The 56,713-nt window shown below is 72.7% G+C and carries 49 protein-coding genes and 1 other RNA gene (1 of these 50 running past the window's edge); 27 read left to right on the plus strand and 23 right to left on the minus strand.

The genetic code is table 11. The annotated features are described in order from the left end of the window. Positions 1–97 precede the first annotated feature (97 nt). On the plus strand, positions 98–1,054 hold the full coding sequence (locus BJ982_RS36350) for an LLM class F420-dependent oxidoreductase (RefSeq protein ID WP_184887704.1): 957 nt from the start codon (positions 98–100) through the stop codon (positions 1,052–1,054). Between the two features lie 117 nt (positions 1,055–1,171). Here the strand turns inward: BJ982_RS36350 and BJ982_RS36355 are convergent, their stop codons facing one another. Continuing rightward, positions 1,172–1,363: a tail-anchor membrane protein gene (locus tag BJ982_RS36355; protein WP_184607896.1), complete on the minus strand. Its 192-nt coding sequence runs from the start codon at positions 1,361–1,363 to the stop codon at positions 1,172–1,174. Between the two features lie 165 nt (positions 1,364–1,528). Continuing rightward, positions 1,529–1,849, minus strand: coding sequence for a DUF3817 domain-containing protein (locus BJ982_RS36360; RefSeq protein WP_184887706.1), 321 nt, complete (start codon positions 1,847–1,849; stop codon positions 1,529–1,531). Between the two features lie 440 nt (positions 1,850–2,289). On the opposite strand from BJ982_RS36360, the gene BJ982_RS36365 reads away from it, so the two are divergent. Both BJ982_RS36365 and BJ982_RS36370 read left to right on the plus strand, forming a co-directional pair. Beyond that, positions 2,290–3,174 carry an SURF1 family protein gene (locus BJ982_RS36365; protein ID WP_184887708.1) on the plus strand — a complete coding sequence of 295 codons (885 nt, stop codon included), beginning with the start codon at positions 2,290–2,292 and terminating at the stop codon, positions 3,172–3,174. 478 nt (positions 3,175–3,652) lie between these two features. Further along, positions 3,653–3,823, plus strand: a complete 171-nt coding sequence (locus tag BJ982_RS36370; protein WP_184607899.1) for a hypothetical protein — start codon at positions 3,653–3,655, stop codon at positions 3,821–3,823. A gap of 366 nt (positions 3,824–4,189) precedes the next feature. Here BJ982_RS36370 and ggt read toward each other — a convergent pair whose 3' ends face one another. Continuing rightward, positions 4,190–6,022, minus strand: a complete 1,833-nt coding sequence (ggt, locus tag BJ982_RS36375) for a gamma-glutamyltransferase (protein ID WP_184887710.1) — start codon at positions 6,020–6,022, stop codon at positions 4,190–4,192. A gap of 429 nt (positions 6,023–6,451) precedes the next feature. Here ggt and BJ982_RS36380 point away from each other — a divergent pair, with 429 nt between their 5' ends. The 5 genes from BJ982_RS36380 (at position 6,452) to BJ982_RS36400 (ending at position 11,305) form a co-directional block, all read left to right on the plus strand. Continuing rightward, positions 6,452–7,570, plus strand: coding sequence for a sensor histidine kinase (locus BJ982_RS36380; protein WP_221482433.1), 1,119 nt, complete (start codon positions 6,452–6,454; stop codon positions 7,568–7,570). After that, entirely contained in the window at positions 7,567–8,214 is a 648-nt protein-coding gene (locus BJ982_RS36385) for a response regulator (protein WP_184887714.1), read from the plus strand. Before BJ982_RS36380 ends, BJ982_RS36385 begins: the two co-directional genes overlap by 4 nt. Positions 8,215–8,393: 179 nt before the next feature. Then, positions 8,394–8,663, plus strand: a complete 270-nt coding sequence (locus BJ982_RS36390) for an SHOCT domain-containing protein (RefSeq protein ID WP_184887716.1) — start codon at positions 8,394–8,396, stop codon at positions 8,661–8,663. Between the two features lie 142 nt (positions 8,664–8,805). Further along, on the plus strand, positions 8,806–9,786 hold the full coding sequence (locus tag BJ982_RS36395) for a sulfite exporter TauE/SafE family protein (protein ID WP_184887719.1): 981 nt from the start codon (positions 8,806–8,808) through the stop codon (positions 9,784–9,786). An 85-nt stretch (positions 9,787–9,871) separates the two neighbouring features. Then, the gene (locus tag BJ982_RS36400; protein WP_184887721.1) at positions 9,872–11,305 is read left to right on the plus strand and encodes a tetratricopeptide repeat protein; all 1,434 of its coding nucleotides are present in this window, start codon (positions 9,872–9,874) and stop codon (positions 11,303–11,305) included. Between the two features lie 111 nt (positions 11,306–11,416). On the opposite strand, the gene ald is transcribed toward BJ982_RS36400, so the two are convergent. After that, on the minus strand, positions 11,417–12,529 hold the full coding sequence (gene ald / locus BJ982_RS36405) for an alanine dehydrogenase (RefSeq protein WP_184887723.1): 1,113 nt from the start codon (positions 12,527–12,529) through the stop codon (positions 11,417–11,419). 74 nt (positions 12,530–12,603) lie between these two features. Next, complete coding sequence (locus BJ982_RS36410) at positions 12,604–13,995, minus strand: aspartate aminotransferase family protein (protein WP_184887725.1); 1,392 nt, start codon at positions 13,993–13,995, stop codon at positions 12,604–12,606. A gap of 301 nt (positions 13,996–14,296) precedes the next feature. Between BJ982_RS36410 and BJ982_RS36415 the strand changes: the two genes are divergently transcribed. Next, on the plus strand, positions 14,297–15,688 hold the full coding sequence (locus tag BJ982_RS36415; protein WP_275411660.1) for a M20/M25/M40 family metallo-hydrolase: 1,392 nt from the start codon (positions 14,297–14,299) through the stop codon (positions 15,686–15,688). Between the two features lie 92 nt (positions 15,689–15,780). On the opposite strand, the gene BJ982_RS36420 is transcribed toward BJ982_RS36415, so the two are convergent. Both BJ982_RS36420 and BJ982_RS36425 read right to left on the minus strand, forming a co-directional pair. Beyond that, complete coding sequence (locus BJ982_RS36420) at positions 15,781–16,182, minus strand: YbaB/EbfC family nucleoid-associated protein (RefSeq protein ID WP_184887727.1); 402 nt, start codon at positions 16,180–16,182, stop codon at positions 15,781–15,783. 25 nt (positions 16,183–16,207) lie between these two features. Further along, complete coding sequence (locus BJ982_RS36425; protein ID WP_184887729.1) at positions 16,208–16,618, minus strand: YbaB/EbfC family nucleoid-associated protein; 411 nt, start codon at positions 16,616–16,618, stop codon at positions 16,208–16,210. 157 nt (positions 16,619–16,775) lie between these two features. On the opposite strand from BJ982_RS36425, the gene BJ982_RS36430 reads away from it, so the two are divergent. From BJ982_RS36430 to BJ982_RS36440, 3 genes are read left to right on the plus strand one after another with little or no spacing between them, the layout of a single operon-like run. Continuing rightward, positions 16,776–17,126 carry a hypothetical protein gene (locus tag BJ982_RS36430; RefSeq protein ID WP_184887731.1) on the plus strand — a complete coding sequence of 117 codons (351 nt, stop codon included), beginning with the start codon at positions 16,776–16,778 and terminating at the stop codon, positions 17,124–17,126. Continuing rightward, positions 17,117–17,989, plus strand: coding sequence for a DUF4258 domain-containing protein (locus BJ982_RS36435; RefSeq protein WP_184887733.1), 873 nt, complete (start codon positions 17,117–17,119; stop codon positions 17,987–17,989). The genes BJ982_RS36430 and BJ982_RS36435 overlap by 10 nt, the downstream gene beginning before the upstream one ends. 16 nt (positions 17,990–18,005) lie before the next feature. Further along, positions 18,006–18,236, plus strand: a complete 231-nt coding sequence (locus tag BJ982_RS36440; protein WP_184887735.1) for a DUF2283 domain-containing protein — start codon at positions 18,006–18,008, stop codon at positions 18,234–18,236. A gap of 9 nt (positions 18,237–18,245) precedes the next feature. Here BJ982_RS36440 and BJ982_RS36445 read toward each other — a convergent pair whose 3' ends face one another. After that, the gene (locus tag BJ982_RS36445) at positions 18,246–19,154 is read right to left on the minus strand and encodes a LysR family transcriptional regulator (protein WP_184887737.1); all 909 of its coding nucleotides are present in this window, start codon (positions 19,152–19,154) and stop codon (positions 18,246–18,248) included. 75 nt (positions 19,155–19,229) lie between these two features. Here BJ982_RS36445 and BJ982_RS36450 point away from each other — a divergent pair, with 75 nt between their 5' ends. Both BJ982_RS36450 and BJ982_RS36455 read left to right on the plus strand, forming a co-directional pair. Continuing rightward, the gene (locus BJ982_RS36450) at positions 19,230–20,186 is read left to right on the plus strand and encodes a threonine ammonia-lyase (RefSeq protein ID WP_239122706.1); all 957 of its coding nucleotides are present in this window, start codon (positions 19,230–19,232) and stop codon (positions 20,184–20,186) included. Positions 20,187–20,276: 90 nt separating this feature from the next. Further along, entirely contained in the window at positions 20,277–20,918 is a 642-nt protein-coding gene (locus BJ982_RS36455; protein WP_184887742.1) for a LysE family translocator, read from the plus strand. 40 nt (positions 20,919–20,958) lie between these two features. Here BJ982_RS36455 and BJ982_RS36460 read toward each other — a convergent pair whose 3' ends face one another. Both BJ982_RS36460 and BJ982_RS36465 read right to left on the minus strand, forming a co-directional pair. Next, a complete protein-coding gene (locus tag BJ982_RS36460) occupies positions 20,959–22,542 on the minus strand; it encodes an acyl-CoA synthetase (RefSeq protein ID WP_184887744.1) in 1,584 nt (527 codons plus the stop codon). Positions 22,543–22,712: 170 nt separating this feature from the next. Then, a complete protein-coding gene (locus BJ982_RS36465) occupies positions 22,713–24,269 on the minus strand; it encodes an acyl-CoA synthetase (RefSeq protein WP_184887746.1) in 1,557 nt (518 codons plus the stop codon). 298 nt (positions 24,270–24,567) lie between these two features. On the opposite strand from BJ982_RS36465, the gene BJ982_RS36470 reads away from it, so the two are divergent. Both BJ982_RS36470 and BJ982_RS36475 read left to right on the plus strand, forming a co-directional pair. Continuing rightward, positions 24,568–25,527, plus strand: a complete 960-nt coding sequence (locus tag BJ982_RS36470; protein ID WP_184607918.1) for a LysR family transcriptional regulator — start codon at positions 24,568–24,570, stop codon at positions 25,525–25,527. A 224-nt stretch (positions 25,528–25,751) separates the two neighbouring features. Next, entirely contained in the window at positions 25,752–27,104 is a 1,353-nt protein-coding gene (locus BJ982_RS36475) for a S1 family peptidase (protein ID WP_239122705.1), read from the plus strand. A 93-nt stretch (positions 27,105–27,197) separates the two neighbouring features. Here BJ982_RS36475 and BJ982_RS36480 read toward each other — a convergent pair whose 3' ends face one another. Continuing rightward, complete coding sequence (locus BJ982_RS36480; protein ID WP_184887750.1) at positions 27,198–27,731, minus strand: hypothetical protein; 534 nt, start codon at positions 27,729–27,731, stop codon at positions 27,198–27,200. Positions 27,732–28,082: 351 nt separating this feature from the next. On the opposite strand from BJ982_RS36480, the gene BJ982_RS36485 reads away from it, so the two are divergent. The 7 genes from BJ982_RS36485 to BJ982_RS36515 all read left to right on the plus strand — a co-directional run bounded on the left by BJ982_RS36485 (position 28,083) and on the right by BJ982_RS36515 (position 36,354). After that, a complete protein-coding gene (locus tag BJ982_RS36485) occupies positions 28,083–29,240 on the plus strand; it encodes a S1 family peptidase (protein ID WP_184887752.1) in 1,158 nt (385 codons plus the stop codon). A gap of 209 nt (positions 29,241–29,449) precedes the next feature. Then, positions 29,450–30,220, plus strand: a complete 771-nt coding sequence (locus BJ982_RS36490; RefSeq protein ID WP_184887754.1) for a GntR family transcriptional regulator — start codon at positions 29,450–29,452, stop codon at positions 30,218–30,220. A gap of 45 nt (positions 30,221–30,265) precedes the next feature. Next, a complete protein-coding gene (locus tag BJ982_RS36495; protein ID WP_184607923.1) occupies positions 30,266–30,493 on the plus strand; it encodes a 4Fe-4S dicluster domain-containing protein in 228 nt (75 codons plus the stop codon). Positions 30,494–30,504: 11 nt separating this feature from the next. Beyond that, complete coding sequence (locus BJ982_RS36500) at positions 30,505–31,896, plus strand: ABC transporter substrate-binding protein (protein WP_184887756.1); 1,392 nt, start codon at positions 30,505–30,507, stop codon at positions 31,894–31,896. After that, complete coding sequence (locus BJ982_RS36505) at positions 31,896–32,741, plus strand: ABC transporter permease (protein ID WP_184887758.1); 846 nt, start codon at positions 31,896–31,898, stop codon at positions 32,739–32,741. Before BJ982_RS36500 ends, BJ982_RS36505 begins: the two co-directional genes overlap by 1 nt. Further along, positions 32,738–33,496 (plus strand): ABC transporter ATP-binding protein, encoded by a 759-nt coding sequence (locus tag BJ982_RS36510; RefSeq protein WP_239122704.1) that lies wholly within the window; start codon positions 32,738–32,740, stop codon positions 33,494–33,496. The genes BJ982_RS36505 and BJ982_RS36510 overlap by 4 nt, the downstream gene beginning before the upstream one ends. Further along, entirely contained in the window at positions 33,493–36,354 is a 2,862-nt protein-coding gene (locus tag BJ982_RS36515; RefSeq protein WP_239122703.1) for a fumarate reductase/succinate dehydrogenase flavoprotein subunit, read from the plus strand. Before BJ982_RS36510 ends, BJ982_RS36515 begins: the two co-directional genes overlap by 4 nt. Here BJ982_RS36515 and dprE2 read toward each other — a convergent pair. From dprE2 to BJ982_RS36535, 4 genes are all read right to left on the minus strand, one after another. After that, a complete protein-coding gene (dprE2, locus tag BJ982_RS36520) occupies positions 36,331–37,164 on the minus strand; it encodes a decaprenylphospho-beta-D-erythro-pentofuranosid-2-ulose 2-reductase (protein WP_184889871.1) in 834 nt (277 codons plus the stop codon). The genes BJ982_RS36515 and dprE2 overlap by 24 nt on opposite strands. Positions 37,165–37,224: 60 nt before the next feature. Further along, the gene (gene dprE1 / locus BJ982_RS36525) at positions 37,225–38,550 is read right to left on the minus strand and encodes an FAD-binding oxidoreductase (RefSeq protein ID WP_184887760.1); all 1,326 of its coding nucleotides are present in this window, start codon (positions 38,548–38,550) and stop codon (positions 37,225–37,227) included. Between the two features lie 55 nt (positions 38,551–38,605). Further along, positions 38,606–40,816: an acyl-CoA dehydrogenase family protein gene (locus BJ982_RS36530; protein WP_184887762.1), complete on the minus strand. Its 2,211-nt coding sequence runs from the start codon at positions 40,814–40,816 to the stop codon at positions 38,606–38,608. A gap of 222 nt (positions 40,817–41,038) precedes the next feature. Then, the gene (locus tag BJ982_RS36535; protein WP_184887764.1) at positions 41,039–42,244 is read right to left on the minus strand and encodes a hypothetical protein; all 1,206 of its coding nucleotides are present in this window, start codon (positions 42,242–42,244) and stop codon (positions 41,039–41,041) included. Positions 42,245–42,566: 322 nt separating this feature from the next. Here BJ982_RS36535 and BJ982_RS36540 point away from each other — a divergent pair, with 322 nt between their 5' ends. Together BJ982_RS36540 and BJ982_RS36545 are read left to right on the plus strand one after the other, a co-directional pair. Next, entirely contained in the window at positions 42,567–43,652 is a 1,086-nt protein-coding gene (locus BJ982_RS36540) for a S1C family serine protease (RefSeq protein ID WP_184887766.1), read from the plus strand. A gap of 246 nt (positions 43,653–43,898) precedes the next feature. Continuing rightward, a complete protein-coding gene (locus BJ982_RS36545) occupies positions 43,899–44,297 on the plus strand; it encodes an Lrp/AsnC family transcriptional regulator (RefSeq protein WP_184887768.1) in 399 nt (132 codons plus the stop codon). Here the strand turns inward: BJ982_RS36545 and BJ982_RS36550 are convergent. The 6 genes from BJ982_RS36550 to ftsE form a co-directional block, all read right to left on the minus strand. Continuing rightward, the gene (locus tag BJ982_RS36550; protein WP_184887772.1) at positions 44,275–44,958 is read right to left on the minus strand and encodes an alpha/beta fold hydrolase; all 684 of its coding nucleotides are present in this window, start codon (positions 44,956–44,958) and stop codon (positions 44,275–44,277) included. The two genes, BJ982_RS36545 and BJ982_RS36550, sit on opposite strands and share 23 nt — an antisense overlap. A gap of 106 nt (positions 44,959–45,064) precedes the next feature. Beyond that, positions 45,065–45,442, minus strand: a transfer-messenger RNA (tmRNA) gene (gene ssrA, locus BJ982_RS36555). A gap of 345 nt (positions 45,443–45,787) precedes the next feature. Next, positions 45,788–47,668, minus strand: coding sequence for a penicillin-binding transpeptidase domain-containing protein (locus BJ982_RS36560; protein WP_184887774.1), 1,881 nt, complete (start codon positions 47,666–47,668; stop codon positions 45,788–45,790). A gap of 23 nt (positions 47,669–47,691) precedes the next feature. Next, positions 47,692–48,159 carry an SsrA-binding protein SmpB gene (gene smpB / locus BJ982_RS36565; RefSeq protein WP_184887776.1) on the minus strand — a complete coding sequence of 156 codons (468 nt, stop codon included), beginning with the start codon at positions 48,157–48,159 and terminating at the stop codon, positions 47,692–47,694. Between the two features lie 23 nt (positions 48,160–48,182). Continuing rightward, positions 48,183–49,091, minus strand: a complete 909-nt coding sequence (ftsX, locus tag BJ982_RS36570) for a permease-like cell division protein FtsX (RefSeq protein ID WP_184887778.1) — start codon at positions 49,089–49,091, stop codon at positions 48,183–48,185. Between the two features lie 34 nt (positions 49,092–49,125). Next, positions 49,126–49,815, minus strand: coding sequence for a cell division ATP-binding protein FtsE (gene ftsE, locus BJ982_RS36575; RefSeq protein ID WP_114029179.1), 690 nt, complete (start codon positions 49,813–49,815; stop codon positions 49,126–49,128). A 236-nt stretch (positions 49,816–50,051) separates the two neighbouring features. On the opposite strand from ftsE, the gene BJ982_RS36580 reads away from it, so the two are divergent. Further along, the gene (locus BJ982_RS36580) at positions 50,052–50,243 is read left to right on the plus strand and encodes a hypothetical protein (RefSeq protein WP_184887780.1); all 192 of its coding nucleotides are present in this window, start codon (positions 50,052–50,054) and stop codon (positions 50,241–50,243) included. An 82-nt stretch (positions 50,244–50,325) separates the two neighbouring features. On the opposite strand, the gene prfB is transcribed toward BJ982_RS36580, so the two are convergent. Continuing rightward, positions 50,326–51,444 (minus strand): peptide chain release factor 2, encoded by a 1,119-nt coding sequence (gene prfB, locus BJ982_RS36585; RefSeq protein ID WP_184887782.1) that lies wholly within the window; start codon positions 51,442–51,444, stop codon positions 50,326–50,328. A 76-nt stretch (positions 51,445–51,520) separates the two neighbouring features. Between prfB and BJ982_RS36590 the strand changes: the two genes are divergently transcribed. Continuing rightward, positions 51,521–52,588, plus strand: a complete 1,068-nt coding sequence (locus BJ982_RS36590; protein ID WP_184887785.1) for a DUF8094 domain-containing protein — start codon at positions 51,521–51,523, stop codon at positions 52,586–52,588. A 10-nt stretch (positions 52,589–52,598) separates the two neighbouring features. Here BJ982_RS36590 and BJ982_RS36595 read toward each other — a convergent pair whose 3' ends face one another. Next, positions 52,599–56,713, minus strand: the 3' portion of a protein-coding gene (locus BJ982_RS36595; protein ID WP_184887787.1) for an NAD-glutamate dehydrogenase. The gene runs 787 nt beyond the window's last position; 4,115 of the gene's 4,902 nt are visible here — the last part of the coding sequence; the start codon falls outside the window, past its right edge — the gene reads right to left on this strand; its stop codon occupies positions 52,599–52,601.

Genomic DNA, 56,713 nt, shown 5'->3' on the forward strand with positions numbered 1-56,713 from the left:
CCCCTATGGGGTTGACTAGGCGTCAGGCATGCCCGGGGTGGACGGCATGCCTGACGGGGCACGGCGCCTCCCGCGGCTGAGGGCAGGTGTTTCACGGATGAGGCTCAGCGTCTCGCTGGGGCTGTGGCAGGACCGTCCGGCGGACGAGGCGGTGCGGACCGCGCAGATCGCGGACGAGCAGGGTTACGCCGAGGTGTGGGTCGGCGAGATGGCGACGTACGACGCGTTCGCCCTCGCCACCGCCATCGGCATGCGCACGCGCCGCGTGGGGCTCACCGTCGGGCCGCTCGCGGTCACGGTCCGCGACCCCATGATGATCGCCATGGGCGCGGCGTCGGTGGCCGACCTGACGGGCAGGCCGGTCCACGTCGCGCTCGGCACCTCCAGCCCCGTCGTGGTCGAGGAATGGCACGGCAGGTCCCGCGCGGGCGCGAGCACGGCGCTGCGCGAGGCCGTCCAGGCGCTGCGGCCGTTGCTCGACGGCGACAAGTCCGCCTTCTCCGGCGCGCAGGTCTCCTGTGCGGGATACCGGCTGCGGCTGCCCGCGCCCCGATGCGAGCTGACCGTCGCGGCCTTCGGGCCCGCCGCGGTGGGCGCCGCCGCGCTCGCCGACCGCATGGTGCTCAACCTGCTCACCCCCGCCTCGGCGGCGCGGCTCATCACCGACCTCAGGCTGCTGAACCCCGCCACCCGGGTCGCCGCCTGGGTCGTCGCCGCCGTCGACCCCGACCCCGCCGCCGTCGAACAGGTCCGCCGCGGCGTCCTGCCCTACCTCGCCGCGCCCGGCTACGGCGAGATGTTCGCCGAGGCCGGGTTCGCCGACATCGTCGCCTACGCGCGTACCCGGCCGCACCCGCGCGACCTGCTGCCCGCCATCCCCGACGAACTACTCGAATCGGTCGCGCTGCTCGGCGACTCGGTGGAGATCATGGACCGCCTCGACGCCTACGCGGAGGCCGGCGTGGACGAGGTCGCCCTCGTCCCCGTCAGCACCGACACCGACCCCTACGGCGAGACCACCCTCAAAGCCCTCGCCGAAGGCCCCTCATCCTGAAGCGTCGATGGTTCGTGCCCGTGCCCGGCCTGATCCCCCGATCGGGAGGCGACGCCGGCCTCTCGTCACGCGGCCGCGCGAACGGCCGGCCACGTGACGGAAAGCCATGGCGGCGGGTCAGCGGCCGATCTGGCGGCGGCGGATGCGGCGCAGGCGGGCGCGCTGGGACTCGTCCAGCATGAAGTACACGGCCACTGGCGCGCCCAGGATCGCCACCACGAGCAGCAGGTCGATCGGAGTCGGCAGCAGCAGGAAGACGAGCACGGAGGCGATCGCCGCGCCGACGTAGTACTTTCCGAGTGGCGACATGGCCGGGCCTTTCTCTTCGCCGAGCGGGGGACCTCCCCACACGCCATTCTGCGTCGTCACCTCAACGAGCGGCTGACGGGCGCGAGTTCCGCCACACGACGTGAACGGCCACATCCCTTTCCGGGCACCGGGTCCGGCGAGAGGCCGGGGCGTCAGCGGGTCGGGTCACGCGGCGACGGCGTCGAGCTGCTCCTGCACGCGCTGGGCGACCTTGCGCTCGATGAAGAACGACAGGAAGGGGATGGTGCCCGCGAGGAGCACTCCGACGGTGTACGGCCAGGACCAGCGGGCCTTCAGCCCCAGGTTGAGCGCGGTCAGCAGATAGACGGCGTAGACGAAGCCGTGCACGGGGCTGACGATGGCGGTGGGCGTGGCGTTGCCGAAGCCGTACTTCACGACCATGGCGGCCACGAGGGCGAGCAGCATGCAGCCGACGACGTAGGCCATCACCCGGAAGGGCTTGAACGCGGATTCCACGACGATCATTACCTCGCTAGCGAAACGGTCCCCACACGATATCCCGGCCCCACCCCGCCCCCTCCCCCGGGACACACTCCCCCCAACGCCCCCCACCCGCCGACAGGCGTCCCGCCCCCACCCATGTGACCAACCCCATACACCACCGACCAACGAAGCCCACCCTTGGAAAGAGACGCGATCACAAGGCGCCCTGATCCCCCCCATCACCTGCACAACCGCCGTACGCGAGGTGCAGGGAGAACCGCCGTCACCCCTGGAACCACCAAACAGCCCCGCCCGAAGAGACCATCCCGGTCAGGTGCGGTGATCCAACCCGTACACACCGCCCTGGCCGGGCACCATGATCGCCCCGCAGCCTGCGCAACAGCCGACACACCGCCGAGGATCTTCGCCGTGGAGATCGGACCGGGGGCGGGACCATGAGGCGGGGCGGATAGCGTGGAGGCATGCTCCGGACGCTGTTCTCGCCACGCCTCGTGGGACTCCACCTGGTGACGATCGGGGTGCTGATCTCCTTCACCCTCCTCGGGCGCTGGCAGCTCGGAGTCTTCGAGGAGTCGGGCAAGCCTCACGCGGCCACCGATCCCGCGCCGGTCGCCCTGTCCACGCTCGTGCAGGAGGGCAAGCGCGTCCCGGTCGAGGCGCTGAGCCGGCGGGTCACGGCGGAAGGCACGTTCGACGCCTCCCGGCAGTTGCTCGTCGCCGAACGCGCGCCCACGGTGGAGACCGGCGGCGGTGCCCAGAAGGACGCGGGCTTCTGGCTGCTCACGCCGCTGCAGCTCGCGGACGGCAGCCTGATGCCGGTCGTACGCGGCTGGGTCGCCACCGCCTCCGATCCTGCGGTGGCCGTCCCTTCCGGCCAGGTCCGGTTCTCCGGGCGCGTCCAGCCGTCCGAGCCGAGCGACTTCGCCAGGCGCAGAACCGCGCCTCTGCCCGAGGGTCAGATCGCCACGGTCACGACCGCCCAGCTGATCAACGTCTGGCACGGCACCCGTCTCCAGGACGGCTTCGTGGTCGCCACGAGCCAGGTGACCCCGGTCCCGCCCGGCGGCCCCGGCCAGACCACGGCCGCGCCGCCCCAGACGCCTGAAAGCGCGCAGGCCGGGAGCCAGGGCCAGGTACAGGACATGCGACTGGTCGCGGTACCAGGGCCTACCGCGGCGGGCGGTTTCACCTGGCGCAACCTGGCCTACGCCGCGCAATGGTGGATCTTCGCCGCCTTCGCCGTGTTCATGTGGTTCCACTTCGTGCGAGACGCCGTCCGCGCAGCCCGCGCCACCGAAACCACGGACACATCCACCCCAGCCCTCGGCACCTCCCCCCAGGCCTGACCCCCGAAGAACATCGGCCGCACGGCACCCAAGCCACCGGACATCTTCCGCAGCAGGCCGCATCAACAGACCTCGACAGACAGAGCATCGCGAACAGCGTCTGGTGTTTCTGACCAGGCCGTTTCAACACCCCGAGGTAAGACCGCGATCCTCTTCCCTCGCGCCTCGCGTCCGCGTCCCCCGCGCCTCGCGTCCGCGTCCCCCGCGCCTCGCGTTCGCCGGTCGCGCAGGTGATGGGTGGGATCGCGGTCCTCAACCACGACGGCGCGGTACGGGTGGGATCAACACACCTCAACCACAACAACCTCTCCCCTGACCGGGAAGATCTGATGTTCCAGGGTGGGCCCGTTTCGATGACCCGGCCTGGGACCGCGCTCCTCGGTTCTGGTGGGGAGCTGGGGTTGGGGGTCGGGGTTGTGCCTACGCCTAACTGGCATAAAGGGCGTCAAGCAGGGCTTTGGATGGCTAAAGTCGAGGCATGTCCGAACCTCAGATTGACCCTGCCGGGAACACCCAGCAGTTCAAGGCCTTCGCACAGCGCCAGGAGCCCGAGGCGGCGCCGCCGCAGCGGTCCTACCTGGTGCCGGCCATCGTCGCCGTCGCCGCCGTCATCGTCATCGCGGTGATCGTCTTCCTGGTCGTCCGCTGAGAAGCGGTACCTCTGGCTGATCGTCCGCAGGGAACGCGCACCTGACCGGTCGTCGGCCAGGAGTCCTTCCGGCCGCCCTTCCGGTGGGAGCACGTTTCCGCCCGGTCGCCGGCTGAGGACCCCCCTCAGCCGTTCGTCCGTCGGGAGTGCCGTTCTGGTCGGGCGTCGGCTTGGGAGTTCTTCCGCTGATCGCCCAGCGTGAAGTTCTGCCCGCTGATCGCCCGGTGACGACCGCCTTCCGCTCAAGCCGCCAGCGCCGCCGGAATGCCCCGTCGGCGCTCTTTCCCATGCCCGGACGCCGAGGGTGCCCCAAGGTCGGCGCCCGCTTGTCGGACGTCTCAAGGGCGTCAGGGCGAGGGCCGGAAATCAAGGGCGAGGAGAGAGGACCAGGGCGCTGCCGCCGCCGCGGCGGGCGGGCTCGGCCACGGCCTGGATCTTGCCGCGGGCGAGGAACTCCAGGGCCGTGGCGGCGCCGAGTTCGCCGGCGGGCGGGCCGGGGGCGGCGACGAACGTGTGTCCCTTGGCGTTCAGGTCGATGCCGTAGCGGTCGACGAACGCCTGCTCGGCCTGGGTGTCCCGGATGTTGCGCTGGCTGGCCCTCGGTGCGGCGACGGCGGCCGGCAGGGACATGCCGAACTCGAAGCGGTTGACGAGGATCTGCAGCACGGTGGTGATGATCGTCGCTCCGCCGGGCGAGCCGACCGCGAGCAGCGGCTTGCCGTCCTTGAGGATGATGGTCGGGGCCATGGAGGAGCGGGGACGCTTGCCCGGGGCCGGGAGGTTCGGGTCTCCGGGGGCGGGGCCGAAGGTGAAGTCGGTGAGCTCGTTGTTGAGCAGGATGCCGCGCCCGGGGACGACGATGCCGCTGCCGCCGGTCTGCTCGATGGTGATGTTGTAGGCGGCGACGTTGCCCCAGCGGTCGGCGACGACCAGGTGGGTGGTCTCGGGGCCCTCGGGCTTGTCGGGCTCATCCGGGGTCGGGGTGACGGAGTTGCCCTCGAACTGGCAACCGGTGTAGGCGCCGTCGGGGGACCCGGCCGAGGCGGGGTGCGGCATCGCGAAGTCGCCGATCAGGCAGGCGCGCTCCTTGGCGAAGCCGTCCGAGAGAAGTTCTTTCAGCGGGACGTTGACGTAGTCGGAGTCGCCGACGAACACGTTGCGGTCGGCGAAGGCGAGCCGCGAGGCTTCCAGGTACTCGTGGAGCCCGACCTTGGGCAGGGCCTCCAGGATGTTGAGGGCCTCCCCCACGGTGGAGCCGCCGGAGGACGGCGGCGCCATGCCGTAGACCTCCAGGCCGTTGTAGGTCACCTTGGCGGGCTCGCGCTCCAGGGCGCGGTAGGCGCGGAGGTCCGAGGTCTGCATGAGGCCGGGGCGGACGACGCGGGTGCTCCCCGGCTTGAGCGGGGGCGCCTTCACCGTGGCCACGATCTCGTCGCCGAGCCGTCCCTTGTAGAGCCAGTCGCCGCCGCGGCGGCCGAGCTCGCGGTAGGTGGCGGCGAGATCGGGGTTGCGGAAGGTGGACCCGACGGGCGGCGGGGCGCCGTTCGGCAGGTAGAGCGCGGCGGTGGAGGTGAAGTCGGCGAAGCGGGCGGCGTTCAGGACGGTCTGGTCGTAGAAGGTCTGGTCGACGGTGAAGCCGTGCTCGGCGACCTCGGCGGCGGGCTTGAGCGCCTGCTTGAGGGAGACGGTGCCGTAGCGGCGCAGGGCCAGCTCCCACTGCGCCACGCTGCCGGGCACGCCGACCGAGAGCCCGCTGGTCACGGCGTCGCCGAACGGGATCGGGGCGCCGTTCTCCTGCAAGGAGGTCTCGGTCATGGCCTGGGGGGCCTTCTCACGGCCGTCGATGGAGGTGACCCTGCGCCGCTTGGCGTCGTAGTAGACCAGGAAGCCGCCCCCGGCGAGGCCGGCGGAGTAGGGCTCGGTGACCCCGAGCGTGGCGGCGCCGGCGACGGCGGCGTCCATGGCGTTGCCGCCCTGTCTCAGGATGGAGAGCGCGGCCTTGCTGGCGTCGAGGTCGACGGTGGCGACCGCGCCGCCGTAGCCCTCGGCGACGGGAACCTTGGCCGGCCCGCCGTGCTGCCCCGCCTGGACGGCCCGTGCCGTCTCGCCGGGGGCCGCCTGGGCGATGCCGGGCGGCACGACGAGAGAGAGGGACGCGGCGACGCCCACGAGCGGCACGGCGAGGCGACGGAAGATCATGGCGGACCCCATTCCCCTAGATCGCATCAGCATTGACTCACAACTTCACAAGAACGGTCAATCGCGGCCGAGAACCCTGGGGAAACATCGCAGGCACGGGACCACGAGCCCCATGCCGTAAAGGACGCAGCGGTGATGCGGACATGTACGACTCCTCGCCTGTGATCACACGGTCACCATCCGTCATGGAGTGTAACCGCCGCCTCCGACAGGAGTCCGCCGAGAACCCGCGGGGAAGCTACGCGAGAATCCGTGCGGGAGCCAGGGATCGCCCTGACGGTCCCCGGGTCGGTGCGCGGGCCGTGTACGACGACGAACGTAGGCGGCGCTGCCACGGCGGGACGATGCGGGCGGTCGTCCGGCTGGCATACCGTTCAGGACGTGCGCGCGAAACCTCCCCGTCGGCTCCTCGAACCTCTGCTCCCGCCGATGGTGGCAGCGTTCCAGCTCATGGGGTCGGTGGGCGCGCAGAAGGTGCAGATCCACCCCTCGGACCCGTTCACCCGTGTCCCGCTGGAGTTCCCCGGCTTCGCGCTGCTCGCGCTCGGCCCGATGATGTTGATCATCCGGCACGTGCGCCCGGTGCTGGCGATGTGGGGGGCGATCATCGCGACGCTGGTCTACATCCACGGCGGTTACGCCTACGGCCCGGTCTTCCTCAGCCCGGTGATCCTCATCTTCAACGCCGTCGTACGCGGGCACCGCCGCGCCGCGTGGATCGCCTCGGGGTGCCTGTTCGCCTGGGTGATGGCGTACATGATCTGGGTGGTCGGCAAGCGGCCGCTGGACTGGACCCACCACGCGGGGCTGGCGGCGGGCATCCTGGTCGTGCTGACCGTCGCCGAGGTCGTGCGCACCCGGCGCGAACAGCGCGCCGAGCGGGAGCGCACCGAGGAGGAGGAGTCCAGGCGCCAGGCCAGCGAGGAGCGCCTGACCATGGCCCAGGAGCTGCACGACGTGCTCGGGCACAGCATCTCGCTCATCCACGTGCAGGCGTCCACGGCCCTGCACCTGATGGACGAGCATCCGGAGCAGGCCCGCACGGCGCTGACGACGATCAAGCAGGCGAGCAAGGACGTGCTGACCGAGATGCGGTCGGTGCTCGGCGTGCTGCGCGAGGGCGCCCCGCGCTCCCCGACGGCGGGGCTGGCCCAGTTCGACGAGCTGATCGCCCGCAGCGGCCCGTCGGTCGTCAAGAAGATCGTGGGGAGGGCCCGGCCGCTGCCGCCGGGCGTCGAGCGGGCCGCGTACCGCATCGTCCAGGAGGCGCTGACCAACGTCACCAAGCACGCGCCGGGCGCGCGCGCCACCGTGACGCTGATGTACGGCGGGGACGTCCTGACGATCCGCGTGGACGACACCGGGGCGACGGCGCCGAGCGTGTTCGGCGGCGAGGGCGGCGGCAATGGCGTCCCGGGGATGCGGGAGCGGGCCGCGGCGCTGGGCGGCTCGCTGTACGCCGGCCCCCTCTATCCCGGCTTCCGCGTCGAGGCCAGGCTTCCGGTCCCGCCCGTCGAGGGCCCCGACTCTTCCGAGGACACCGAGTGATCAAGGTACTGCTGGCGGACGACCAGGCTCTCGTCCGCGCGGGGTTCCGCGCCCTGCTCGACGCCCAGGCGGACATGACCGTGGTGGCCGAGGCGTCCGACGGCGCCGAGGCGATCCGCCTGGCCGGGGAGCACGGGCCCGACGTGGCGCTGATGGACATCCGCATGCCCGGCATGGACGGCCTCACCGCGACGCGCGCGATGCCCCCGGCGGTGAAGGTCATCATCCTCACCACCTTCGAGCTGGACGAGTACGTCTTCGAGGCGCTGCGCGGCGGCGCGAGCGGCTTCCTGGTCAAGGACACCGAGCCGGCGGAGCTGATCCAGGCGGTGCGCGTGGTGGCGGCGGGCGAGGCGCTGCTGTCCCCGAGCGTGACGCGCCGGCTGATCGCCGAGTACGCGAGCAGGGCCAAGGAGCCGAGCGTGACGGTGGGGATCGACCAGCTCACCGAGCGGGAGCGCGAGGTGCTCAAGCTGGTCGGCGCCGGCATGACCAACGACGAGATCGCCGCGAAGCTGTTCATGGCGCCCGCGACGGCGAAGACCCACGTGAGCCGGGCGATGATGAAGCTGCAGGCCCGCGACCGCGCCCAGCTCGTGGTCATCGCCTACGAGTCGGGGCTGGTGAGGCCGGGCTGGCTCTGACCCCTGCGGGGGCCGGCGGGGCGTCCGCGTACCACCCGGGGAGTACGGCGGGGGGCGGCGGGACCCGCCCCGCGCGGTAGGGGAGGACGCGTCGCCGGGCCGATGCCGCGCCCGCCGCGGCGGAGAAGAGTGAAGGGCATCGGATGACTCCGACCGACGAGATAGCGAGGAGAACGCAGATGCCCTTCGCGCATTGGGGCGCGGCACCGTGGTGGCCGGTCCTGCCGCTGTTCTGGGCCGCCTTCTGGGTCACGATGGCCACGCTGTTCCTGAGAGCCCGCGGGCGTGGCTGGAGCCCCCGTACGGCGCCCTGGGCGCCCGGCGGCGGCACGCAGGTGTCTCCGACGGCGGCGGCCGAGAAGATCCTCGCCGAGCGGTACGCGCGCGGCGAGCTGGGCGACGACGAGTACTTCCAGCGCCTGGCGGTGCTCAGGGGCGGCTTCGACTGACCCCTGGGCCGGTTAGCGAACTGTCACTGGCCGCCTCCGCCGCGGCCGGTTACCTTCCGTAAGGGTTCGCTGACGCGCAGGGCACAGGGAGGACACGAGTGCGCTCACACGTACGGTCCGGCTCCGTCGTGGCCGCCGCGCGGTGACGCCCGCCGCGCTGTTCGCCGGCGGTTTCGCCGCCGGGCTGGTGGCGGGGGGCGCGTCGTGCGCGGCGGTGCAGGGGGGCGTGCTCATCGGCGTGGCGCGCACGAGCGGGCGCGCGGCCGTCCCGGCGTTCGTGACCGGCCGGCTCGTGGCGCACACGGCGCTGGGGGCCCTGCTGGGCGCGCTGGGCGAGGTCGTGCGCATCCCTCCCGTGGCGCGGGCCCTGCTGCTGGTGGGCGCGGGCGTCACGGTGATCGTCTTCGCCGTGCGGCTGCTGCGCCGTCGCGGTTCCTGCGGGAACGAGCCGAGCGGTGACGAGCCCGCGCGAGCGCGGCCCTGGACGGGGGCGGCCGCGCTCGGCGCGGGCACCGTCCTGATCCCGTGCGGGGTCACGCTCGGCATGGAGGCCGTGGCGGTCTCGTCGGGGGGCTGGCTCGGCGGCGCGGCGGTGATGGCCGGGTTCGTCACCGGCACCTCGCCCGCGTTCGCGCTGCTCGGCCTACTGCTGCGCCGGGTCGCCGCGACCAGGCTGAACGTCCTGGCCGCGGCGGTGGCGATCGTGGCGGGGGCGGTGACGATCGTGGCGGGCCTGCGCCTCGGCGGGTGGCCGCCGGACCTGGACGCGCCCGCCGGGGCCGCCACGGCGGGCGGGCGCGTCCTGCCGGACGGGACGCAGGTCGTCACGGTGTGGTCGACCGGGCACGGCTTCCTGCCGGGTGTGGCCGGCATCGAGGCGGGGCGGCCCGCCGAGATCGTGTTCCGCACCCGGGACAACCACGGGTGCACGCGCACGCTGACCATCCAGGGGCAGGACGTCGCGCTGCCGGTCACGGGCGAGCGCGTCGTGCGGCTGCCGCCCCAGCGGCCGGGGAGGCTTCGCTACGTATGCGGAATGGGGATGTACGTCGGATTTATCAACATAAACACACCCCAGCCCACCACCTCGGCAGCCGCGCCGCACGGCGGATCGCCGCACTGACAGGCGGGTCAAACGCGTTCCGCCGGACGGCAAGAAGCCGTCGATTACGTTCCATCTCTTTGGATCACGTGCGACTCTGTCCCCCATGAGGTGGTGGCATGGGGAACAGGAGGCGGCGGTCGCGCGGCCCGCCGTGCCGAGACCCCGTACGCCGGAACCGCCCGCCGCGCCCGGCGAGGGCGACCTGATCGCCGCCGCCCAGGCCGGCGACCCCGGGGCCGCGCACCGGCTCGGCCGCATGTACGCCCAGCGCGGCGACCGGTCGGCGGCGCGCCACTGGTGGGAGCGTGCCGCGGGCGCCGGCAACATCGACAGCGCCTACAACCTCGGTGTCTGGCACGAGAAGCACGGAACGCTCGACGAGGCGATCACCTGGTACGAGCTCGCCGCGGGCGCCGGCGACGCCGAGGCCGCCGCCAACCTGGCCATGCTGCTCCTGGAACAGCGCGGCGACGTCCCCGGCGCGCGCCGCTGGTTCGAGACCGCGGCCGCGGGCGGCTCCCGGCCGGCGGCACGCCGCCTCGCGCTGCTGTGCGAGGACGCCGAAGACGACGCGGCGGCCCGCGCCTGGCACCAGTACGCGGCCTCGGCCGGCGACCTCGCCTCCGCCCACGATCTCGCGTTCCTCTTCTACGCCGCCGGGGAGGAGGCCCAGGCCCGCGCCTGGTGGGAGTACGCCGCCCGCGCCGGGCACACCGACGCCGCGTACTGCCTGGGGCGGCTGCTGCACGCCGTCCGCGACCCGGAAGGCGCGGAGGCGCTGTACCGGCTGGCCGCCAGGGCCGAGCATCCGGGGGCGGCCTCCCAGCTCGGCAGGCTGGCGCTGGCGCGGCGCGACCTGCGCGCGGCGCGGGCGTGGTTCGAGCGGGCCGCCCATTCCGGCCGGGTCGAGGACCAGCGCATGGCCGGGTTCGTCTGCGTCGAGCTGGAGGATCCGCGCGCGGCCGGCCACTGGTTCGGCCGCGCGGCGGCGGGCGGCGACCCCGAGTCCGCCTACAACTTCGGGCTGCTGCTCATCGTCGAGCACGACGACCTGCGCGGCGGCCGGCACTGGCTGCGCCAAGCGGCCGTGCGGGGCCATCGCAAGGCCGCCGAGGAGCTGGCCACGCTGGAGTCGGTGATGGGCCCGGAGGCGGGCGGGACGGCCGCCGGCCGCCGGGCCGCCGGTGGGCCGCCCGTCTGGGACGGGCCCGTGGAGCCTGAACCGGCCGCGCGCGCCGAGCTCGCGGTCGCGGCGGCCTCCCGGCGCGGCGGGACCGCGCCGCGCCTGGCCGACCTGACCGAGATCCTGGGCACGTGGGACCTGCTCACCCGGCGGCTGCGCGAGCCCGCCGACCCGGCCGGCGTCGTCGCCTGGCTGGCCGAGCGCGGCGGCCTGCGTGCGAGCGCGGTGGAGCACCTCGCCTCGGTGCGCGTGACGGTGCTGTGCCCGGGCACGGCGCCGTGGCCGACGCCGGCCGAGGCCGAGCACGTGCTCGCCACCGCGCGGCGCCTGCGCGAGCGTCTCGGCCCGGCCTGACACGCACCGTGCCATCCGCACGGCGAGCGGTGGCGGGCCGCCTGGACGCGCGGTGTGGGAGGCCCGGAGCCGGCGGGCCACCACAGGGCGTCGTGGGCCGGAGCCCGCGTGCTAGGCCAGGACGCCGGAGGCCGCGGTGAACGGCAGGCCGTGGGCGTCGGCGACCGGCTGGTAGGTCAGCCGGCCGTCGTGGGTGTTCAGGCCGAGCGCCAGGGCGGGGTCCGCGCGCAGCGCCTCGCGCCAGCCGAGGTCGGCCAGCTTGACCGCGTAGGGCAGGGTGGCGTTGGTCAGCGCGTTCGTCGAGGTGTTGGCCACCGACCCGGGCATGTTGGCCACGCAGTAGAACACCGACCCGTGCACCTTGTAGGTCGGGTCCGCGTGCGTGGTGGGACGGGAGTCCTCGAAGCAGCCGCCCTGGTCGATGGCGATGTCGACGAGCACAGAGCCCGCCTTCATGCGCGAGACCAGCTCGTTGGAGACGAGCGTCGGGGCCTTGGCGCCCGGGATCAGCACGGCGCCGATGACCAGGTCGGCCTCCAGGACGGCCTGCTCCAGGGCGTAGGCGGTGGAGACGATGGTGCGCAGACGGCCCTGGTAGATGGCGTCGATGTGGCGGAGCCTGTCGATGTTGACGTCCAGGATCGTCACGTCCGCGCCCATCCCGACCGCGACCTGCGCCGCGTTCAGGCCGGAGACGCCGCCGCCGATGACGACGACCTTGGCCGGGGCCACGCCGGGCACCCCGCCGGGCAGCACGCCGCGGCCCCCGTTGAAGCGCATCAGGTTGTAGGCGCCGACCTGCGGGGCCAGCCGGCCCGCCACCTCGGACATCGGGGCCAGCAGCGGCAGGGAGTTGCCGACCTGGACCGTCTCGTAGGCGATGCCGGTGACCTTGCGCTCCAGCAGGGCGTCGGTGCACGGCCGGGACGCGGCGAGGTGCAGGTAGGTGAACAGCACCTGGCCCTCGCGCATCCGGTGGTACTCCTCGGCGATGGGCTCCTTGACCTTGAGGATGAGGTCGGCCTCGCCCCACACGGCGTCGGCGCCGTCGAGGATCTTGGCGCCGGCGAACAGGTACTCCTCGTCGGTGATCTGCGAGCCGAGACCCGCGCCACGCTGGACGTAGACGTCGTGGCCGTGGCGGACGAGCTCGTGCACGCCGGCCGGGGTGGCGGCGACGCGGTACTCGTGGTTCTTGACCTCGGCGGGCACGCCGATCTTCATCGCGGATTCCTTTCTGGTGCTCGGATGACCGTCGGCGCGAGCCGGGCGCGGACGTGGGACGTTGAGGCCTGGCGCTACAAACGCTTCCAGGCCTCGGTGAGGACGGAGCGCAGGATCGACTCGATCTCGTCGAACTGCTCCGGGCCGCTGATCAGCGGCGGCGCGAGCTGGACGACCGGGTCGCCCCGGTCGTCGGCCCGGCAGTACAGGCCGGCGTCGAACAGCGCCTTGGACAGGAAGCCCCGCAGCAGCCGCTCCGACTCCGCCTCGTTGAAGGTCTGCCTGGTCTCCTTGTCCTTGACCAGCTCGATTCCGTAGAAGTAGCCGGAGCCGCGGACGTCGCCGACGATCGGCAGGTCGCGCAGCTTCTCCAGCGTGGCGCGGAAGACGGGCTCGTTCCGCCGCACGTGGCCGAGGATGTCCTCGCGCTCGAACAGGTCGAGGTTGGCCAGGGCGACCGCCGCCGAGACGGGGTGACCGCCGAAAGTGTAGCCGTGGGCGAACATGGCCGTGCCCGACTCGAACGGCTCGAACAGCCTCTCGGAGGCGATCATCGCGCCGATCGGCGAGTAGCCGCTGGTCAGGCCCTTGGCACAGGTGATGATGTCGGGCACGTAGTCGAACTTCTGCCCGCCGAACATCGTGCCGAGCCGGCCGAAGGCGCAGATGACCTCGTCCGAGACGAGCAGCACGTCGTGGGCGTCGCAGATCTCGCGCAGGCGCTGGAAGTAGCCGGGCGGCGGCGGGATGCAGCCTCCGGCGTTCTGCACCGGCTCGACGAAGACGGCCGCGACGGTGTCGGGGCCCTCCATCTCGATGGCCTTGCCGACCTGGTCGGCGGCCCACCGGCCGAACTGCTCGGGCGTCATGCCCGGCACGCCGGTGATCTCGTCGGCGCGGTAGTGGTTGGTGTTCGGCACGCGCACCGAGCCGGGGACGAGCGGCTCGAAGAACTGCTTGAACGCCGGGATGCCGGTGATCGACAGGGCGCCCTGCGGGGTGCCGTGGTAGGCGATCGCCCGGCTGATCACCTTGTGCTTGAGCGGCTTGCCGGTGAGCTTGAAGTACTGCTTGGCGAGCTTCCACGCGGTCTCGACGGCCTCGCCGCCGCCGGTGGTGAAGAACACCCGGTTGAGGTCGCCGGGGGTGAGGCGCGCGAGCCGCTCGGCCAGCTCGGCGGCCTTGGGGTGGGCGTAGGACCATAGAGGGAAGAAGGCGAGTTCCTGAGCCTGCTTGGCGGCCGCCTCGGCGAGCTCGGCCCGCCCGTGTCCCACCTGGACGACGAACAGCCCCGCCAGGCCGTCGAGGTAGCGCTTGCCGTGGATGTCGTAGATGTAGGCACCGTCGCCGCGCACGATGGTCGGCACCTCGCCGCCGCCGTGGGTGCTGTGACGGGTGAAGTGCAACCACAGATGGTCTTGTGCTGCCTTCAGGACGGCGGCCGTGTCGGTCTCAGGCTGCGTCATGGCTATCTTCCTCAGTGATCTCGGCTCTTCCTCAGTGTGCATGCTTCACACGAGTGATTACAACTGGTTACGTAGTGACACTATGCAAGAACCTCGGAATCCGCGATAGCGGTATGTAAAAACGACGAAATCCGTTTGAAGCGACCAGGGAATCCGTATCCCGCGCCCCGCGCGGGGAAACCGGACACGCCGGGGGGAGACCCCGATCTTTCGGGGAGTGGCACGTACCGGCGCAGGCCACTCCCGGTCTGTGGTGCAATGTGTCGGATCAGACAAAGACGATGCGGGGGGACATGCAGTCGTGACTCCTGAGGAAACCGGTACCGGGAACACAGGGGCCTCCGAGGCCTTCCACTACCTGGAGGCCATCGAGAAATCCATCACGGCACAGATGCCGAGGGCCGTCGACGAGCTGATGCGGCTCGTCTCCATCCCCTCGGTCGCCTTCCCCGGTCACCCCGAGGAGCCCGTGCTCGCCGCCGCCGCGGCCACCGAAGAGCTGCTGCGGAGCACCGGCCTCCCCCACGTGCGGCAGATCCCCGTCGAGGGCAGCTTCCCGGCCGTGTACGCCGAGGCCCCCGCTCCCCCGGGCACGCCCACCGTCCTGCTGTACGCGCACTACGACGTGCAGCCCGCCGGGGACCCGGCGCTGTGGCGCACGCCCCCGTTCGAGCCCACCCTGATCGACGGGCGGCTCTACGGGCGCGGCGCGGCCGACGACAAGTCGGGCATCATGGCGCACGTCCTCGCGCTGCGCGCCTTCCAGGGCCGGTTCCCGGTGGGCATCAAGGTCATCATCGAGGGTCAGGAGGAGTACGCCGGCGAGCGCCTGGAGGAGTTCGTCGAGCGGAACCCCGACCTGCTGCGCGCCGACGCCATCATCGTGGCCGACGTCGGCAACCCCACCGTGGGCGACCCCGCGGTCACCACCTCGCTGCGGGGCCTGGCGGCGTTCACGATCGAGGTGCGCGCGCTGAAGGAGTCCCTGCACAGCGGCTCCTTCGGCGGCGCGGCCCCCGACGCGCTGGCCGCGCTGATCCGCATGCTGGCGACCCTGCACGACGACAGGGGCGACGTCCGCGTGCCCGGCCTGCCGCGCGGCATATTCCCCGGCGCGGGACCCGATGAGGGCTCGTTCCGCCACGCGGCCGGGGTGCTGGACGGCGCCGCGCTGGTCGGCTCCGGCTCCCTCGCCGACCGTCTGTGGTCGTCCTACGCCATCACCGTCACCGGCCTGGACGTGCCGAGCGTGAACGGCGCGATCAACGCCGTCCAGGCGGTGGCGCGGGCCCGCGTGACGGTCCGCGTCCCTCCGGCGGGCGACCCGGGCAAGGCCGCCGCCGACGTGCTGGACTACCTGCGCACCGTCGCGCCGTGGGGCGTCCAGGTGTCGGTCACCGACCAGGTGCTCGGCTCGGGCTACCTGGCCGACGGCGGCGGGCGGGCGCGCACGGCGCTGAACCGCGCGCTGGAGCGGGCGTACGGGCGCGCGCCGCGCGACATCGGCGCGGGCGGCTCGATCCCGCTGGTGTCCACGCTGGCCAAGCAGTTCCCCGCGGCCGAGATCCTGCTGTTCGGCGCCGAGGACGAGGCCGCCGCGATCCACGCGCCGAACGAGCGGCTGGTCCTGGACGAGCTGCGCCGCACGGCGATCGCCGAGGCCCTGTTCCTGGCGGACTACGCCGCCTTCTGAGTTCCCGGCCGCCACGCCGCCTTCTGGCCCGCCTGCTCGTCCCCGTCGCCCTCGGCGCGGGGACGAGCGCCGTTCTGCGGGCGTCCGCCGCGTCAGGGGCGGGTGAAGGAGCGGAGCAGGCGGCGGCACTCCTCCTCGACCGCCTCCGGGCCCGGCGCCCCGGCGGGCAGGATCTCGCCCAGCGCCCCGGCGACGAGGTCGCGGGCCTTGCGCTCGGCGTCGTCCTGGGCGCGGCCGACCGCGAGCAGCAGTTCCTCCGCCAGGGTGCGGCTGTCCGCGCGCGTGGCGCGCGGCGCGAAGACCACCTCGCGCACCAGGCCGTCCGCCGTCGTGGTGACCCGGACGCGGCCGTCCCCGGCCTCGCCCTCGCCGACGATCGCGGCCAGCTCCTCCTCGGCGTCCTCGGCCCACGCGAGGACGCGCGCCGCGCGCTCGGCGTCCTGTTCGATCTCGCCGTCCCGCCAGGCCGCGGGATCGGGGTTCAAGCCGTACACGATCACTCCTTGGCCGCGTGGGACGTCATCCGGTCTCGTGGGCGATCCGCTCGACCCGCTGCCGGACGAAGCGTTCGTCGAGCGCCTCGGGCAGCGGCGCGGCGCGCTCGGCCGCCCGCTCGGCGATCGCCCGGGCGCGCCGGCCCGCGGCGTCCTGTGCCCGGCTGATCGCCGCCAGCGCCTCCCGGCCCAGTTCGTCGGGGCTCAGCCGCATGACGCGCGGGTCGAACCGGACGGACGTGAGCCGTCCCCGGCCGTCGGCGACGACCGACATCAGGCCGTCCGCGCCCTCGCCCTCCCCGGTGACCCGCGCGATCTCGGCCTGCGCCTCCATGAGACCGCGCAGCGCGTCCTCGGCGCCGCGGACGATCAGCTCCAGGTGGTCGAGGTCGTCGGTCCACGGGGTCGGCGACGAGGGTGACGACGGTGATGACACGGCTGGCTCCCTCCTCGGGCGTCGGCGTCTCGTCAGGATGCTAGCGGCCGATCATCGTCCCGGCGGCGAATCCGGACGCCCACCCCCTGAACCGGGCAGTCCCGACGAACGCCGTAATACCCAGCGAACCGCATCGATCATGGCTAGCCTGCGGGGCATGGAACGGGGCTTTGACATGACGCACGAGACCCTGGAGGCGTCCGCGACGCGCCTGCGGGTCCACGGGGCGGAGTACGCGTCGGCGGTCCGCGCGCTGACCGCGCAGGGGGTCGGCGCGGCGTCGTGGGGGGACGACGGGCTGATGGGCCCGCTGGTCGCCGCCTACATCCAGTGCAAGGACACCGCGCTCGCCGCGTTCACGCACATGGGCGACGTGGTCGGCACGACCGGCGACGCCATGGGCGCCGCGACGGGACGGGTCAGGTACGTGGAGGACGACGTGACCGGCGGCCTCGGCGGCTTGACCGGCCTGACCGGGCCGGACGGCACGGGTGCCACATGGACGTGACGCTGCCCCCGTGGGCCGCGACCGTCCTGAACCTGGCCGGGGTGCCCTGGCCGAACATCCGCGAGAGCGCGCTGCGCGCGGAGGCGCAGGCGTGGCGCGACCTCGGCCGCCTCTCCGGCACGGCCGCGCAGGGCGCGGACGGGACCGTCGTCCGAACGTCGGGGACCTACCAGGGAGCGTCCGCGACGGCCCTGGCCGGCCACTGGGACAGGACCGGCGGCGGCGGGCACCTGGGCCTCGCCGCGCACGCGACCCGCTACGCGCCCGTGCTGCTGGACGGCGCCGCGACGGTCGTCACCGGCACCAAGATCGCGATCATCTCGCAGGCGGCGGTCGCCGCCGTGCGGCTCGCCTCCACCATGCTCGCCGGCGGCCCCCTCGCGCTCGGGACGGCCACCGCGACCGTGCTGGCCACGCGCTACGCCATGGCGAGGATCCTGCGCGAGGCCGGCGAGGGCGGGGCCCGGGTGCTCGCCCCCGGCCTCACCCGCCGGGTCACCGAGCCGCTGGCCAACATCCTGAGGAACGCGCGCGGCCCGGGCGGCGGTCCGGCCCTCGCCGGGGCCGGGGGCCGGGTGGTCACGCCGCGGGGCCTCGGCGCGCCGGGGCGTGGCGGCAACCCGCTGGACGACCTCATGATGACGATGGGGCGCGGCAAGAAGGGCGGCGGTGGCGGCACCTCCGGGCACGCGCGCAAGCGCCAGAGCCAGCGAGGCATCAGCGACGACATGGTGCAGCAGGCCATCGCGACCGGACGGCAGGTCCCCGGCAAAACCGCCGACACCGTCGTGCACCTCGGCCGTAATGTCGCCGTCGTCAGGAACAAGAAGACCGGCAAGATCATAACGACGTACCGCCGATAGGGAGGGGACTTCACCCGTGCGGATCGAATACGACCAGGAGAACGACGTCGCGTACGTCTACCTGGTCGACCACATCGGCCAGGGCGAGGCGGGGACGCAGATCCCCGTCGAGGCCGGCGCCCTGCGGGGCGAGGTCATCCTGGACCTGGACGCCCAGGGCCTGCTGCTCGGCGTCGAGATCATCGGCGCCTCCCAGGTGCTGCGCCCCGAGCTGCTCGCCCAGGCCCACGACCCCGAGGAGTTCTGACCCCGCGCCTCAGACGGTCGCGGCGGCCTCGCGCAGCGCCTCCAGCAGGGCCGTGGTGGCGGGCGGGTCGGGAGGCTCGCCGTAGGTCGCGGCGAAGACCCGCCGGGACGACCTGGGCAGCGCGCTCACCCGCACGCCCGGGTGCCGGTGCGCGGACAGGGCCAGGGCGGGCAGCACCGTGACCCCGAGGCCGGCCGCGACCATGGCCTGCACGGCCACGTAGTCGTCGGTCGTGAACGCGATGGCGGGCTCGAAGCCGGCCGCGGCGCACAGGTCGAGCAGGTGGCCGCGGCAGCGGTCGCACCCGGCGATCCACTTGGCCCCTGCGTACGCGGCGGGCGCGTCGTTCCCGTGGTTCTCCGCCTCCCGCGCCGCGGGATCCGCCGCGCCCGCCGTCACGAGGAGGGTCGGGTCCTCGAAGAGGGGCGTGAGGCGGACGCCGCCGTCCTCGGCGGGCTCCGGACGGCCGTAGCCGAACGTCACCGCCACGTCGGCCCGGCCCGCGCGCAGCATGGCGAGCGCCTCGGGCGGCTCGGCCTCGGCCAGCCGCAGGTCCAGGCCGGGGTGGGCACGCGCGAGCCGTACGGCGGCGGCGGGGACGAACGTGCCGAGCGCGGAGGGGAACGCCGCGAGCCTGACCCGGCCCGCCCGCATGCCGACGTGCGCCGCCAGCTCGGCCGAGGCCGAGTCGAGCCGCCCGATGATCTCGGCGGCGCGGTCGGCGAGGAGCCTGCCCGCCTCGGTGAGCCGGACGCCCCGGCCGGCGCGCCGGATCAGGACGGCGCCCGTCTCGGCCTCCAGCCGGGCGAGGTGGTGGCTGACCGACGGCTGCGAGTAGTTCAGCTCCCTGGCCGCCGCCGTCACCGAGCCGGTCCTGGCCACGGCGTCGAGGACGCGCAGCCGCAGCATGTCGAGCATTCATCAATGGTATCGATGGGTTCGCCCGGGAATTGGCATTGGACTTATGGGTGGGCGATGGCCGACCGTGGGGACGTGACTCCCACGCCTCCGTCCATCACCGCCGTCCTCGACGCGGCCCGCCTGGTCGCCGCCCACCTGCCGCAGACCCCGATGTGGTCCTATCCCGTGCTCAACGAGCGGCTCGGCGCCGAAATCCACGTCAAGCACGAGAACGTCCAGCCCACCGGGGCCTTCAAGGTGCGCGGCGGCGTCAACCTGCTCGCCCGGTTGCCGCGGTCCCGGCGCGAGCGCGGGGTGCTCGCCTACTCGACCGGCAACCACGCCCAGTCCATCGCCTACGCCGCGCGCCTGTTCGGCGTGCCGTGCACGATCGTGATGCCGGAGAACCCGAACGAGGCCAAGGTCGCGGCCGTGCGCGCCCTGGGGGCCACCGTCGAGATCAAGGGCGCCACCATGGTCGAGGCGGGCGAGCACGCGGCCGCGCTGGCCGAAGAGCGCGGCCTGCATCTGGTCGGCGTCGCCGACGACCCGGACCTGATCGCCGGGGTCGGCTCGCTGTACCTGGAGATGCTGACTCGGCGGCCCGACCTGGACGTGATCGTCGTGCCCGTGGGGGCGGGCACGGGGGCCTCGGCGGCGTGCCTGGTGGCCTCGGCCGTCGCGCCGCGCTGCCGGGTCGTCGCGGTGCAGTCCGCGGGCGCCCCCGCCGCGCACGATTCCTGGCGCGAGGGGCGGCTGGTGCGGCGTCCGGTGCGGACGGCCGCCGACGGGCTCGCCACGGGCTCGGCCTTCGCCCTGCCTCAGGGGATCATGCGCGGGCTGGACGACTTCGTACTGGTCTCCGACGACGACATCAGGGCCGCCCAGTGGCTGCTGCTCAGCGAGGCGCACACGCTGGCCGAGATGGCCGGCGCCGCGCCGCTGGCGGCGCTCATCGCCCGCGAGGACGCGTTCGCGGGCCTCAAGGTGGGCCTGGTCTGCACGGGCGGCAACGCCGGGCCGGCCGAGCTGCGGCGCGTCCTGGGCTGACGCGCGGAGCCGGCGAGGCCGGCGCCCAAGGGGACCGGCCGCGGGAAATCGCGTGGACGGCGGGGCGGGCGGGTTCCTAACATCTGCGGCATGCCATCCGTCACCACGCTCGCGGTGTTCGCCGCCGCGGCGCTCGCGCTGCTGCTCGTGCCCGGTCCCGCCGTCGTCTACATCGTCACCCGCAGCGTGGCGCAGGGCCGCTCGGCCGGGCTCGTCTCGGTGGCGGGCGTCCACACCGGCTCGGCCGTCCACGTGGTGGCCGCCGCGCTCGGGCTGAGCGCGCTGCTGGCCGCGTCGGCCACGGCGTTCACGCTGGTGAAGTACCTGGGCGCGGCCTACCTGGTGTGGCTCGGGCTGCGCAAGCTGCTCTCCCGGCCCGGCGGCGAGGCCGAGCGGGTGACGCGCTCGGCGTCCCGGCCGCGGCTGTTCGCGGAGGGGTTCGTCGTCAACGTGCTCAACCCCAAGACCGCGATCTTCTTCCTCGCCTTCCTGCCGCAGTTCACCGACCCCGCGCGCGGCCCGGTCGCGGCGCAGATCGCGCTGCTCGGTGCGATCTGGATCGTCCTCGGCATGGCCAGCGACGGCACGTACGCGCTGCTGTCGGCCGCGCTCGCGGGCCGCCTGCGCCGCTCGGCGACCGCCACGCGGCGGCTCGACGTGGCCAGCGGGGTCGTCTACCTCGGCCTCGGCGCGGTGGCCGCTTTCGCGGGAGACGGCCCCCGCAAGGCGTGAGGCGGCGCCGGGGGCGGGTTCACGCCAAGGACGGCGCCGGTCACGCGGATGTGGCGACGGCGCCGGCCCAGCGGTAGTCGGCCTTGCCGGACGGGGAGCGCACCACGTTCTCCACGAAGGCGTAGCTGCGCGGCACCTTGTATCCCGACAGGCGGCCCCGGCAGTAGGCGTCCAGCTCGCCGGCGGTCGGCGCGGCGCCCCGGCGCGGCTCGACCACGGCGGCCACCCTGCTGCCCCAGCGCTCGTCGGGGACCCCGGTGACGACGGCGTCGAACACCTCGGGGTGGCCCTTGAGCACGGCCTCCACCTCCTCGGCGAAGACCTTCGCGCCGCCGCTGTTGATGCACTGGGACCCGCGCCCGAACACCAGGACGGCGCCGTCCTCCTCGACCGTGGCGAGGTCGCCGGTGAGCAGCCACCGCGTGCCCGCCGCGTCGGTGACGAAGGCGCGCGCCGTCTTCTCGGGGTCGTTGTAGTAGCCGACGGCGATGTTCCCCGCCGTGGCGAGCGTCCCGATCTCCCCCGAGCCGGGCCGTACCGGCCGCAGCGCGTCGTCGAGCACGGCCAGCGTCGCGGTCCCGAGGGGCCGGTACCGCAGGCCGGACTCCGGGGACGACCCGGGGACGGCGGCGGCGGTGAAGCCGGACTCGGTGGAGCCGAAGCCGTCCCGGATCAGGACGTGCGGCAGCAGCTCGCCGAGCCGTTCCCGCACCGCGCCGCTGAGGATCGCGCCCGTCGAGCTGATCGCCATCAGCGACGACAGGTCGTACGCGCCGTCGGCGATCGCGTCGGCGAGGGGCCGGGCCATGGCGTCGCCGGTGATGGTGACGCCGAACACCTTCTCGCGCTCGATCGCGCGTAGCACCTCCACGGCGTCGAATCTGCGCGTGTAGACGACGGTCCCTCCCATCCACCAGCTGATGAAGGTGGCCATCTGCGCGGCGCCGTGCGCCAGCGGGGCCGCCGGCATCATGACGACCCGGCGTGGGCCGCTCGCCGACTCGATGACCTGGCGCGGCTCGGTGAGCGGCGGGCCGAACGGGTTGCCGCCGCCGAACGCCGCGAACAGGTCCCTGGTCCGCCACATGACGCCCTTGGGCATGCCGGTGGTGCCGCCGGTGTAGATGATGTAGAGGTCGTCGCCGGACCGGCGGGGGAAGCCGTCGCGCCCCTCCGGCCGCCCGGCCAGCGCCCGCTCGTACGGGACGGCCCCGGCGACGCGCGTGGGCCCTCCGACGGCGATGAGCGTGGCGAGCTTCGGGCAGCGGGGCGCGGCCGCGGCGACGCGGTCGTCGAACTCCACGTCGTACAGCAGGGCGACGATGTCGGAGTCGGTGTAGAGGTAGACCAGCTCGCGTTCGACGTACCGGTAGTTGACGTTGACGGGGACCGCCCTGATCTTCAGGACGGCGAGCAGTGCCGCGATGTGCTCGACGCCGTTGTAGAGCTGGACGCCGACGTGCGCGCCGGGGCGCACGCCGCGCCCGGCCAGGTAGTGGGCGAGGCGGTTGGCGTGCGCGTCGAGTTCGGCGAAGGTGAGGCGGCGCTCGCCGCAGACCACGGCGACCCGGTCGCCGATCGCGTCGGCCAGTCCTTCGAAGAGGTCGGCGTGGTTGAACTCCATCGGGGGGCTCCTCGTGTCCTGGGGATGGCGCGGGTCCGGGCCTCGCCGCCTCCGTGCCTCGCTCTCCTCCCGCGAGCCCCGGGTTCGCCGGCCACTTCGCTTCATATCAGGGGGAAGGCCCATCCGCCCCGGCAATGGCCGATCTCCGTGCCGGGCGGGCCGGCGCCGGGTCAGATGGCACGGTCACGGCCCGCCCAGTACGGGTCGCGCAGCTTGCGCTTGAGCAGCTTGCCGCTCGGGTCGCGCGGCATCTCGTCGATGAAGTCGACGGAGCGCGGCCACTTCATCCTGGCGACGCGGCCCTCAAGGGACCGCAGGAGCTCGGCGGCGAGTTCCGGGCCGGGCTCGGCGCCGGGCAGGGGTTCGACGACGGCTTTGACCCGCTCGCCCCACTCCTCGTCCGGGACGCCGAAGACGGCGACGTCGGCCACCTTGGGGTGGACCATCAGCTCGTTCTCGATCTCGGCGGGGTAGATGTTGGCCCCGCCCGAGATGATCACGTCGGCCTTGCGGTCGTGGAGGAACAGGAAGCCGTCCTCGTCCAGGTGGCCGACGTCGCCGACCGTGAAGTACTCGCCGTCCTCCCTGGCCAGCCGGTTCTCGCGGGTCTTGACGGGGTCGCCCTTGTAGGCGAAGCCGCCCCGGCCGAGCTTCATGTAGACGGTGCCGTGGGCGCCCGGGGGGACCGGGCGGCCCTCGTCGTCCACGACCAGCAGCGCGCCGGACGGCCACGCCTTGCCGACCGTGCCGGGGTGCTTCCTCCAGTCCTCGGGCGTGGCGATCGCGCCGCCGCCCTCGGTCGCCGCGTAGTACTCGTACACGCGGTCGCCCCACCAGTCGAGCATGGCCCGCTTGACCGGGACGGGGCAGGGCGCCGCCGCGTGGATGATCCACCGCACCGAGGACAGGTCGTGGGCGTGCCTGACCTTCTCGGGCAGCGACAGCAGGTGCTTGAAGTGCGTGGGCACCATGTGGGAGCTGGTCACCCGGTACGCCGCGCAGAGCCGCAGCATCTCCTCGGCGTTCCATTTGTCCATGTAGACGAGGGTGTGGCCCATGTGCAGGGCCGTGCCGCTGAACAGCGTGACCGCGGTGTGGTAGGCGGGCGAGGTGACCAGGTGGACGTTCGGCCTTCCGGGGGTGACGCCGAACATCGTGAGCAGCGCCGTCGTCATCTCCGCCGCGTCGTCGGGGTCGAGGCCGCTCAGGGGCCGCCTGACGCCCTTGGGCCTGCCCGTCGTGCCGGAGGTGTAGTGCATGGTGGCCCCGGCGGTGCGCCCGGACGGCGGGGTGCCGGGATGCCGGCCGGTCAGCTCCGCGACCGGGCGGAATTCCGGGGCGGCGCCGAACGAGAACCGCCGGTCCGGGGCGATGGGCTCGCCACCGCGCGCGCCCTCGGCGGCGTACCGCTCGTGGACGAAGAGGGCCTTGGCCTCGCTGTCGGCGACGATGTGGGCGATCTCGGGTCCGGTGAGGTGCCAGTTGACCGGCGTGTAGTACCAGCCCGCCCGCAGGGCCGCGAGGTAGAGCGTGAGGCCGTCGGCGCCGTTCGGCACGAGCCCGCAGAAGCCGTCCCCCGTCCTCAGCCCGAGGGCGCGCAGCGCGTGGACGAGCCGGTCGGCGCGGGTGAGCAGGTCGCCGGCGGTGTGCTCCGTGCCGTCGGGGTCGACCGCCGCGATCCACCCCGGGTCCGCCTCCGCGAGCCTCCAGAAGCCGAGCGATCCCATCGGGCCTCCCTGGTCCGGCGTCGATGCCGGGGACCTCCCCCGGATCGGCCGCGGCGAACCGGTCGCTGCTCCCCCGCCCCGGACCTGACAGGACGGGAGGATCTGCGGCGGGACTTCGTTCCGGTCCCGGCCGCGGGAGCGCTTGGGCGATGTGGCCGGAACAGTCCGTTCACCTGGGATGGATGCGCACGGAAGGGGCTGCTGTGGAGAATGACTTCGGCGTTACCCGACACATAACTGTAAATTTTCATGACAAGGCGGTATTGCGACCATATCGCGGTGGTCGTACGTTTCCGGTATGGATCTGGAGCTCCGACACCTCAAGATCGTGCGCGCGGTCGCTGAGGCCGGGAGCGTCACCAAGGCGGCCACCCAGTTAGGTCTGGCCCAGCCGTCACTAACCGCGCAGCTGAAACGCATCGAACGCACACTCGGCGGCGCTCTCTTCGAGCGCGACCGGAACGGCGCGCGCCCCACCCCCCTCGGTCAACTGGTCCTCACCCGGGCACGCGTCCTGCTGCCCGCCGTACGGGAACTTCAGGAAGAGGCGGTGCGGTTCGCCAACAGCTACGAGGGAATCCCCGGCTTCCGGATAGGCGCCACCCATGGCCCGATCCTCGGCGGCCTGGTGGAACGCCTCACCGCCGCGCATCCCAACACCCCCGTCAGCACGAGCACGTCCTGGTCGGCGCGGGAGCTGACCTCGCTCGTCAGCGCCGGGCGGCTGGACTTCGCGCTCATCGGCACCTGCGGCGACACCCCGCCTCCCTCGGCCGAGGCCATGATCTGGAGCGTGGTGGGAACCGACCCCGTCTTCGCCCTGCTCAGCGAGCGGCACCCCCTCGCCGGAGAGAAGGAGCTGGAGCTGGCGAGCCTCGCCGACGAGGGATGGGCCGTGGCCCCCGGGGACGGCTGCTTCGCCGACTGCTTCGCGGGCGCCTGCGCGCGGGCCGGCTTCGTCCCCAAGACGGTGTACGAGACGGACGTGGCTACCTGCCTCCACCTGGCGAAGGTGGGCAAGGCCGCGGTGCTCTGCCAGGCGACGTTCGAGCTGACGGCGGGCCTGGTCATGATCCCGCTCGTGGGGGCGCCGCTGCGCTGGAGGCATCTTCTCGGCTGGCACTCCGACTCGCTCGCCGCCCGGGCCGCGCGGGCCATCGCGCACCACGCGCGGGACGCCCACGACGACGCCATCAGGCGCAGCGCGCCGTACGCCGAATGGTTGGTACGAAATCCCCATTTTGGGACGGTTCCATAATGCGGCGATAGGACCGAAACGATAGTTCCGCTCGCAACGGGTTCGCGGGCTACGGTGGCGGCGCATCCCCCAAACACCAGGGAGTACTCATGCTCCGTAGCCGCGCGATCACGGCAGCGTGCGCCGTCACCGCTGGCGTGCTGGCATTTCTCGCTTCTCCGGCCAGTGCAGAACCCGAATTTTCGGGCCAGTCCGCAAACTCCACAGCCAAGCCCCCGGCGGGTATGATCCAGGCCCTTCAGCGTGACCTGGGTCTCACCGCCGAGCAGGCCGAATCCCGCCTGATCAACGAGTCACGCCTGACGAACGTCGAGGCCCGGATCCGCAAGCAGCTCGGCAGCCGTTACGCCGGCTCCTGGCTCAGCGGCCCGACCTCCTCCACGCTGACGGTCGCCACCAGCGATTCGGCCTCGACGTCGTCGGTGTCGGGCGCGGGCGTCCAGGCCAAGGTCGTCCGGCACAGCCTGGCGTCCCTGAACGCCGCCAAGGACGCCCTCGACCAGGCCAGCAGGAAGACCTCCACGAAGTCCACCCCGGTCTGGTACGTCGACGTGCGCACCAACGCCGTCGTCGTCAGGACCCCCCAGGTCGCGGACGCCGAGGGGTTCATCGCGGCCAGCGGCGCCGACAGGAGCGCCGTCCGCGTCGAGGTCTCCGACGAGGCGCCGCGGACGTACTACGACCTGCGCGGCGGCGAGGCGTACTACATCGGCAGCGGCAGCCGCTGCTCCATCGGCTTCCCGGTCACCCGGGGCACCCAGGGCGGCTTCGCCACCGCCGGCCACTGCGGCTCCACCGGCGCCTCCACCACCGGCTTCAACCGGGTCGCGCAGGGCAGCTTCCAGGGCTCCTCGTTCCCGGGCAACGACTACGCCTGGGTCGCGACGAACAGCAACTGGACCCCGCAGCCGTGGGTCATCCAGAACGGCGCCAACATCCAGGTCGCCGGCTCCACCGTCGCCGTGGAAGGCGCCTCGGTCTGCCGGTCCGGCTCGACCACCGGCTGGCACTGCGGCACCGTCCAGCAGCGCAACAGCAGCGTGACCTACTCGCAGGGCACCATCTACGAGGTGACCCGCACCAGCGTCTGCGCCGAGCCCGGCGACTCCGGCGGCTCGTTCATCTCCGGCAGCCAGGCGCAGGGCGTGACCTCCGGCGGATCGGGCAACTGCTCCTCCGGCGGCACGACCTACTTCCAGCCGGTCAACGAGATCCTCTCGACCTATGGCCTGACGCTGAAGACCACCGGCGGCGGACCCGACCCGACGGGCTGCACCGGCTACCAGCAGAAGCTGTCCGGCACGCTGACGAGCAACCAGAGCCAGTACCAGCCGAGCGGCGGCTCCTACACCGCCAACGCCGGCGTGCACCGTCTCTGCCTCGACGGCCCCTCCGGCACGGACTACGACATCTACCTGCAGAAGCTCAACGGCTCCACCTGGACCGACGTCGCGAGCGGCACCACGCCCAACCCCGACGAGACCGTCAGCTACACCGGCACGGCGGGCACCTACCGGGTGCGCGTCCACGCCTACAGCGGCTCCGGCGCCTACACCCTGGGCCTGACCAAGCCGTAAGGCTCGGCCCGGCCCAGGCCGGGAAGAGCAACGCACGACAGTGAGCGGCGCCGCCGTCCGGCCCTGGACGGCGGCGCCGCGCCCTTCCGGCGCTCAGCCCACGGTCTGGAGCTTGAAGACGAGGTGCCGGTCGGCGATCGCGACCTGGGCCGAGCCGACCACGCCGGCGAACCGGCCGGTGCCGCCGACGATCGCGGCGGTGGTGTTCCACGGCGGCCCGCCGGAGCGGTCGTCCATGCCGAGCAGGACGACCTGGCCGCCGCGGGTGCGCAATACGCGGCTGCACTGCGCGATGACACCATGCTGGGTCACGGCGGCGGCGGAACAACGGGTGCTTCCGTCGCCGACGCGATTCTTCCGCACGTCGTGGAGCGTGAAATAGCCGACCCACGAGTCGCCGGTCTTCGGACGGGCGGGGCGGGTGTTGGTGATTCTGGTGCCGTAGTAAACGAGCTCGGCGGCCTTGGCGCCGGGCTTGAGCACCGAGACGGGCACGGCGGGCCGGGGCTCCGGGGAGGACGCCGCGGCCGAGGCCGATATGGGCGGCAGAACCGCGACGGAGGCGCCGGAGAGGGCCGTGACCAGCACGGCCACGACCTGGCGCCAGCGGGGCGTGAATCCTGACATTTCAACTCCAAATCGGAGGAGAGGGAATGCGAGAGGATGTCCATTTCGCCATGAAGTGGCGAAACACGGTGACACATTCTGCCCGCCCCTTCATCGCCCAGGCAACGCCCATATTCGCGACATAGGCCCATCCATTTCACATTCGCGGATCAAAATTCTGCGACCCCGGCGGGTTCCGGTCGCGTAAACCCGAAGCCCCTGGCGTCAGGGAGATATATATGCCTCCGACCGATATGTCCGACAGATAGTAATTAGGCTGGTCATAACTCGATGATATGGGCGAAACGATAGCTCCGCGTCCTGCGCGCCGCCGGTTACGGTGACGGCACCCCCCGAACATGAGGAGAGCCCATGCTTCGTAGACGCACCGTCACCGCCGGATGCGCCTTGGCGATCAGCACTCTCACCATCCTGGCCACCCCGGCGCTCGCCGACCGCGACCCGCTGGCGGCCGGCTCGGCCCCGTCGCAGCCCGCGCCGACCATGGTGGACGCGATGAGCCGCGACCTCGGCATCACCAAGGAGCAGGCCGAGTCCCGCCTGCTCAACGAGGCGCGCCTCACCGGCACCGAGGCCAAGGTCCGGGAGAGCCTCGGCGGCGGCTTCGCCGGCTCCTGGCTCAGCGGGCCCACCTCCGCCACGCTCACCGTCGCCACCACCGACGCCGCCGCGGCGTCCAAGGTGTCCGGCACCGGCGTCCAGGCCGTGGTCGTCGAGCGCAGCCTCGCCCAGCTCAACGCCGTCAAGGACGCCCTGGACAACGCCGCCGCCAAGGCGCCGAAGTCCACCCCCGTCTGGTTCGTCGACGCGCGCACCAACAGCGTCGTCGTCCAGTCGTCCCAGCCCGCCGAGGCCGAGGCGTTCATCGCGGCCAGCGGCGCCGACAAGGCCGCCGTCCGCGTCGAGCGGTCGGGCGAGGCCCCGCGGACGTACTACGACCTGCGCGGCGGCGACGCCTACTACATCGGCAGCGGCAGCCGCTGCTCGATCGGCTTCTCGGTGCGGCGCGGCACCACGCCGGGCTTCGTCTCCGCCGGTCACTGCGGCAGGGCGGGCCAGACGACCTCCGGGTACAACAGGGTCGCGCAGGGCTCCTTCCAGGGCTCCTCGTTCCCCGGCAACGACTACTCCTGGGTGTCGGTGAACAGCAACTGGACCCCGGCCGGCGTCGTCAAGGGCAGCGGCGGCGCCAACGTCGCCGTCCGCGGCTCCACGGTGGCCGTCGAGGGCGCCTCGATCTGCCGGTCCGGCTCGACCACCGGCTGGCGGTGCGGCACCGTCCAGCAGCGCAACACCAGCGTGACCTACTCGCAGGGCACCGTGCGCGAGGTCACCCGCACCAACGTGTGCGCCGAGCCCGGCGACTCCGGCGGCTCGTTCATCTCCGGCAGCCAGGCGCAGGGCGTGACCTCCGGCGGATCGGGCAACTGCTCCTCCGGCGGCACGACCTTCTTCCAGCCGGTCAACGAGATCCTCTCGGTCTACGGCCTGACCCTCGTCACGAGCTAGCGCGCACCAGCCAAGGCGCCGCCGCCCCTCCCCCCAGGGCGGCGGCGCCTTCGTCGTTCCCGGGTGGCGGTTCTCCGGCGACCGCCACGGAACCCGCAGGTCGCAGCGCTCCCGTCCGCGCCCCGAGTGGCGCAATCTCCGCGTTATCCACCTTTTCCTACCTGCTAGATAGGATTAGGTGCGCAGACGCCGAGACGGACGGAGACGCCATGGAAGCGAGCCGGGCGCGGGACGTCCCCGTGCTGACCGACGCCGCGCGACGCCGCGCCGACCGGGCCAGGCAGATCGCCGACCTGCTCCGCCGCCAGATCACCCACCGCCACTACGACGGCGGCCACCTGCCGCTGGAAGCGGCCCTCGCCCGCGAGTTCGGCACCTCGCGCAACACCATCCGCGAGGCCCTGGACCTGCTGCGCGAGGAAGGGCTGATCGACCGCTGCCCCGGCGTCGGCACGCGCGTGGCGGCCGAGAAGTACCCGCACGGGCTGCACCGGCTGCTCGGCCTGGCCGAGACCCTGCGCGAGCACGGCGAGGTGACCAACGAGGTGCGGACGATGGGGCTGATCCGCCCGCCCGCGGCGGTCAGCGCCCGCCTGGAGATCCCCGGAGGCGAACCGGTCGTCTACGTCGAGCGCGTGCGGCGGCTGAACGGGGTGCCCCTGTCCCTCGACCTGACCTACCTGGTGCGCGAGGTCGGCGAGCCGCTGTTCGAGGCCGACCTGGCGCACAACGACATCTTCGTGCTGCTGGAGCGGATCGCCGGACAGCCCCTGGGCATGGCCGAGCTCACGGTCGAGGCCGTCAACGCCGACGCCCACACCGCCGCCGTGCTGGACGCGGCCAGGGGGGCCGCGCTGCTCATGGTCGAGCGGCTCGCGCACCTGGCGGACGGGCGGCCGGTGGACCTGGAGTTCATCCGCTTCCGCGGCGACCGGCTCACCATGCGCGGCCATCTGACGCGGTCCGCCGGCGAGGCGTGACCGGAGAACCCCCCTGCGACCGGAGAACCCCTGCGAGGAGCATCGATGACCCTGGCGAACACCCGGCTCGACGTGCCGGTGACGATCAACGAGGCGCTGTGCATCGACGGCTGCACGCTCTGCGTGGACGTCTGCCCGCTGGACTCCCTGGCCATCCACGAGGTGAGCGGAAAGGCGTACATGCACGTGGACGAGTGCTGGTACTGCGGGCCGTGCGCCGACCGGTGCCCGGTCGACGCCGTCACCGTCAACATCCCCTATCTGCTGCGGTGAGAGGGCACACGATGCGCGCGAGGATCCGCGCCGCCGCGGCCGCCCTGGCGGCGGTCGCGTTCCTGCCAGGCTGCTCGGTCGCGGGGAACGCCTCCTCCAGCGACAAGATCACCGTGGTCGTCGGCTATCAGTCGAAGACCATCAACACCGTGACCGCGGGCACGCTGCTGCGGTCGCTCGGCTACCTGGAGCGGCGGCTCGGCCCGAAGTACCGGGTCGAGTGGCAGGACCACGACACCGGCGCGCCGATCACCGCCAAGATGGTCGCCGGGAAGATCGACATCGGCTCGATGGGCGACTACCCGCTGCTGATCAACGCCTCGCGCACGCAGTCCGCCGAGCCCGCGCGCACCGCGCTGGTGTCGGTCACCGGGTACAACCTGCGCGGCGGCCTCAACATGGTCGTCGTCGCGCCCGGCTCGCGCGCCACGACGCTGGCCGACCTGAAGGGCGGCAAGGTCTCGGCGAGCGTCGGCTCGGCGGGGCACGGCACGCTCGTCCAGGCGCTGCGGCGGGCGGGGATCGACGGCGTCGAGACCGTGAACCAGCAGCCGCCGGTGGGGGCCTCGGCCCTGCAGGCGGGGGACGTCGCGGCGTACGCGCAGTTCGTGGCCTGGCCGGGGCTGCTGGTCTTCAAGGGGCAGGCGCGCCTGCTGTACGACGGGTCCGCGCTCGGGGTGCCGACCTTCCACGGCGTCGTCGTGCGCAGGGCGTACGCCGGGGAGCGGCCCGAGGTCGTGCGGGCGTTCCTCGGCGCGCAGATCGACGCGACCCGGTACCTGCACGAGCACCCGCTGGAGGCCGCGCAGACCGTGGCGAAGGCGACCGGGCTGCCCGCCGAGGTGGTCTACCTCTACAACGGCCCGAACGGCATCGCGACGTTCGACGTCACGCTCAAGCCCCGGCTGGTCGAGGCGCTGCGGAACGACGTGCCCTACCTGGCGTCCATCGGCGGCGACTTCAAGCCCGTCGAGGTGTCGCGCTTCGCCGACGACTCGTTCCTGCGCGCCGCGTACGGCCCCTCGTACGGCGCCGACGTGGCCGCCACCGCGAACCCGGCGCGGATCACCGGCGCCGACTCGGCGTGTGGCGTGCCGGTGAACGACGCGGGCACGGCGGGCGAGCTGTGGGTCTCGGGGACGGCGACCCGGCCCGCCGCGACCCCCACCTGCCTGCTGCGGCAGATCCGCGCCCTCGGCGGGACCTACCGCGCCGCCTACGTCCCCGACGCGGCCACGGGCACCCGCTGGTTCGCCGACAAGGCGGTCTGGGTGCGCGACCCCGCCAGGGACGCCACCGCCCGGTTCCTGCCCTTCACCACCGCGGCCGGGGCCGGGGAGTACGTGTCCCGGCACGACGGGGCGCGGGTCGTGGACTTCCGCACCGCGCTGAAGGAGGCGTGATGCCGGTCGGCACGGCGCCCGGCCCGCTCGCCCGGGCGCGGCAGGCGCCGCCCGCCAAGGCCCGCCGGGCGGGACGGCGGAGCCGGCTCGTCAGGGTCGCGTCCCTCGCAGCCGCCGCGGCGCTGTGGCAGTTCCTGACCGCCGCGGACGTGCGGCTCTGGTTGCGCTTCGACCGGCTGCCCTCGCCCTCGGAGGTCGCGGGCACGTTCGGGCGGCGGCTGTCGGAGTCCGGCTACTACCTCGACCTGGCGCAGAGCGTGATCCGCATCCTCAGCGGGTTCACGCTCGCGGCCGTGCTCGGCGTCGCGGTGGGCGTCCTCGTGGCCCGCTCGCCGCGTGCCGGCGACGTGCTGCTGCCGCTGCTGGAGGTCGCGCGGCCGATCCCGGCGATCGCGCTGGTCCCCATCGCGATCCTCGTCTTCCCGCGCGACGAGCAGGGCATCGTGTTCATCACGTTCGCCGCCGCCTTCTTCCCCGTCATGGTGAGCACCCGCCACGCCGTGCGGGCGCTGCCCACCCTGTGGGAGGACGCGGTGCGCACCATGGGCGGCGGGCGGCGGCGCGTGCTGGTGAACGTGATCCTGCCGGGCGTGCTGCCCGGCGTCTTCGGCGGGCTGTCGGTCGGCATGGGCGTGGCCTGGATCTGCGTGATCTCCGCGGAGATGATCTCCGGCGAGTTCGGCGTCGGCTACCGGACCTGGCAGGCGTACACGGTCGTCGACTACCCGGGGGTGATCGTCGGCATGGCGACCATCGGCCTGCTCGGCTGGCTGACCTCGGCCGGCGTCGAGCTGCTCGGGCGGCGGCTCACCCGGTGGCTGCCGCGCGCCGAGGGTTCCTCGTGACCTCCGGCACCGCCGCCAGGCGGGCGGCGCCGGCCAGGACCGGCATGGGCGTGCGCCTCACCGGCGTGTCGCTGGGGTACGGCGGGCGGCGGGTGCTGGGCGAGGTGGACCTGGAGGCACGGCCCGGCGAGGTGCTGGTGGTCGTGGGGCCGTCCGGTTCCGGCAAGTCCACGATCCTGCGCGCCGTGGCCGGGCTGCTCGCGCCGGACAGCGGCACGGTGACCGCCGACGGTGTGCCCGTCACCGGCCCGGGACCCGACCGCGCCATGGTCTTCCAGGAGGACGCCCTGCTGCCCTGGCGCACCGTGCGCGGCAACGTCGAGCTGCCGCTGGACATCCGCGGCGTGCCGAGGACCGCGCGGCGCGCCGCCGCCCAGGACTGGATCGAGCGCGTGGGGCTCGCGGGCTGGGAGGACCGCCTCCCCCGCGAGCTGTCCGGCGGGATGCGCCAGCGTGTCCAGCTCGCCCGCTCCCTGGCGGGCGCTCCCCGCGCCGTCCTCATGGACGAGCCGTTCGGCGCCCTGGACGCCCAGACGCGCGGCGTGATGCAGCGCCTGCTCGCCCAGGTGCTGGAGGACGCGCCCGCCACCGTCGTCTTCGTCACCCACGACGTGGAGGAGGCGCTGCTACTCGCCGACCGCGTCGCCGTGCTCGGCCGGGGCGGGGTGCACGCCGTCCACGACAACGACCGCGCCCCCGGGGCCGGCGCCGCGCTGCGGGGCAGAATCCTCGCCGAACTGCAGGAGCTTTCATGATGGAGATCCCGTCCCTGGACGACCGGCTGCGCCTCTCCTGCGAGGTCCTGGTCGTGGGCGGCGGCACCGCGGGGACGATGGCCGCCATCACCGCCGCCGAGCGCGGCGCCGACGTGATCCTGCTGGAGAAGGCGCACGTCCGGCACAGCGGCGCGCTCGCCATGGGCATGGACGGCGTCAACAACGCCGTCATCCCCGGCAGGGCCACCCCCGAGGACTACGTCGCCGAGATCACCCGGGCCAACGACGGCGTGGTCAACCAGCGCACCGTCCACCAGACGGCCACCCGCGGGTACGAGATGGTGCGGCGGCTGGAGCGCTACGGCGTCAAGTTCGAGAAGGACGAGCACGGCGAGTACAACGTGCGCCGCGTGCACCGGTCCGGCAGCTACGTGCTGCCCATGCCGGAGGGCAAGGACGTCAAGAAGGTGCTCTACCGCGTGCTGCGGCGCCGCGAGATCCGCGAGCGCGTCCGCGTCGAGAACCGCGTCATGCCGGTCCGCGTGCTCGTCCGGGACGGCCGCGCGGTGGGGGTCGCCGGGTTCGACACCCGTTCCGGGCGGTTCGTCACGGTGTCGGCGGGCGCGGTCATCCTCGCCACCGGGGCCGGCGGACGCCTCGGCCTGCCCGCCAGCGGCTACCTGTACGGCACCTACGAGAACCCCACCAACGCCGGGGACGGCCACGCCATGGCCTACCACGCCGGAGCCGAGCTCAGCGGCATCGAGTGCTTCCAGATCAACCCGCTGATCAAGGACTACAACGGGCCCGCGTGCGCCTACGTGGCCAACCCGTTCGGCGGCTACCAGGTGAACAACCAGGGCGAGCGGTTCGTCGACTGCGACTACTGGTCGGGCCAGATGATGGCCGAGGTCGCCAAGGAGATCGGGTCCGCGCGCGGGCCCATCTACCTCAAGCTCAGCCACCTGCCCGGCGAGACGATCACGGCGCTGGAGGACATCCTGCACACCACCGAGCGCCCGACGCGGGGCACCTTCCACGCCGGGCGCGGGCACGACTACCGCACCCACGACGTCGAGATGCACATCTCCGAGATCGGGCTGTGCGGCGGGCACTCGGCGTCCGGCGTGTGGGTGGACGAGAACGGCGCCACCACCGTGCCCGGCCTGTACGCGGCCGGGGACCTGGCCTGCGTGCCGCACAACTACATGATCGGGGCGTTCGTCTTCGGCGACCTGGCCGGAGCCCACGCCAGCCAGGCCTTCGTCCCGCCGGGGTCGCTGCCCGAGGACCAGATCGCCGACGCCCACGCGCTGGTCTACCGGCCGCTGCGCAACCCCGGCGGGCCGCCGCAGCCGCAGGTGGAGTACAAGCTGCGCCGGTTCGTCAACGACTACGTGGCCCCGCCGAAGTCCGGCGCCAAGCTGCGGATCGCACTGGAGACGTTCGAGCGCATGCGCGGCGAGATCGCGGCGATGGGCGCGCGGACCCCGCACGAGCTGATGCGCTGCGTGGAGGTGGACTTCATCCGCGACTGCGCCGAGATGGCGGCGCGCGCCTCGCTGGTGCGCGACGAGAGCCGCTGGGGCCTCTACCACGACCGCGCCGACGTGCCCGGGCGCGACGACGAGCGCTGGCTCTACCACCTGAACCTGCGCAAGGACGCCTCCGGCCGCATGTCCTTCGTCAAGCGGCCCGTGGAGCCGTACCTGGTGCCCGTGGAAGGCTTCACGCCCCGCGCCACCGCACCGGTCGAGCTCGGCCCCCACGACCCCTCCCCCGCCGGGACGCCGGCCGCGCCGGACGGCGCCGGGCCCGCGCACGACGCCGGCGGGCCGGGGAACCCGCGCGGGCGGACCGCGGCGGCGCGGCGGCCGGCCGTCGAGACCATCGGGCGCTCCCCGCGCATCCTCGAACTCGTGCGGCTGGCCGAGGAGCAGCCGCCGCTGTCCCGCCTGGCCCCGTACCTGTCCGACCCCGACCCCAAGGTGCGGCGCGCCGCGGTGGTCACGCTCACCGAGACCACGCCGGACGGCGTCGGCGAGGCGCTGGTCCAGGCGCTCGGCGACGCCCACGGCACCGTGCGCCGGGCCGCCGCCACGGGGCTCAGGGAGCTTCTGGAGATCCTCCCTCCGTCCTCCGAGTTCGGACGCCTGCTCCACGGCGCCGCCACGGCCGGCGACCCTGTGGCGCGCGCCGCCGTCCTGGAGGCGCTGCGCGCCCTGCGGCTCGGCGGCTCGGAGGTGTTCGCGACCGCGCTCGCCGACCCCGACCCCGGCGTCCGCATCGCCGCCGTCCGCGGGCTGGTCTCCTTGGACGACGCCGTGGCGGTGGCCCGCGCCGCCGCCGACCCCTCCCGAGAGGTCCGCGTCACCGCCGCCAAAGCCCTCGGCACGATGACCACGGATGCGGATGCGGTCACTGGGCAGGAGACGGACGAGGACTTCGGCGGGGACATTCGCAGGGACGTCGGCGATGGTGGGGACGTTCGGTCGCCGGTGGTGGCGGCGCTCGCCGCGCTGGCCGAGGATCCGGAGCCGCTCGTCCGCGCGGCGGCCCTGGGGGCGTCCGCGGGCGTCGGCGCGCCTCCTCCGCTGCTCGGGACCGCCGTGCGCTGCCTGGCCGCCGAGGCGAGCTGGGAGGTGCGCGTGGGCGCGGCGCGGGGACTGTCGGCGGCGCCCGCCGAGGTGGCGATCGGCCCGCTGGCCTCTGCCCTGGCCGACCCGAACCTCGACGTCCGCAAGGCGGCCGTGCTCGCGCTGTCCGGTTTCGTGGCCGTCCACCCCGACGCCGCCGACGCCCTGCGCCCCGCCCTGGCCGACTCCGACGCGGACGTGCGCGCCTACGCCCGCCGCGCCCTCGACACCACGCGGCTAGCGGGGCAGGCGGCGCCATAGCGTGCGCGGCAGCACGCGCATCGCCGTGAAGACCAGGCGGAGCCCGCGCGGCACCCACACGACGGGGGAACCGTCCCGCAGGCCCTGGACGATCGCGACGGCCACCTCGGCCGGGGTCGTCGCCATCGGGGCGGCGGGGAGGCCCTTGGTCATGCGGCCCCGGACGAACCCCGGCCGGACCACCATCACGCGGGCGCCCGAGCCGTGCAGGGCGTCGCCGAGCCCTTGGGCGAAGCCGTCCAGGCCCGCCTTCGCGGCGCCGTACACGAAGTTCGCCCGCCGCACGCGCACGCCCGCGACCGAGGAGAGCACGACGAGCGTGCCGTGCCCCTGCTCGCGCAACCGGCGGGCCACCGACAGGCCGGCGGAGACGTGGCCGCCGAGGTTGACGGCCATCGACTCGGCCGCCGACACCGGGTCGTCCTCGTAGGCGGCCTGGTCGCCGAGCACGCCGAACGCGGCGATCACGACGTCGAGGTCGCCGGCCAGGCGCACGGCGGTGTCGATCACCTTGGCGTGCGTCTCGGGGTGGGCGGCGTCGAAGTCGATCTCGTGCACCTCGGCCCCGAGCCGCGCGAGCCGCCCGACGGGCCCGTTGTGGTGCGCGTCGCCGCCCCCTTCCCGGTCGGCGGCGCCGGCCGCGGGCCCGTCCGCGCCGGCGGGGCGCGACGCCGTGACCGGAGTGGGGCGGGTCGCCAGGACGACCGTGCGGGCGCCCGCGCGGACCAGGAGCTCGGCCGTCGCGAGGCCGATCTCGCTGCGTCCGCCGAGCAGCAGCACCGTGTCGACGGAGCCGAGGGCGTTCTTCACCGGTCCGGCCTCCTCGCCAGATCGCACGTCACGGGCCGAGCCTCCTCGCCGGGTCACACGTCACAGGCCGAGCCTCCTCGCGAGGTCGGAGCGGAACACGCCCTCGGGGTCCAGGCGCCGTCGTATCCTCGCCCATTCGGCGAGGCGCGGGTACATCACGGGCAGCAGCTCGGCCCGCATGCGGGCGTCCTTGGCCAGGTAGAGACGCCCCCCGGCCTCGGCCACCCACGTGTCGAAGACGCGCAGCAGGCGCGCGAGCCCCGGCAGACCGGCCGGGATGTCCAGCGCGAGCGTCCAGCCGGGCAGCGGGAAGGAGAGCATGCCCGGCGTGCCCGGGCCGAACCGCTTGAGCACGGGGACGAACGACACCACGCCCTCGGCCGACAGCCGGGACACCACCCGCCGCAGGGTGCCCTCCGCGCCGAACGGGACGGCGAACTGGTACTGGACGAACCCCCGTGATCCGTACATCCGATTCCATCCCTCCATGAAGTCCAGAGGATGGAAGAACGGCGCGATGTCCTGGATGACGCGCCGCTCACGGGCCTTGGCGTACCAGGCCTGGTTGAACGCGCGCACGGTGACCTGGTTGAGCAGCCCGTCCGGCGCCCACGGCGGGGCGGCCACCCGGGCCGCCGGGGCGAACGCCAGCGGGTCCCCGGCGTGGGGGATCTCGTCACGGCGGGCGTGGTCGCCGCGCGTCAGCACGCCGCGTCCCATGCGCGCGCCGCGCGTGAGCAGGTCGACCCACGCCACGGTGTAGCGGTGGCCGTCGTCGGTCGCGGCCATGACCTCCAGCGTGTGGTCCAGGTCGCGGGTGCGCGTCACCTCCACGGCCACCCGGGAGGTCTCGATGGGCACGCAGCCGAAGCTCGCCTCGACGACGACGCCGGTGAGGCCCATGCCGCCGACGGTGGCCCAGAACGCCTCGTCGGACGGCGTCAGCACGCGGGTCGTCCCGTCGGCCGTGAGCAGCGTGAGCGAGCGGAGGTGGGCGCCGAAGGAGGAGTCCAGGTGGTGGTTCTTGCCGTGCACGTCGGCGGCGACGGCCCCGCCCACGGTGACGTGCCGGGTTCCCGGCGTGACCGGGACGAACCAGCCCTTGGGCACCAGGCCGGTCATCAGGTCGTGCAGGCTCGTCCCCCCGGAGGCGGTGACGACGCCGGTGGCGGGGTCGAGCGACCAGCGCGGCTCCAGCCGCGTGAGGTCGGCGACGAGCCCGCCGGCGTTCTGCGCGGCGTCGCCGTAGGCCCGGCCGAGTCCGCGGGCGATGAGGCCGCGCGGCGGCGACCCGGCGACCAGGGCCGCGAGCTCGGCCACGGTGCGGGGCGCGACGAGCGTGGCGGGGGTGGGCGCGGTGCGTCCCCAGCCGGTCAGGAAGGTCATCTCGATGCCTCACCCTAGCCCACGCCCGGCCCGCCGACGCGTCCGCGCGCGGCCCCTATTTGCCCGGTTCGGGGTCCCGGGGAAGGCCGAGCATGCGCTCGGCGATGATGTTGAGCTGGACCTCGGTGGTGCCGCCGTAGATGGTCATGGCGCGGGTGGACAGCACGGCGCGGTTCCAGTAGCCCGCGTCGCCGAGCTTCATGTCGGCGGCGGTCACCGCGGACGTGCCGAGCAGGCCCACCGCGCACTCGGCGACGTTCTGGGCGTGCGAGGTGGACAGCAGCTTGCGCACCGAGGCGTCGGCGCCCGGCTCGGACCCGGCGAGCTGCTTCAGCGTGACGCGCAGGCTGAGCGCGTTGATGGAGTGGCTCTCGCAGACGACGTCGGCGAGCTGGAGCCGCTCGGCGGGGGTGAGGTCGCGGCCGAGCCGGGAGACCAGGCCGAGCAGGTCGGGGACCGAGGAGCCGGTGCCGCCCGACCCCGACGACAGGGACACGCGCTCGTTGGACAGGGTGTTGCGCGCGACCCGCCAGCCGTCGCCGACCTCGCCCACGACCAGGTCGCCGGGGACGAACACGTCGTCGAAGAACACCTCGTTGAAGAGGTTCTCGCCGGTCATCTCGGTCAGCGGGCGCACGGTGACGCCGGGGGCCTTCATGTCCACGATGAAGTAGGTGATGCCGTCGTGCTTGGGCTTGGACGGGTCGGTCCTGGCGACGCAGATGCCCCATTCGGCGACGTGCGCGATGGACGTCCAGACCTTCTGGCCGTTGAGCCGCCACCCGCCCTCGACCTTCTCCGCCTTCATCTGCAGGGAGGCCAGGTCGGAGCCCGCGCCCGGCTCGCTGAAGAGCTGGCACCAGATCAGCTCGCCGGACAGCGTGGCGGGCAGGAAGCGTTCCTGCTGCGCCGGGGTGCCGTACGCCGCGATGGACGGCACCACCCAGGCGCCGATGATCATCTGGGGCAGGCGCACCCGGGCGGCCTTCAGCTCCTGGTGGATGAGCACCTGCTCCAGCGGGGTCGCGCCGCGCCCCCACGGGGCGGGCAGGTAGGGCATCACGAAGCCCTTGGCCGCGAGGGCGCGCCGCTGCTCCTTGCCCTCCAGCGCCGCGATCTCGGCGATCTCGCCGCGGATCGCGGCGCGCATCGCCTCGGACTCCTCGGGGAGGTCGATGCGCATCTCGCGGGTGGTCCCCGACACGGCGTGCGCGGCCACCGCCTCCGCCCACGCGGCGGACGGGCCGAGCAGCGCGCGCAGCGTCAGCGCGCGGCGGTAGTGGAGGTGGGCGTCGTGCTCGAAGGTGTAGCCGATGCCGCCGAAGATCTGGATGGCGTCCTTGGCGCACCGGACGGCGGCGTCCGGGGCCATGACCCCGGCGACGGCGGCGGCGTACCCGAGCTCGGCGCCGGTGGCGCGGGTGGCGTCCCAGACGGTGGCGCGGGCCTGCTCCAGGGCGACGAGCATGCGGGCCGCCTTGTGCTTGACGCCCTGGAACTGGCCGATGGGACGGCCGAACTGCACGCGCACCTTGGCGTACTCGGCGGCGGCCCGCACGCACCAGGCGGCGACGCCGGCCGCCTCGGCGCCGAGCAGGATCGCCGCGGTGTCGCGGACGGCCGCGCCGGTCAGGCCGTCGAGCACCCGCTCCCCCGGCACGCGCACGGAGCTCGCCTCGACCCTGGCGACGCCGCGGGTCAGGTCGAGGCTCGCGAGCGGGGTGACGGTCAGGACGTCCTTGGACAGGGCCACCCATTCCTCGCCCCGGTCGGTGCGCACCGGCAGCACGAGGACGTCCGCGAGCGCGCCGCCGAGGACGGGTTCGACGGCGCCGTCCACGGTCAGCACGCCCTCGCCGGAGCGCACGCCGGTCAGCGCGCCGCCGAGGGCGACCGCGCCGGTCAGGGAGCCGTCGGCCAGGCCGGGCAGCAGCTCGGCGCGGGCCTTGCCGTCGGAGGCGAGGATCACCGCCGAGGCGAGCACGGTCGGCACGTACGGGCCGGGGGCGACGCGCTCGCCGAGCGCCTCGACGGCCACCGCGGTCTCCAGCAGGCCGAAGCCGGCGCCGCCGTACTCCTCGGGAACGTGCAGGCCGAGCAGTCCTTGGCCGGCCAGAGCGGGCCAGAAGGGGGGACGCTCCTCGGTCCCGGCGCCGACGGCCGTGCCCACCGCCTCGCGCACGGTCTCGGGCCGGATGGCGCGCTCGGCCCAGCCGGTCACGGACTCGCGCAGCGCCTCGTGCTCCTCGCTCAATCCGATCGCCATGACACCCTCCGATTCGGCCCTCAGAACGCGTGACAGAATCATATTCTAGAAGATGCTTCCATGGCCATGGCCGTCCACGGGCCGGGCCTCGCCCAACCTACTCACTACGCAGCGTCACCACCAGAGGGCCATGGACGCGACCATGCTCGGCGTTTGCCTGCACACGCTTCTACCCACGCCGCAGAGCGGTCACGGATCGTCGATCGTCCGCCCGGGAAGGGGTCAGAGGGGACGTACCGTCCAGAAGAGCATGTTGAGGTCGTAGTAGAGGGCCTTGCGGGTGTCCGGCACCGTGGCGAACAGCATCCCCGGCTTCTTGCCGCCGTTCGCGAGGACGATCACCTGCGCCTGCGAGGAGTGCTTCTTGCCCTGCACGACGTAGGTCACCTTGTACCCGAGCATCCACCCCAGGCCGTACGGGGTGCGCCGCGACGCCGTCCAGGCGAACTTCGACCCCGCGGGCTGGTGGCGCAGGCTCCACTTGACCGCCTTGCCCGCCAGCGCCCGGTACTCCTCGTAGGTGGCGGGCCGCTTCGGCACGGCGACGGGAAGCGGGGCCGAGCCGATCAGCGCCTGCCGCCCGGACGACCCGGTCCGCTGCGCCGCGGCGAAGCCGTCTTGGGACGCCTTCGCCCACGGGGCCGTGTAGCGCGGGTAGCTGAGGCGCGCCTTCTTGTCGAGCACGTACGAGGCCACCGAGGAGCCGGGGGCGGGGAAGACCGTCATCGGCTTGGCCGCGGGCACCGGAGGCACGACGATGGGCTTCGGCGCGGGCGGCGACGCCTTCGACGGCGCCGGACCGCCGCCCCCCGCGGGGCCGACCGGCACCTGCGCGGGCCGGTCGCCGGAGAACAGCACGAACACCAGCACGACGACCACCGCCGTGACCAGCGCCGCGCCGATGCCGTAGACCACCCTGAGGGGGATGTCGCCGACCCGCAGGAGCACCGCCCTCGTCCAGCGGCGCACCGGGCCCACCCGCACGGGGCGCGGCCCAGCCGGCCGGGAAGGAGGCTCCTCGCCCGCCCAGTACGGGAACCCCGCCGGCTCGGCGACCGGGGGCTCGTCCTCCGGCCGCGCGACCACGACCGGCCTGCCGGGGACGCGGAGCCTCGGCGTCGTCGGGATGCCGGACTCGTCGGGCGGGGCGCCGGCGGCGGGCTCATGGGCGCCGGACTCGTGGGCGGGGGGCTCGTAGGGGGCGACGCGTTCGTACGGATGCGGGAACGATCCACGCCCGCGCCGGACGTCCACCGTGTCGTCGGCCTGCTCACCGGCCTGGTCACCGGCGCGGTCGCCGGTCCGGTCACGGCCGTCGTCCGGGACGTCCTTCCCGGTGGCCCGGGCGGCGTCCTCGGCGGTTCCCGCGCCTTTCGCCCCGTTCCCGCCGGCCGCCGCGATGACGGCCGCCAGTTGGTCGGGCGTCATCCGGGGCATCGGCGTGGTGGGCGCGTCATAGGAGGGGACGTACGTCGGAGACCGCCCCGCACCAGGGCGGTCAGGGGTGTCTCCCGAGCCGTCCACCATGTCGGCAGACTACGTCACAAATGGCGATGCATGTGGCGCGCCACCCCATCAATATGCCGCGCCGGAGCAGGTGACGGGCAGGCGACCGACCGAGCCCTCGGACGAAGAGCGTTACTCCCGTTACCAAAGACCACACTTCACATAAGGCACACCAAGATCTACTCATTGTCCGAAATGGCGGGCATCTCGGGCGAGGCGGCCGGGAACCACATCATCCATGGCAATGACACCAGGTAACCGGCGTTCCGGGCGCGCCCGCCGCGTCGCCGCAGCCGTGCCCGCCGTGGCCCTGGTGGTCGGCGGCTGCGGCCTCGCCGGATCGCCCGCCGCGACGAACACGTCCTACACAGGGACGGACACGACGCCGCCGCCCGGCTCGACCACCGAGGAGCAGGCGTACGAGCGGACCATCGCGCAGGTGCTGCCGTCGATCGTGCAGATCACCACGCGCGGCGGCCTCGGCTCGGGCGTCGTGTACGACACCGCCGGGCACATCCTGACCAACGCCCACGTCGTCGGCAAGTCCAAGACCTTCGAGGTGACGCTCGCCACCGGCGGCAGGCCGCGCAAGGCCAACCTCGTCGCGTCCTACCCGCTCGGCGACCTGGCCGTGATCCGGGTCACCGACCGTTCGGGGCTCACGCCGGCGCGGTTCGGCGACTCCACCAAGCTCAGGGTGGGGCAGATCGTCCTCGCGATGGGCAACCCGCTCGGCCTGTCCGGCAGCGTGACGAACGGCATCGTCTCGGCCCTCGGCCGCACGGTGACGGAACCGCAGGGCGGGGGGTCGCCGGGCGCCACCATCACCAACGCGATCCAGACCTCCGCCGCGATCAACCCGGGGAACAGCGGCGGCGCCCTGACGAGCCTGGGCGGCGAGGTCATCGGCATCCCGACGCTCGCGGCGATCAACCCCGACCTGGGCGGCGGCGCGGCGCCCGGCATCGGGTTCGCCATCCCGAGCAGCACCGCCAAGGACGTCGCCGAGCAGATCATCAAGTACGGCCGGGTGACGAACACGCGCCGCGCGGCCCTCGGGATCCGGGTCAACACCGTGGTCGGACCGGACGGCCAGCCGGTCGGCGTGGGCGTGGCCCAGGTGGACCCGAACAGCGGCTCCGCCAAGGCGGGCATCCGGCCGGGCGACATCATCCTGAGCGTCAACGGCAAGCCGACGCCCACCGCCGCCGCGCTGTCGGAGGTGCTCGCGGGCCTCACCCCGGGGTCCACGGCCGGCGTGGAACTTTTGCACCCCGACGGGAAGACCACGACGGTGAACGTCACCCTCGGCATCCTGTCCGGAAGCTGACTCCCCTCACCCGCCCCGCGGCGTGACAGGGCGTCGAGCTGCGGGAGCGGGCCGGAGTAGAGCCTGCTGTACTCCGGGTCTCCCGTTGGCGGGATCGCCCGGCCACGCGGCGGATTCGTACGTTCATAAGAGTGACGAACGCACCGGACGACGAACAGGAGCACCGCATGTCCCATCACAGGCGGACCGGCCAGGTGAACCAGGCGCGGGGCACCGGCCCCGCCCAGCGGTGAGGCGCGATCGGCCGTGATCGACCCCAGCCGCATCCAGACGTCGAAGGACATGTCCGAGCAGTTGCGCGCGTTGTTCAAGGAGGGACGCTGGAGCCATCGCCGCCTGGGCGAGGCCGCGGGCCTCAGCCCGGCCACCGTGCACGCCATCGTCAGCGGGGCCACCGAGCTGCCCCGCACCGGCACCCTGGTCGCCTTCGTGACCGCGTGCGGCCAGCCCAAGGAGCCGTGGATCGCGGCGCGCCGCCGCGTGGCCGACGTCACCGTGACGAACCCGACGCGGGAGCAGCTCAGGCGCCAGGTGGATCAGCTACGGGCCCGCGCGGAACGCGCGGAGGCCGAGCTCGGTGCCCTGCTGAGGAACAGGACGGAGGTCTGCTCCGGCCCGCCCGTCAGCGGCGGAGGAAGGCCGTGACGGCGGTGAGGAACTCCGCCGGGCGGGTGCCGTGGATCTCGTGCCCCGCGTCGACCGTGACCAGCTCGGCGCCGGGGATGCGGGCGGCGAGCTCTCTGACCTGCTCCTGCGGCAGGTGGCTCGACGGGCCGCCCGCCAGCACGAGCGTCGGCGCGGTGATCTTCGCGAGCCCTTCCAGCCAGGCCGGGTCGGGGTCGTCGCGCTGCCGTGCCGTCTGCTCGACCATGGCCCAGTCGAACTCCAGCGGCCCCTCCGGACGCGGCGGGACCGCCAGGCCGGCCGGGACGGGCAGCGGCACGTCCTCCAGCACCAGGCGCTCGACCCGGTCCGGGTACTCCTGCGCGACCAGGTAGGCGACGAACCCGCCGAGCGAGTGTCCGACCAGCGACGCCCGTTCCAGGCCGAGCACGTCGAGCAGGCCCACCACGTCGTCGCGCATCGAGGTCAGCGCGTACCTGCCGGGCCGGTCGCTGCGGCCGTGTCCGCGCAGACTCAGCGCATGCACCCGGAAGGACTCCGCCAGCGGGCCGATCACCCGGTCCCAGTCGGTGTGGTCGTAGCCCCGGCCCGGCAGCAGCAGCAGCGGAGGCGCCGCCGGATCACCCTCCGTCCGATACGCGAGCCTGACCCCGTTGACGAGCGCGAACCGAAGATCCCCCATGCCCACCACCGTAAGCGCCGCCCCCGGCCCGCCGGACCGCGTTCGCGCGAAGAGGAAAACCGCCCCGGGAAACACGGAAGGCCCCGCCCATGTGGGCGGGGCCGTGTGGTGGAGGTGGCGGGAATCGAACCCGCGTCCTTCGGCACCACGTCAGGGCTTCTCCGGGTGCAGCTTGCTGTGATTTTCTCGGCCCCGGTGATCACGCAAGCAAGTCACCGACGGGCCCAGTCACTGTTTGGTTTCCCTACCGACCCCGTGACCGGGTCGATCGGTTTAGCCTCCTAGCGATGCCAGATCCCGGGCCGGAGGCTATCCCGGGCTGACAAGGGCGAGGTCCTCGCTCAGGCGGCGAGGGCCAGCTGGCCCTGAGTGCGCGTGTTATTGGCACTTATTGTGTGCGGTCACAGTGTTAACGAGGTTATGTCCGCAGTCCTCGACCCGCTTCCCCTGGCGTGACATGTCAAAGTCGAAACCGGTCACCCCCTGGCAGCCAGGCCCGTGAGGGCCCGGCTACTTCGAAGATACTCTAGACAACACCCTGGGCGTCAACTTGATTCCTTCGGGCATCGGCGGCCCCACAGGCCGCCCGGCATGCCGAAACCCCCGGAGACGTGGCACGCGGCGCACGCCCCCGGGGGCCGACCGGCAGGGTCGAGCCGGTCCGGACGGCAGGGCTTCCCCCGAGATGAAGCCCTGGTCTCATCACGGCGACTGAGACCGCAACCCCCAAGCGGTGCCCAGTCACTCAGGAAGACGCAGGACGGGGCCCGGATGGTTGCTCGCGTCCGCGACATTTTTCCGCGGGCCGCCCGGCCGCGCCCCCGAGGGCCTACGGCGCCGTGGCCGTCCCGCGGAAGAACTGCCCGGCGATCCTGGCGGACGCGCCGGGGTCGGCGGCCTCGGTCACCACGGCGACCGCGACGTCCCCCTGCCAGCCGACGAACCACGACAGCGGCCGCGGGCGCTTCTTGTAGACGTAGGCGACGCCGGACGAGACGCCGTAGACGTCCTCCCCTGGCGCGGCGGCGGCGGCCGCCGACCCCGAGGCGACGCCCGCGCGCATGAGCCCGCGCAGATCGTCCAGCGTCGCGGTGTCCAGCGCCATGGGACCCGGCTGCGGGGCCGGCGGGGCCTGGGCCGCGGCGTCGGGGGCGGACGGGGAGGTGACCAGCGTGGGCGGCCGCCAGGTGCCGGACTTCACGGCGGCCGCGACCAGGGCCATCGTCAGCGGGCTGACCCGCACGGTCTGCCCTGCGATGATCTTGGCCTTGGCGGCGTCGCCGGCCGCCTGCGGCACCGTGCCGCTGAAGGACCGCAGCGGCAGCGACCAGCCGACGCCGACGCCGAACCGCGCGGCCGTCTGGGACAGCTCGGCGGCGTCGACCCGGCGCGCCAGCGACGCCAGCGCGGTCACGCATCCCTGGGCGAACCCGGTTCTGATGGTGAGCGAGCCGCCCGAGGGAACCGACGCCTGCTGGAACCGCGCGCCGCCGACCGTGCGGTCGGCCGGGCACGGCACCTTCTGCCGCAGGTCCACCCCCGCCCGCAGCAGCGCCTCCAGCGCGACGATCGAGAAGGTGCTGCCAGGCGGGAACCTCCCGGCGAGCCCGTCGCGCAGCTGGTCCATCTCGTGGGCGCCGACGGCGAGGATCTCGCCGGTGGACGCCTTGACCGCGACCAGCGTGGCGGGCGCCGTGCCGCTGACGGCGAGGTCGGCCGCGCGCTGCACGCCCTTGTCGATGGTCGTCTTCACCGAGGTGGTGTTGGTCCTGCCCGGCCATTTGGCGAGCTCGGCGACCGGCTCGTTGGTCTTGAGGTCGTAGGTGATGACCTTGGTGCCGGTGGAGCCGGTGAGCTGGTCCTGGTAGGCCTTCTGCAGCCCGCCCTGGCCCACGGTGTCGCCGGCCAGCTGCGGGCCGCCGAGCTGCTGCTCGGTCTCCGGGGTGATCGCGCCGACCTTGCCGATGATGTCGGCGGGCTCGGCGGGCGCGACCGGCTGCGACTTCTTGTCGATGGTCAGGTCGGGGATCTCGTCCAGCCGGTCGCGGAGCTGGGCGTACTTGCGCCCGCCGAAGGTGACCAGCGGCACGAAGTCCTGCGGCGGGGCGGACCTGATGCGGCTGAGCAGACGGTCCTGGGGGAAGCCGGTCAGGTGGTAGAGCCGCTCGCAGACGCCGACCGGGTCCTTCACCCGGGCCGGGTAGACGCCGGCGACGTAGAGGGTGGCCTCGCGCTGGAGGGGGTCGCCGTTGCGGTCCTCGATGGGCTGGCGCCCCTCGGTGGAGACCTCGACGGCGAAGCGCTGGCCCGGGTGCAGCTCGGGGTGGATGACGCTGGGCGACCAGCGGACCTTCCACCTGCCGTCCACCAGGTGCAGGGGCAGCTTGTTGTCGTACTGCCACAGCGGGTTGTTGTCCCCGAGGTCGACCTGGGCGCGGAAGTCGGCGACCGCCGAGTCGCCGTCCGTGGTCAGGCCCTTGAGCGAGAAGCGGATCGACGCGGCGTCGAGCTGCACCCCGGTGTCCTCCAGGGCCTTGCCGACGACCTTGGGGTCGCCGTCGGTGCGGCCCGCGGCGTCGTCGTAGCGGCCGGTCTGCCAGCCGACGAGGAACTCGCTGACGGCGTCGTGCGGCGACGGCTCGGCGAAGCAGGCGGACGCCGTGGGGACGAGCACGGCGCACGCCAGCCCCGCCGACAACGTTCTTCTCATGCGCACGCCAAGGCTCCCCGGCGTCACCGGTTGCGGTACCGCAGGGCGCGGGCCATCTCGCGGGTCGCCTGCTTCTCGGCGAGGTCGTGGCGCTTGTCCCAGGTCTTCTTGCCTCGCGCGATGCCGATCTCGATCTTCGCCCTGCCGTCCTTGAAGTACAGGGCGAGGGGGACCAGCGTGAGCCCCGACTCCTTCGTCTTGGCGATGATCTTGCCGATCTCTTTCCTGTGGAGCAGGAGCTTGCGCGGGCGGCGCGCGGCGTGGTTGGTCCACGTGCCCATGTGGTACTCGGGGATGTGGACGTTCATCAGCCACACCTCGTCGTCCTTCACCTGGGCGAAGCCGTCCGCGAGGCTCGCGCGGCCCGCGCGCAGGGACTTGACCTCCGTCCCCATGAGGACGAGCCCGGCCTCGTAGGTGTCCTCGATGTGATAGTCGTGCCGGGCACGCTTGTTCTGGGCGATGAGCTTACGCCCGCTCTCACGTGGCATAGCTGCGAGCCTACCGGGGCCCGTCACACCCGCAGGTATCGCCGGAGCATGAAGAACGAGGCCACGATGCAGATCAGGACGCCCACCACGGTGGTCAGCGTGATCACCTGGGCGACGTCGCTCCAGCTTAGCTGGGTGGACAGCACGAAGTACTGTTTCATGCCGTCGAACAGCACGATCTTGGCGAACATCAGCAGGACCGCCGAGATCACGCCGCCGACCAGGCCGGCGATCGTGCCCTCCATCACGAACGGCAACTGGATGTAGAGGTTGGAGGCGCCGACCAGGCGCATGATGCCGGTCTCACGTCTGCGGTTGTAGGCGGACAACCGCACGGTGTTGCCGATCAGCAGGATCGCCGCGAACACCTGGATCATCGCCACGACGAGCGCGGCCCAGCGCAGCTTGCCCATGAGCCCGAAGAACTTGTCCAGCAGTTCCTGGTCGTTGACCACGTTGGACACTCCGGGGGCGCCGCTGAGCGCGTCCACGACGGCCTTGTAGTCGTTGGGGTCCTTGAGCTTGACGCGGAAGGACTCCGGCATGTCCTCGGGCTTGACCGCGGAGAGCAGGACGTTGTTGCTGCTGAAGGTCGCCTTCCAGTTGTCGTAGGCCTTCTGCTGGCCCTCGAAGAAGACGGTCTCCACCTGCTTCATTTGCTTGATCTGGGCCTGCAGCGCCTGCTTCTCCTGCTCGCTGACGGCCCCGCGCCCCTTGCACGCCTCGAACGGGTCGTTCTTCTTGCACAGGTAGGCCGAGAGCTGGACCTTGTCGGTCCAGAAGTTGCTCATGTTCCCGACCTGTGCGTTGATCATCAGCCCAATGCCGAGCAGCGCCATTCCGATGGCCACGGTCACGATGACGGCGATGGTCATCGTGAGGTTTCGGCGCAGGCCGATCCAGACCTCAGAGAAGATGAAGTTTGCCCGCATGCTTTGGGTGTCCCCTGTTGCTCTCGCTTGGTGATCAGTACGCCTGGCCGTAGACGCCGCGCGACTGATCGCGGACGATCTTGCCGTCCTCCAGCTCGACCACGCGCTTGCGCATGGAGTCGACGATGGCGGCGTCATGGGTGGCCATGACGACGGTGGTGCCGGTCCGGTTGATCCGGTCGAGCACCTTCATGATGCCGATGCTGGTCGCGGGGTCGATGTTGCCGGTCGGCTCGTCCGCCAGCAGGATCATCGGACGGTTCACGAACGCGCGCGCCATCGCGACGCGCTGCTGCTCGCCTCCGGACAGCTCGTCGGGCATGCGGTGGGCCTTGCCCTCCAGGCCGACCAGCTCCACGACCTCGGGCACGACCTTGCGGATGAACCGCCGGGGCTTGCCGATGACCTCCAGGGCGAAGGCCACGTTCTCGTAGACGTTCTTGTTGGGCAGCAGCCGGAAGTCCTGGAACACGCAGCCGATACGACGGCGTAGGTGCGGCACCTTGAAGTTGGACAGGCGCGCCAGATCCTTGCCGGCGACGTGGATGGCGCCCGAGTTGGGGCGCTCCTCCTTCAGGACCAGCCGGAGAAAGGTTGACTTCCCCGACCCCGAAGGACCGACCAGGAACACGAACTCACCCTTGTCGACGTCCACGCTCACGTGGTCGAGGGCGGGCCGGTTCTGGTTAACGTAGACCTTGGTGACATTATCGAAATGGATCACAGGCGCATCACGGCATGCCAGTCTAGGGGTTGGGACGGTCGCGGGAGTGGCCGCGTGAGCCACATCGCATTGCTCGCCGACCGGGGGGCGCCGGTCTTTACCATTGATCGACGTTCCGGTTGGCCGAGGCTCAGTCTAGGGGTAACACTGGCATGGAACGTCCATAACGGAAACAAAACGATTCCACACTCGCTAACGGCCTGGTAAAGCGATCATCGTGGAGAGGGAGATATCCCGTGAGCTGCGAACACCTCATCTGCGCACAGTGCGCCGGCCCCGTGGTCGAGGGACGCTGCCCCGCGTGCAGGGCCGCCAGGAGCAGGGTGCACCACCATGGGTTCGGCGGCCTGTCGCCCGTGCTCATCGCGGTCGTACTCGTCGCGCTGCTGGTCTTCACGCTGGCGCTCAGGCACCTGTACGGCGCCTGACGGACCATCCCCCGCGGCAAGGACGGCCCCGCGCCGCCCGTGACGGCGAGGGCGCGCGGACCTCAGGCCCTCGCGCCCGCCGTCACTGCGAGGCGCCGGTCTCCTGGCGGCGCATCCAGCGGATCTCGCCCTCGATGAAATCGTCCAGGTCACCGTCGAGGACGGCGCTCGGGTTGCCCGCCTCGACCGAGGTGCGAAGATCCTTGACGATCTGGTAGGGGTGCAGGACGTAATTGCGGATCTGCGTGCCCCACGAGGTGGTGGACTCGCCGCGCAGCTCCGACATCTTCTCCGCCTCCTCCTGCCGCTTGCGCTCCAAGAGCTTGGCCTGCAGGACGGTCATGGCCGAGGCGCGGTTCTGCAGCTGGGAGCGCTCGTTCTGGCAGGACACCACGATGCCGGTGGGCAGGTGGGTGATGCGGACCGCGGAGTCGGTGGTGTTGACGCCCTGGCCGCCGGGGCCCGAGGAGCGGTACACGTCGATGCGCAGATCGTCCTCGTTGATATCGATGTGGTCGGTCTGCTCGACGACCGGCACGATGTCGACGCCGGCGAAGGAGGTCTGGCGGCGGCCCTGGTTGTCGAACGGGCTGATGCGCACGAGGCGGTGGGTGCCGTGCTCGCCGCGCAGAGTGCCGTAGGCGTAGGGCGCCTTGACCACGAAGGTGGCCGACTTGATGCCGGCCTCTTCGGCGTAGGAGGTGTCGTAGACCTCGGTCGAGTAGTTCTTGCGCTCGGCCCAGCGCAGGTACATGCGCAGGAGCATCTGCGCCCAATCGGCGGCGTCCACGCCCCCGGCCTGGGAGTTGATCGTGATCAGCGCCTCGCGGGCGTCGTAGGGGCCCGACAGCAGCGTGCGGACCTCCAGCGCGTTGATGTCGCCGCGCAGGGAGACCAGCTCGCGCAGGGCCTCCTCACGGGTGTCGGCGTCGTCCTCGGCCTCGGCCAGCTCGTGCAGGACCGCGACGTCCTCCAGCCGGCGGCTCAGGCCCTCGACGCGGTTGAGCTCGCCCTGCAGGTGAGAGAGCCTGCTCGTGACCTTCTGGGCGGCCTCGGGGTCGTTCCACAGATCGGGCGCGGCGGCCTGCTCCTCAAGATCGGCGATCTGCTTGCGCATGCTGTCGAGATCGAGGACGTCCTGAATGCCCTTCAGGATGCCGTTAAGCTCGCGGATCTCTTCTGAGGGATCGATGGCTGCCACATCTGCCAAGGGTACGCGACAGCGCGGGCACCTCGCGCGTCGCTAGCATGGGCGGGGGACCGATCGGGAGGCGAGCGTGAAAAGGACCATGCGTGCCGCCTTCGTGGTGCTCCTGTTCGGCCTCGCGGCCTGCTCGCCGGGCGGTTCCGCGCCCGGCCGCGCGCCCGCCGCGGCCACCCCGGTGCGCGGCGCGGGCGCCGCCGCCACGAGCTCTGTCATCGCGTCCCCCTCCCCCACCGCCGAACCGCCCGCGGTGACGCTGGAGGAGGCCGCCGCGGTCGCCCGCGAGGTGCTCGGGGCCGACGACGCGGCGCGGGCCGCGGGCGCGGAGTCCTACGCCCTCGACCTGGCCCGTGACGCGCAGCGCCTGGTCACGGTGACGGCGTTCAAGTCCACGCGCATGAGCCCGCCGCGCTACACCTGGGGCGCGCCGAAGGTCATCGTGCCCCGGCTGGACCGCTACCCGTACTGGTTCGCCGCGGTCGCCGAGCGGCGCGACTCCGCCGGCGACGACCGCACGGCCGTGCTGGTCTTCATGAAGGAGTACAGCACCTCGCTGTGGCAGCTCGGCTTCTCCTCGCTGCTCTACCCCGGCGCCGAGCCCCCGGCCGTGCTGCTCGACGGCGAGGGGTACGCCACGCCGCTCGCCACCCGGGACGAGTCGCTGGCGATCAGCCCGCACCTGATGGCCCCGCTGCACGCGACCATCGCCGAGGAGGGGCCGGGCGGGTACGCCGCGAGCCTGATCGCGCCCGGCCCGCAGACGACCGGCTACTTCACCGAGGTCGGCAAGGTCCAGCCCGAGGAGAAGCGGCGCGGCCTGCTGTACGACTCGATCTTCGCCGCCACCACCTTCCCGATCTTCGCGCTGCGCGCCCCCGACGGCGGCGCGGTGATCATGTACTCGCTGACGCGCACGACGTCGCGGCAGGTCAAGACCGACAACGCGCTCGGCCTGGTGCCCGTGCCGAAGGACGTCCGCTGGGCCACCGACAGCCCCGTGGTGCGGCGCAGGCTCCGTGTCGAGGAGACCCAGCAGTACATCGGGCACATCTCGCGCAGGGGCGCCGCCGAGCCCGCCAAGGTGATCGGGTTCGACGGCACCCCGACCGGCGTGTCCAGCGACATGCCGGCCGGCGACTGAGGGGCCGCGCTCAGCCCTGTGGGTAGGGCAGGTTGCTGGTGGCGACCAGCGTGCGGATCGCGCGCAGCGCCACCGACAGCGTCGCGAGGTCGAAGTGGTCGCTCTCCCAGATCTCCGACAGCGTCTGCCGCGCCCGCGCGACCGCCGCCGAGTTGGCCTTCGACCACCCGGCCAGGCGCTCCTCGGGAGACAGCCCCGGGAGGCTGTGGGTGAGCACGTCCCTGGTCAGCGTCGCGTGCGCCGCGTACAGGTCGTCGCGCAGCGCGGCGCGGGCCATGGAGTTCCAGCGGTTGTCGCGCGGCAGGGCGATGACGCGTTCCCTGAGCCGGGCGAGCTGGAGCCGGTCGGCCAGGTCGAAGTAGACCTCGGCCACCTCCCCGACGGGCCGCGACGTCCGGGAGGCGATCTCGACCAGGTCGAAGGTCGAGTACGCCGGCACCATCACCGCCGCCCGCTCGGCCAGGTCGGCGGGCACGCCCCGCGCGACGAACCCGTCACGGCGCTCCTCGAAGGCCGCCAGGTCCGGCCCCGCGAGCAGCTTGGGCAGGTGCGGCAGCAGGCCGTCCGCGCCTTCGGCGAAGAACCGCGCGGTGGAGGCCAGGTCGATCGGCGGCCTGCGGTTGCCGAGCAGCCACCGCGCGCCCCGCTCGGCGAGCTTGCGGCCCTCCAGGAGCATGGCGAGCTGCGTCGCGGTGTCGACCTTGTTGTCCAGGGCCTCCACGGCGCGCCAGAAGGTCGGCAGCTCGAAGACCTCCCGGGACACCAGGTAGGCCCTGGCGATGTCGGGGACCGAGGCGCCGATCTCCTCGCCGAAGCGGAAGATGAACGTGGTGCCGCTGGCGTTGACCAGGTCGTTGACCACGCAGGTCGCGATGATCTCGCGGCGCAGCGGGTGGCCGTCCATGGCGGCGCGGAACCGCTCGCGCAGCGCCGAGGGGAAGTAGGACACCAGCCACGGTTCCAGGAAGGGATCGTCGGGGAGGTCGGAGGCCAGGAGCTGGTGGTCCACGGTGAGCTTGGTGTAGGCGAGCAGCACCGAGAACTCGGGGGCGGTGAGCCCGAGACCGGCCTGGCGCCGCTCGGCGAGCGTCTTGTCCGAGGGCAGGGCCTCCAGCTCACGGTTGATCACCCCTTCCCGCTCCAGCTTGCGCAGGTAGCGGGCGTGGATGTGCAGCATCTCGGGGGCCTGCGCCCGCGCGGCGGCGAGCACGACGTTCTGCGCCTTGTTGTCGCGCAGCACGAGCCCGGCGACCTCGTCGGTCATGTCCAGGAAGAGCTGGTCGCGCTCGCGGTCGCCGAGCCGGCCCTCCCGCACGACGCGGTCCAGGAGGATCTTGATGTTGACCTCGTGGTCGGAGGTGTCGACGCCCGCAGAGTTGTCGATGAAGTCGGTGTTGACGTACCCGCCGTTCAGGGCGAACTCGATGCGGGCGAGCTGGGTGAGCCCGAGGTTGCCGCCCTCGCCCACGACCTTGCACCGCAGCTCGCCGGCGTTGACCCGCAGGGAGTCGTTGGCCTTGTCGCCGACGTCGGCGTGGCTCTCGGAGGACGCCTTGACGTAGGTGCCGATGCCGCCGTTCCACAGCAGGTCGACGGGGGCCTTCAGGATCGCGCTGATCAGGTCGTTGGGGGTGAGCGCCGACACGCCGTCGGGGATGCCGAGCGCGGCGCGCATCTGCGGGGAGACGGGGACGGACTTGGCGGCGCGCGGCCACACCCCACCGCCCGAGGAGATCAGCTCGGGGTTGTAGTCGGCCCAGGAGCTGCGCGGCAGCGCGAACAGGCGGGCGCGCTCCTCGAAGCCGCGGGCGGCGTCGGGGGACGGGTCGACGAAGACGTGCCGGTGGTCGAAGGCGGCGACCAGCCTGATGTGGCGGGACAGCAGCATGCCGTTGCCGAAGACGTCCCCGGACATGTCGCCCACGCCGACGACGGTGAAGTCGGTGCTCTGGACGTCCACGCCCATGGACCGGAAGTGGTAGGCGACCGACTCCCAGGCGCCGCGCGCGGTGATGCCCATGGCCTTGTGGTCGTAGCCGACCGAGCCGCCGGAGGCGAAGGCGTCGCCGAGCCAGAAGCCGTAGTCCTTGGCGACGCTGTTGGCGATGTCGGAGAACGTCGCGGTGCCCTTGTCCGCGGCCACCACCAGGTAGGTGTCGTCGCCGTCGTGGCGGACGACGTCCTGCGGGGGCACGACGACGTTGTCCACGAGGTTGTCGGTGACGTCCAGCAGGCCGGAGATGAACTGCCGGTAGCAGGCCACGCCCTCGGCCATCAGCTCGTCGCGGCCCCCGCCCGCGGGCGGCCTCTTGACGACGAACCCGCCCTTGGAGCCGGTGGGCACGATGACGGTGTTCTTCACCATCTGGGCCTTGACCAGGCCGAGCACCTCGGTGCGGAAGTCCTCCATGCGGTCCGACCAGCGCAGCCCGCCGCGGGCCACCTTGCCGAACCGCAGGTGCACGCCCTCGACGCGCGGCGAGTACACGAAGATCTCGAACTTCGGCCGGGGCAGCGGGAGCACGCTGATCGCCGACGAGTCGAACTTGACGGATATATACGGCTTGCGCTTGCCGGCCACGCGCTGGAACGCGTTGGTCCGCAGCGTGGCGAGCACGATCTCCAGGTACGCGCGCAGGATGCGGTCCTCGTCGAGCGAGGCGACCTCCTCCAGCGCGGCCAGGATCTCCTCGCGCAGCGCCTCGCTCAGGTCCTCGCGGGCGTCGTCGCCGCGGCGCGGGTCCAGCCGGGCCTCGAACAGGCGGACGAGCAGCCGCGCCAGCCGCACGTTACCGAGGAGCACCTTCTCGATGTACCGCTGGCTGAAGGTCGTGCCCGCCTGGCGCAGGTACTTGGCGTACATCCGCAGGATCTGCGCCTGCTCCCAGGTCAGCCCGGCCGCGAGCACGAGCCCGTTGAAGCCGTCGCTCTCGATCTCGCCGCGCCACAGCGCCGCGAAGGCGTCCTGGAACAGGCGCTTGAAGTCCTCCAGGCCGAGATCTTCGGTGAGAGGGCAGCGCAGGCCGAAGTCGTAGATCCAGCCGGTCTCGTCGCCGGCCCGCGCGATCTGGTACGGCCGCTCGTCCACCACCTCGACGCCCATGCGGGACAACAGGGGCAGCACCTGCGACAGCGACACCGCCGCGCCGATGCGGTACACCTTGAACCGCAGGTCGCACTGGCCGCGGTCCCCCGGCTGGTACAGGTCCATCGCGATGCCGTCCGAGACCGCCAGCTCCTCCAGGCGGCGCAGGTCGGCGACGGCGGTGGCCGGGCCGAAGTCCGCCTTGTACCCCTCGGGGAAGGCCCTGAGGTAGCGGCGGGTCAGCGTGGCGACGTCCGCCGCGCCGAGCCCGGACTCCGCGGCGCCCGGGGAGGCGAGCTCTCCGATGGCCGTGACGAGGTCGTCCTCCCAGGAGCGGGTGGTCGCGGCGACGGCGGCCTCCAGCGCGGCCAGGTCCACCTCGGCGCCGGCCAGGCGCTTGCCGCGCTCGCCGCGGATCACCACGTGCAGGCGGGCCAGCGGCGACTCGTCGATCATGGTGCTGTAATCGAGGGTCTTGCCGCCGAGGGCGCGCATCAGGATGTCCTGCATGCGGACGCGCACGTCGGTGGTGTAGCGGTCGCGGGGCAGGTAGATCAGGCAGGAGATGTACCGGCCGTAGTCGTCCCTGCGGAGGAACAGCTTCACCTGCTTGCGCTCGCGCAGGCGCAGCACGCCCAGCCCGACCTCCAGCAGTTCGGCGACCGGGATCTGGAAGAGCTCCGAGCGCGGGTAGGTCTCCAGCACCTCGATGAGGTCCTTGCCGTCGTAGCCGTCCGGGTCGAACCCGGCCAGCTCCAGGACCTCCTCCAGCTTGCGGCGCAGCACCGGGATGTGGGAGATCGACTCGCTGTAGGCGACGTGGGTGAACAGGCCGAGGAACCGGCGCTCGCCGATGACCTCGCCCTCGGGTGAGAACAGCTTCACGCCGACGTAGTCGAGGTAGGCCGGGCGGTGCACGGTGGCGCGGCTGTTGGCCTTGGTGACGATGAACAGCTGTTTCTCCCGGGCCCGGGCCCGGATCTCCGGCGGCATCGCCGCGAAGCTCGCCGAGCCCGCCTTGTCGGCGCGCAGGATGCCGA

The sequence above is a fragment of the Sphaerisporangium siamense genome (assembly GCF_014205275.1).
GTDB classification, from domain to species: Bacteria; Actinomycetota; Actinomycetes; order Streptosporangiales; family Streptosporangiaceae; genus Sphaerisporangium; species Sphaerisporangium siamense.

Coding starts and splice junctions, on each gene's coding strand:
- BJ982_RS36365 (WP_184887708.1), top strand. CDS start 2,290: ATGCTCCGGACGCTGTTCTCGCCACGCCTCGTGGGACTCCACCTGGTG.
- BJ982_RS36455 (WP_184887742.1), top strand. CDS start 20,277: ATGCCATCCGTCACCACGCTCGCGGTGTTCGCCGCCGCGGCGCTCGCG.
- BJ982_RS36390 (WP_184887716.1), top strand. CDS start 8,394: ATGCCCTTCGCGCATTGGGGCGCGGCACCGTGGTGGCCGGTCCTGCCG.
- BJ982_RS36435 (WP_184887733.1), top strand. CDS start 17,117: ATGGACGTGACGCTGCCCCCGTGGGCCGCGACCGTCCTGAACCTGGCC.
- BJ982_RS36500 (WP_184887756.1), top strand. CDS start 30,505: ATGCGCGCGAGGATCCGCGCCGCCGCGGCCGCCCTGGCGGCGGTCGCG.
- BJ982_RS36380 (WP_221482433.1), top strand. CDS start 6,452: ATGGTGGCAGCGTTCCAGCTCATGGGGTCGGTGGGCGCGCAGAAGGTG.
- ftsX (WP_184887778.1), bottom strand. CDS start 49,091: ATGCGGGCAAACTTCATCTTCTCTGAGGTCTGGATCGGCCTGCGCCGA.
- BJ982_RS36505 (WP_184887758.1), top strand. CDS start 31,896: ATGCCGGTCGGCACGGCGCCCGGCCCGCTCGCCCGGGCGCGGCAGGCG.
- BJ982_RS36495 (WP_184607923.1), top strand. CDS start 30,266: ATGACCCTGGCGAACACCCGGCTCGACGTGCCGGTGACGATCAACGAG.
- BJ982_RS36515 (WP_239122703.1), top strand. CDS start 33,493: ATGATGGAGATCCCGTCCCTGGACGACCGGCTGCGCCTCTCCTGCGAG.
- BJ982_RS36445 (WP_184887737.1), bottom strand. CDS start 19,154: ATGCTCGACATGCTGCGGCTGCGCGTCCTCGACGCCGTGGCCAGGACC.
- BJ982_RS36470 (WP_184607918.1), top strand. CDS start 24,568: ATGGATCTGGAGCTCCGACACCTCAAGATCGTGCGCGCGGTCGCTGAG.
- BJ982_RS36535 (WP_184887764.1), bottom strand. CDS start 42,244: ATGACGCCCGACCAACTGGCGGCCGTCATCGCGGCGGCCGGCGGGAAC.
- BJ982_RS36460 (WP_184887744.1), bottom strand. CDS start 22,542: ATGGAGTTCAACCACGCCGACCTCTTCGAAGGACTGGCCGACGCGATC.
- BJ982_RS36560 (WP_184887774.1), bottom strand. CDS start 47,668: ATGAGAAGAACGTTGTCGGCGGGGCTGGCGTGCGCCGTGCTCGTCCCC.
- BJ982_RS36475 (WP_239122705.1), top strand. CDS start 25,752: ATGATCCAGGCCCTTCAGCGTGACCTGGGTCTCACCGCCGAGCAGGCC.
- BJ982_RS36465 (WP_184887746.1), bottom strand. CDS start 24,269: ATGGGATCGCTCGGCTTCTGGAGGCTCGCGGAGGCGGACCCGGGGTGG.
- BJ982_RS36350 (WP_184887704.1), top strand. CDS start 98: ATGAGGCTCAGCGTCTCGCTGGGGCTGTGGCAGGACCGTCCGGCGGAC.
- BJ982_RS36430 (WP_184887731.1), top strand. CDS start 16,776: ATGGAACGGGGCTTTGACATGACGCACGAGACCCTGGAGGCGTCCGCG.
- BJ982_RS36540 (WP_184887766.1), top strand. CDS start 42,567: ATGACACCAGGTAACCGGCGTTCCGGGCGCGCCCGCCGCGTCGCCGCA.
- smpB (WP_184887776.1), bottom strand. CDS start 48,159: ATGCCACGTGAGAGCGGGCGTAAGCTCATCGCCCAGAACAAGCGTGCC.
- BJ982_RS36480 (WP_184887750.1), bottom strand. CDS start 27,731: ATGTCAGGATTCACGCCCCGCTGGCGCCAGGTCGTGGCCGTGCTGGTC.
- BJ982_RS36530 (WP_184887762.1), bottom strand. CDS start 40,816: ATGGCGATCGGATTGAGCGAGGAGCACGAGGCGCTGCGCGAGTCCGTG.
- dprE1 (WP_184887760.1), bottom strand. CDS start 38,550: ATGACCTTCCTGACCGGCTGGGGACGCACCGCGCCCACCCCCGCCACG.
- BJ982_RS36400 (WP_184887721.1), top strand. CDS start 9,872: ATGAGGTGGTGGCATGGGGAACAGGAGGCGGCGGTCGCGCGGCCCGCC.
- BJ982_RS36355 (WP_184607896.1), bottom strand. CDS start 1,363: ATGTCGCCACTCGGAAAGTACTACGTCGGCGCGGCGATCGCCTCCGTG.
- ggt (WP_184887710.1), bottom strand. CDS start 6,022: ATGATCTTCCGTCGCCTCGCCGTGCCGCTCGTGGGCGTCGCCGCGTCC.
- BJ982_RS36490 (WP_184887754.1), top strand. CDS start 29,450: ATGGAAGCGAGCCGGGCGCGGGACGTCCCCGTGCTGACCGACGCCGCG.
- BJ982_RS36410 (WP_184887725.1), bottom strand. CDS start 13,995: ATGACGCAGCCTGAGACCGACACGGCCGCCGTCCTGAAGGCAGCACAA.
- BJ982_RS36360 (WP_184887706.1), bottom strand. CDS start 1,849: ATGATCGTCGTGGAATCCGCGTTCAAGCCCTTCCGGGTGATGGCCTAC.
- BJ982_RS36370 (WP_184607899.1), top strand. CDS start 3,653: ATGTCCGAACCTCAGATTGACCCTGCCGGGAACACCCAGCAGTTCAAG.
- ald (WP_184887723.1), bottom strand. CDS start 12,529: ATGAAGATCGGCGTGCCCGCCGAGGTCAAGAACCACGAGTACCGCGTC.
- BJ982_RS36550 (WP_184887772.1), bottom strand. CDS start 44,958: ATGGGGGATCTTCGGTTCGCGCTCGTCAACGGGGTCAGGCTCGCGTAT.
- BJ982_RS36485 (WP_184887752.1), top strand. CDS start 28,083: ATGCTTCGTAGACGCACCGTCACCGCCGGATGCGCCTTGGCGATCAGC.